This is a genomic window from Vibrio sp. E14 (genome assembly GCF_020515785.1).
Taxonomy (GTDB): domain Bacteria; phylum Pseudomonadota; class Gammaproteobacteria; order Enterobacterales; family Vibrionaceae; genus Vibrio; species Vibrio diabolicus.
On record NZ_JAHPJI010000009.1, the window covers coordinates 1 to 57,671 of the forward strand.

A 57,671-nucleotide genomic window follows, 5' to 3' on the forward strand; every position below is an offset into this window, starting at 1 on the left:
AAGCCACACGGCAATAGTCAACAAAGTAGTTAAAAAACCCAAATTAACTACATAAAAGCAAATACAAAAGTAGAAACAAAGACAATTAATATCAACAACTTAACGAAAAACAACAAGGTAAAAACGGGGTATACACCTTATAGCTACCTCTACATTCATGTATAGTCTCATCCACTAGTTGTCAACAAGTAATACGCACAATGGAAACTAGAAGAATAACACTATCCTCAATAAATGCAGATGATAAACGCTACCAAGTCAGAGACCCTAGAACTTCACCGTATGGGGAACGTATAGATCAAGAGAAGGCTTCACGCAGACACATTCAGACTATCGTTAAGGCATTGAATGATAACCCAAAAAAACGCATAGAACCCATTGAGGTAGTTGAAGACCCTAAAAAGTATGGTCAGTATATTATCGTTGATGGTTTCCACCGCTACGGGGCATACAGGCAGATCTTTAAAAACACCAAAGGTAAACGCTTCAAACAAATTAGAGTTAAGGTACATACTGAAGGTGTAACACTAGATAGAGCCTTGTCTATCAACACCGAGCACACAGCCTTATCTCTTACAAGCAGTCAACGAACAGAGTTACAGTGGCAACAATTTCTAAATCTCATGAGTCAAGATAATCCCCCAAGCATTAAGAAGACCTCAGAGATACTTGGTATTCAGACCTCAACGGTTAGTAACTGGCGTAAACTTAAGAATAAGTTTGAAGAGGCTGGTTTCTTTGATAAGAAGAGCAATGTTGATAAGAACCCCATTACGGGCTTTCCTATGCTAAGACCGAGCCGAGAAGCACTTAAAAGGGATGAATGGTCTTCTGTTGATGAAGAAACCACAGGAGCGTTAACTGAGGATGATAAGGCTACCGCTAGGCAGATTTTAGAAAAGGCCAAATGCGCTAATGAACCAGATAAGCTTGCTAAGTTCATAAGGCTTTATCTAGGTGAGCCGTTAGACGCTATAGACTTTGATATAAGTATTGATGAACTTGAGCAAGAGAATGAAGAATACTTTTAAGATAGTAGTGTCAACCCGCATGAGCTTCACCATAAACACCTTAGGTGACTATTAGATTACCAGTATAGATACTCTAAACCCTTATCATACGAGGTATAAAGCATACCAAGTTTTAAACTTCTATAAAAAACGAGCCACCAGCAGGACTAGGACAGTTTCTTACAGGCTGGTGGCCTGATGGGTTACCACAAACGAGACAGAGCTAAACGAGGGAGACGGTCGATAGCTTCTTTCTTCGTCTCTAACTCAACCGTACCATATGAACCGCCTACACCCGCTGGAGTATGACCAGTAATAGCGTCACTAACAGTATCAGCAATACCCAATCTGCGCAGAGCCGTCTTGAAAGTATGCCTAAAGGCATGAGCTGGTTGGGTTGTGTGTATACCTAGAGACCTGACTGTTTGACCCCACCACTTACTGAGTGCCGCTGATTTCTTACCGTATTTGTTCTCTTTAAGCTCAGGGAACAAGAAGCCGCCTGACTCCGCAACATAATCTAAGAAACCTAGTTCTATCAGATGAGCAGGGATAGGTACGTGTCTCAGTGAAGAGTTATTCTTAACGCTTTGCCCCTCACCTCTACGGATGTTGAGGTAATGTATGCCTGAGTCTGATTGGGATATATCTGACTTATGTAGTTGAGACATTTCCTCTAGGCGTGCACCTGTATATCTGCACAACAAAGGAACCCAATAACAAGCCATACCATAAGGTTTACGAGCATTAGCATCATTAAATACGTCAGCTTGGAACAGTCGACGCATTTCTGAGTCAGTGTAGCCTTTTCCCTCATTAGCTTCAGTCTTCTTCTCCGCCGTGGCAACACGCACACCTACGTGTGGATTAGAATCGATGATGCCTAGTTCAATGGCGTAGCTAAACACAACAGAGGTCTTGCGTAGACAGTTCTTCACCGTAGTAGCACTTAAAGTCTCTAGACCTTGTATCTTTACAAGTTCAATTTGTTCTAGAAGAGGTCTATTCCTGATACTTGCAATTTTAGACTTAGGTAACTGAAGCAGTGTATCTCGAAACTCAACGATATGTGCACGAGTTACCTCAGTAACATCCAGATCTCCGATAACTTCGATTAGACGCTCAATCTGAAGGCCAGCCTCATACAATGCTTTAGCGTCTTTGTCTTTAAGAATCTCAGACTGGTGATACCTCTTAAACACATTAGATATTGAGTATTGAGATGCCTTTTGGCGTTTAGGCTGACGTTTATTAGCTGAAGGGTTAACTGATAGAGGTTTGTCTGCAATAGGATTAGATATTGCTTCGTAGCCATAGTCACGGTTGTAACGTGCTCTACACAGCGCTTCGATGCGATGAATGTAGTGATAGAAAGCTACTGCTAATTGACGGAAAGACTCACTGTGAGAAGAGACAACTAAACCTTCTCTATCTAGTTGAGCAACAATGAACTCTTTTAGTTCATCTGCTAGCTCTTGAAGCTGTTCAGGGGTAGCAGTATCAACCTCACTACCATATAAAGACAAAGTATCAGACAAGCCAAATTCATGGACTGAACCTTCCGCATCTACATCCCTTTTTAGGAAAAGATCGTAGTTACCAGAGGTATCAACTTCATTCTTTACGTGTTCATACCAACGCTCTGCGATGATTGTACAGTCTCTAACATTGAGTACGACATTGGATGAATTAGATAGTTTTAACTGAGCAACGGCGATCTGCTTCTGTGCATCGAATAGACACTCAGTAAATCGTGGTTTAGCTTCAGAAAGATTTTTAGTTTGAAGAGATTTCTTGAAGACTGTCTTACCGATTATAGGAACCAGCTTTTTTGGGACAGCCATTCTAAAGTAGTAAACACCAGTCTGAGGATGTTTATAAGGACTTGCCATGATGTTCGACATTGTACCTACTCTTTGTACCAGTAGGCAGCTTACATTAAAACACCAAACCCCTGTATTATAAGAAGTTCTTACACTACAAGGGCTTATAGAATGTGGCGGTGAGTGAGAGATTCGAACTCTCGATACGTTGCCGTATACACACTTTCCAGGCGTGCTCCTTCAGCCACTCGGACAACTCACCGAATCAATTTTTGGTTAGCATCATTGGCTAACGAGGCGCTAATTTAATGATTATGTGCCTGATGGTCAAGGCTAAACATAAAAAAAAGCGCCCTTTTCCACTCGATTGCTCACTAAGTAACTAAATTGAGCAAAACTGGGTCATTTAGATGCCTTGAGAATAACCGGGAACACGGAACCAACGGCGGCACATGTCCAAGAAGTACCCATACAACACACCCATACCGCAAGAAATAATGGCGTTACTTGTCACCGCGGTCACTATTTGGTCTGTAGACGCACCAACTGCGAATAAAATTCCCGCATAAACTGGAGACTGAAAAAGCACATAAGCGACCAGATCAGATACGTTTTTCATAAATGAAGACGGCGATACCTTGTTACCCTGACGTAGTACCCAATCACGAAAAACGCCATACGGCCAAGCAATAGCAATATTCACTGGAATAGATAGTGTACGTGATGCTAAAGATTGCTCAAACGTCATCCCTGAAATCAAAATCTCGACAATCATCCCTGTGATAAAGCAAAAAACAACCATAGCAAAGGTATCCGCTGCGGCGTGACGAATACAAAATGGTCCACGAGACTTCATTAACCAACCCCTAAAATTAAATACCACAAAAAATAAACAAAATAAAACTATCAACCATCAAACAAATACATGACCAGTTAATAAGGCAATTAAATCACATAAAAAGCAGCGTATGGCACTGTATTTTAAATCAAGTTGTAAATTTATAACCATTTTTTAAAATGAAAGTAGTTTTTTTCACCACCAACAACTAAAAACGCCTAAAATGACGTAAAAATGGTAGAAAAATACGGATTTAACTTACACAAAAAGTGAGATAAGTGATTGTTTGGATGGAGGGTTAGGATAAAGCTCGGGGAATAAACGATCATTCTAATAACTTATGCTACTGAGTTGTAAAAATTCAGAGTATTCCCGATGTGAGCGCAACTAAGAGCCGCACCGTTTCTCTTATGACAGGATCCAACAGCAGAGCTAAGCTCATTGAAAGTAAGGAAAAAATAGACGATTCAGCTAAGGTTAGGTATGAAGAGTAAAGACAATTCATGATTGCGTTGAATCGCGCTATATGGATTAAGCTATGATGATGCGAGCAAGAGCGTTAATGTATCGATATCATCTTGGTTTGGAGACTGCTGACGCTTTAAGTTACGCCTTATTCGCTCGGCAACTAAAGAAACGTCTTTATTAGCATCAGGGGTGACTTGAGCAATAATCGCTGAAATAGCCTCTAGCGCTTCGTTGAGATGACCATTATCTAGAGCAACATAGAAGTTTAGTAGCCACTTTTCCGCATCAAGGATATCCGTTGTATTATCACCAAAGTCCGACTGGTATTGGTATAACCGTGCTGCATGGAGATATAACGCATCATTTAATTCAGACTCCACAATTGGTTTCGCAATTATGTGGTCGGCTCCTACATTTATCATGCGCTCTTGTGTTTCTTTGAATACATCCGCTGTGCAGCCAAAGATCAGTACCGACTTTACAGGCGAACTCATCGCTCGAATGGCTGATATCGCCCCAACACCATCAAGAACAGGCATATGATTGTCCATTAATATCAAATCAAATGACTGAACGGCCACCTCATCGACGGCAAGCTGACCATTTTCAACACTTGTGCACTCAAAGCCTTTGGCTCTTAGGAAAGTTTCCATAATGATCGCATTTGTTCGGTTGTCTTCGACAATGAGCGCTTTCAAACCTTTGCAATTCAGCTTATGTGCATTGACTGCTTCCACTTTCCCAGGCTCACAAGGCGTAAGCGCGATCTCGACGGTAAAGGTTGTCCCGACATTCTCTTGACTCTGCACAATCACATGCCCTCCCATATGCTCGGCAATTTCTTTTACTATCGCCAAACCAAGCCCTGTACCACCAAACCGCCTAGTCGTCGAGGACTCCGCTTGTTCAAAAGGACGGAAAATGCGTTTTTGCGCTTCTTGAGAAATACCGATACCCGTATCTTTCACCGCGAGCATAAGCTTGGTACCTGCCTTGCTCGATTTCTCGGTCAGCTCTACCTCTACGATGCCTCGGTCGGTGAACTTGACAGCGTTGTTTAGTAGGTTAAACAACACTTGGCGTAGACGAGCTTTGTCATTGTTGTACCAGCGCCCTGTTGGTAAATGAGACACGACTCTAAAGCGAAGGCCTTTTTCTGCACATAGTGTTTGATAAACACTTTTTATGCTGCCGATGATCGACTCAATTGGGAAAGGCGTATTTTCGAATTCAACATGTCCTTGCTCAATTTTTGAGTAATCTAAAATCTCATTAAGTAACGTCATCATATGATCACCTGAGTCATAAAGTGTTCTCAGGTGCTTACGTTGATCATCGGTGAGTGGCGTTTTTAACAATATCTGAGCGGTTCCTAATACACCGTTCATTGGCGTACGAATCTCATGGGATAATGTGGCTAAAAATGCCGTTTTAGCGTTCGTCGAAGCCTGGGCTTTTATTCTCTCTTGCTCTAGATAGATGGTTTTTTCATTGAACTTCTCGATGAGCTGTCCAATTTCATCTTCGCTATCGTAGTCAATGTCTATGATCCCGCCAGTTTTCGAGTCATCAATCTTAGCCGCAATACGGACAATCGGTTCGACAATGTAACGATTCAGCAAGTAATACCCGACCAGTACACACAAGAGTAAGAATGGAATGATCCTCCCCTCAACACTCATGACTTGTTCAAACACTTGATCAGCTACTTTAGCTTTTGCGTTGACAACTTCCATCCGCCAATCAAACTCTCCGAAATCAAGCTCGCTGACATAAATTTCGTCTGTTAGTTGGAAGTTGTGCTCAATAATCACGTTCGAGTCAGCATCGCGAACCACCACACCTAAAGAATGCTGGTTAGTGTGCTCTCGAATAAACTGAAAAAGTGCATCAAGTGATAAGTCTACCGTTACAACGCCAGCGAATTGACCGTTTTGATAATATGGGGAAGACGCAGTAATCATCTGAACCTGAGTAAAAGTGTCGATATAAACCGTAGACCAACTCACAGAACCAACTGGCGCGTCAGCTGCAGCCTTATACCATGGTTCATTGTCATAACCGCCAGATTCAGGATTATTGTAGGAGTGAATTTGGTCAATACCGCCATCACTGTTTTTATTGAAGAATAGGCTTTTATATCGCCATTGTTCAGCTTTGAGTTCTGGTTTAGGCCATACGCCACCACTGACGAGCATCTCATCACTCAATTGGAGAATATGCGGAATTGTTGTGTTGAGAGATTGAATATTTTCAGTCCCCTGGGCGAGTCCTGCAAGGCTGCTCAATACACCGGTAGAGCTAAGGAGAGGCTCTTTAATCTCTAGAGCAAGGAGTTGGGTGCGTAACTCTAGGTTTTGCTCTAGCTTTTGCCTAACCGGAGGCTCGACAACCAAATAGGCAACAGAACCAATCGTTGCGATAAAGAAACACAGGTACAGTGTCAGGGCGAGAATGCTTTTTTTTCTAAGTGATGAGCGAATTTCCATAGATGTCTGTGAATCATTCCCTAATATCGATTTATCACAAATTGATTGGTAAGATGAGCGCAATCAACCAGCCCATTAACAAATGGTATTCTATTTTGAAACTACAAGACATCCTTTCTCTCCCAGAACTTGACGGTAAACTACTAAACCTAGCAAAAACTCAAGGCTTTGTAACAGCGATGGCTGCAGCGCCAAACGTATTAATGCCTCAAGAGTGGTTGCCATTCTTATGGGGTGGTGAAGAAACAGCGCCATTTACTGACGGTGAGCAATTAGAGCAATACATTGATGAGATTGTGCAAATGTGGAACCAAACTCGTCCTGCTCTTCTAGAAGGATCTTGGCAGTGGCCTGAAGGATGCGCGTTAGATGAACAAGATATTGTAACAAGCCAGACCCGTGATTTCTGTGAAGGTGTATTACAAGGTTGGCAACTTGCTCGTGATGACTGGGAAACGCTAATGCCAGAGGACAGCGAAGATAATGCTCTGCTCGGCGGTGTTTTGCTTTCTCTTACGATGCTTTACGATCCAGAAACGACCATTGAAACATTGGCAGAACAAGGCATGGAAGGCTTAGAACAGTTTGAAGAGATCTTCAATGCCATGCCAGTGATGCTATGTGGTCTTACTCAACGCGGTGTTGCATTAGCTGAAGAACAATAAGACACAACGCTGTCGACCATCAAGATTGAACCGCTGAATAGACAAAAGCTCTCTGGATAGAGAGCTTTTTTGATCATGTTAAAATCACATGTGGAATATATCGCGCCATATCTTGCGTGACTAAGCTAGTGTCTTCCCGAATCGAAATCCCAGCGGCTCTATCGTTGACTAGCCAGCTGCCAATTAACGTATGGCTTTGCCCAAACTTGGGTAACGGATGATACTGCTGGACGATATTGAATTTAGATTCATAAGGCCCTGCCGTTTTGAGTACGCGTTTCCCACCTTTGACGATCTCAATATTCGCGCCTTCTCGAGAGAATAGTGGTTTGATTACAAAATCTTTCAAAGTGTTCGCTTTTGAATCGTTAGCAAAATAGGCAGGTAAAAGATTAGGATGATTCGGAAAGCGCTCCCACAATAACGGTAAAAGTGCTTTGTTGGATAGAATCGACTTCCACATGGGTTCTAACCAATTCACTTTCGCGGTCGCTAAGTATTTCGCATATTCCTCTTCAAACATAAACTCCCACGGATAAAGCTTGAACATCCAACGAATCGCTCTGTCATCTGCATCCACAAACTGACCATCTTCCGTCGCACCAATATCTTCGACATAAACAAACGCCGTCGCTAACCCAGCTTCGCGCGCGCAATCTTCTAAATACTGGACAGTCCCTTTATCTTCTTCAGTGTACTTGCAGCAGCTAAAGTGAAGGGTTTGCCCGGGTTGATATTTGGCTATCTCGGAAAAACGTTCAATCAAAAAGTCTTGAAGAATGTTGAATTGATCCGCACTCTGGTGAATTAGACCTTTATTTACAACATCCTCTAACCACACCCACTGCCAAAAACCCGTTTCAAACAGGCTGGTCGGCGTATCCGCATTGTTCTCCAGTAACTTAGCTGGCGAAGTTCCGTTGTATGCAAAATCCAGACGCGAATAGAGTGAGGGTTCATTTCGGTGCCACGAAGAAGCAACCTGCTCCCACATAAATTCAGGGATCGCACATTGCGTCAGCAACCTCTCACTCCGAACTACTTCATCCACAATAGCCAAGCACATCTGATGCAGCTCTTCAGTGGGCGCTTCAATATCGTTCTCTATTTGCTCAAGCGTGAATTGATAGTAAGCACTCTCATCCCAATACGGTTGGTCATACATGGAATGGAAGCCAAAACCAAACTGGCGTGCTAACTCACGCCAGTTTTCTCGTTCTTGTATTTCTCGTCGAAACATAGTGCTTATTAACCGCCTCGGCTGACCGATACCGCTTTACCAAACCCGCCTCGAGACATTGCTCTACCAATAGTTCCGCCACCACGTTTATTTAGGTTACTGGTCGCAACCTTCGTCGGCTGATTACGATAGGAACCAAAAAATTGTCCGGCACCATTATAGAATTTGGATTTATAGCGATACATTGGTTCAGAGTAATAGCTCTTGTTGTAACCTTTCAAACCGCTCAGTGCGCGACTGTAAAAGAAGCCCCCAAAGTGAGGCACATAAGATCGGGAACTGGAACTGTAGTAACAATCGTCTTCGTAAAAGTCATTTTCACATTCGAACTCATTGTTGTAGCGAGGGGCATTTCGTTCGGCTCGAGCCAAAGCTTCTTGATAAGCAATATCGCACTGCTCACTGAACTCTGGCGAGTTTGATTTGCATTCATCAGCGTCAGAAAAAATGTAGCCTTCGGTTTTCGATTCTTGTGTCGCAAAGAAGAAAATACCGCCAAAAGCAGCAAAGGGAATAATTTTCCCAAGCTTTAAACTTTTGTCCATGGAAGAACGTTTAACGTTAGAACTCCGCTTCATCGTTCCTCCTAGTACGTCATACAAGCGGCATTTAATACACCGACCGATATAGAAACAGCCGCTAATACAATACCGGCAGGCAGCTCATCTTTTTCGATACGCTCAGTCACTTTTGGAAGTAAAACAAAACGTACAATCGCAAATGCAATGATCTGCGCCAGCATTGCAACAACGCCCCACACCATAAAATCGACAATGTTGACTGAGTTTTTTGCAGCCCCCGAAATCGCAATACAATAACCAAGAAATGCACCACTTAGTGCAATCGCTGCCGCTGTATTTTGCTTTTCTTTGATCAGGTGCCATTCATCGTAAGGCGTAAGCTTGACGTAGATGAACTTAAACGCCAAAACGAAAATAATAGAAACAGAAAAATAGAGTAAAAAGTTGGGAAAACCTGCTAACAGGTCAGCAATCATGTACATTATTGTTCCTTGTTCATTTCTTTCCATGCAAAATCTTCAATACGTTCATCTGCAATGTAAAACAGCTTGGTACTCGGTGGTACTTCTGCATCTAAATCTGGGTTGAGTTGGATACCATGGCCAATGTCAAAAGCAATTAGCGTGGCATGATGACGTCTTTTGAGAAAAACAAAGAGACTCTCAACAGTAGTTACTGGCAGCCTTTCAGGATAAATAACCGAGTATTGAGTCATGCCTCGTGTTGAAGCTAATAGCTCTTGGTGAAGTGCACTTGAGCCTGGATCTACCGCCGCTTTTGCCAACATTTCTGCGCCAACAGCAGGTATGCATTCCGCTTTAGGACAGTGTTGACTTAAAAGACGGCCTAACGCCTCATCTTTAAAGTAAGCGACCAAATGTGCGGAAGGATTCACAGAAGCACAGTACAGCGCGGCTGACAGCGTGATATCGTCCGAGAGGTTATCAACAATAACGCAAGCTGCTTCAGCAATATTGGCGTTTTTCATCTCTTGCGAATCCGTGTAGCTGGTCACTTTGATAAAACTGATCTCGCCTGGCAACGGGTTTTCTATTTCTGAACGGCTGCATAAAACAATCGGACGCTTCCCCTCTTCTTCATGTTGTAACATGCGAATAAGGTGCATCGTTCTCGATCCATTCCAACCCAACAATACAATATGGTTTTCCACTCTTACTCTCCGTTTTCCTAAAATACCCGCTCGCCAGTAATCCATCGCTGCTCCAGCGACACGTCCCAATAATGCAGCGAATAGGCTCAAGCCGCCTGGGATCACAAACAGTACAACAACCCATTTACCCAAATCTGTCACTGGAGAATGATCGCCATAGCCAACCGTACTCGCCGTAACCATAAGGTAATAGATAAAGTTAGAGAAGCTGTCTGTTAATGCGGTTTCACCAGCGAGAATGAGCAGCCCCCAAGAAAGGCTCACATATAAGCCACTAAAGATGAGAAGACTTCGGTTGCTCAATTTAAAAAGGTGTGAACTAAGCCACTTTTTAACTACTAACCACACCGCCATAAATTTATAACCTCGATATTCATTGATTGCATCAATAGTAACTCATTGATAGTAAGACACAAAAAAACCAGCCATATTCGGCTGGTTTTTGAGATTTACTTTCAGTTACGCCTACTTTTTAAACATTACCTTTCACTTGCATATTTAGCTGCTCAGCAAAGTCCAACATACGATTTAACGGAATGAGCGATTTAACACGCAATTCTTCATCAACAAAGATCTCGTGTTCTTCACCGCCTTCACTAAGCGCTTTCTCTATCGCTTTCAAACCGTTCATTGCCATCCAAGGGCAGTGTGCGCAGCTACGGCATGTTGCGCCAGCACCTGCGGTTGGCGCTTCGATAAGTTCTTTCTCTGGCACAAGTTGCTGCATTTTAAAGAAAATGCCTTTGTCTGTCGCAACGATCATTTGTTTATGAGGAAGCGCTTTCGCTGCTTTGATCAACTGACTCGTCGAGCCAACGGCATCGGCAAGTTCTACGACACTTGCTGGTGATTCAGGGTGAACCAAAATAGCCGCATCTGGATACACGCTCTTCATTTTGCGTAGCGCATCAGCAGAAAACTCATCATGAACCACACACTCACCTTGCCATAGCAGCATGTCTGCGCCAGTTTTATTAGCGATGTACGACCCTAGGTGACGGTCCGGTCCCCAAATAATTGGCTTATCTTCAGCGTCTAAGTGTTCTACGATTTCAAGCGCAATGCTTGATGTAACGACCCAGTCGGCACGGGCTTTAACCGCTGCTGAGGTATTTGCATAAACCACAACCGTGTGATCAGGGTGAGCATCACAGAACTCACTGAACTTATCCGCTGGACAGCCAAGATCGAGCGAACATTCCGCTTCCAACGTTGGCATTAGAATTCGCTTTTCTGGTGTTAGGATTTTGGCCGACTCGCCCATAAAGCGAACACCGCCAATGATCAGTGTGCTTGCAGGATGACGATTACCAAACTTCGCCATTTCCAACGAGTCACCAACAAAACCACCCGTTTCTTCCGCTAGGGCTTGAATCTCAGGATCGGTATAGTAGTGTGCGATAAGTACCGCATCCTTTTCTTTTAGCAGCTTTTTAATGCGCTCAATGTAAGACGCTTTTTCTTCTTCGCTTAATGGAACTGGCTTCGGTGGGAATGGGTAAACAGTGTCGATTTTATCTAATATATGGCTCATTGCTCTTGCTCTACGCAACTTCCTTTAATCCGAGTATTGTAACCTCGTTAATTTTCAAAAACCAACTTGTCGCGGGGATTTCTAGCTATCTAGCCGTATATCTTTGTTACAGGTAGCATTTCTGATTGAAAGGATCCGTTGCAAGATGGGGATAAAAGGCTCGATGCCATTCCTCTCGATTTATTCGATCACCACCGATAAAGAAACGGAAAAGAAAAAGGAAGCCGAAGCTTCCTTTTTAAAACATAACGTCTTACAGCTTAGAGCTGGCAAGTTTTGCAGATGCACTACCTGGGTATTCATCAACCACTTGTTGGTAGTACTTTTTCGCTTGAGCTGCATTGTTATTACGCTCAGCGATTTCACCTAACTTGAGCAAAGCATCGGCTCGCTTATTGGAGTCTTTATAAGACACCACCGCAGCAAAGCTCTTTACAGCATCTTTGTCCTGCTTCTTAGCGAAGTACAATTGGCCTAGCCAATAGTGAGAATTCGCTGAGTATGTGGAGTCAGGATAATCTTTCTGGAACTGCTGGAACGCTGCAATTGCGCCAGTGTAGTCACGTTTCTTGAGAATGAGGTCGACTGCATTTTGGTATGCCGTTTGCTCATCAACATTTGGTGTGTACTGACCACCTGTTTTAGCCGGTTTCGCATCTTGCGCAGGCGCGGATTTGATTTCTCCACGCACACGATCTAGCTCGACAAACAACTCTCGTTGACGTTGCAACATTTGCTTCATTTCGTAGCTATTTCGCTCTAATTGACCACGTAACTCACTGATCTCTTGTGACATTTGGTCAATTTGCTGTTGCATTTGGAGCTGAACGCGATTGCGGTTTTGTAGCAAGCGCTCTAGACGCTCTACTTCCGTTTCAGATGAACGGCTCTTAGAGACGGATGATGTGCTGTTGAGATCGGATACTGGAGCTGGTGCAGCGAACGCAAAGTTCGCTGCACTTGCCAGTAACGTAAGCGCAACAGCGCGCTTAGTGTTACTGAACATGAGGATTACCTCGAATTAGTATACTAGAACCGCGCGACGGTTCTTAGCGTAAACTTCATCTGATTGACCTAGAAGAAGTGGCTTCTCTTCACCGTAGCTAACGATTGAGATTTGGTCAGCTTGAACACCTAGTGCTTGTAGGTAGTTCGCTACTGCTTGTGCACGACGCTCACCTAGAGCGATGTTGTACTCAGGAGTACCACGCTCATCAGCGTGACCTTCGATAGTTACGTTAAGTGCTGGGTTCTTGCTTAGGTAAGAAGCGTGAGCCGCTAGCATCTCTTCGTAATCTGCTGCAATTGTTGAGTTATCAAAAGCAAAGTAGATTGTTTGAGTTTCACGTAGCGCTTGCTCTTTTAGCTCTTGCTCTGTTAGCTGACCGCTTTGATCAATTGGCGTAGCTACTGTTGTTTCAACTGCGCCATTGTTGTTTGTTGCTGCACCAGTGTTAGAAGCAGCGTCGTCGCTTGAACTACACGCTGTAACAGCCATTACAGGAAGCGCGATTAGTAGCCCTTTTAGAACCTTGTTCAGTTGCATCTTATTTTCCTTTATTAATCAAACTTATTACTACAAAAACGGTGACCATGCAGGCGCTCTAACACGCCCATTTGTTGCCGGTAATCTAGCTTTGAATCGACCATCAATTGACACCATCGATAGTACGTTTTTCTTGTTGTAAATCGAGCTATACACAACCATGCCACCGTTTGGGGCAATACTAGGAGACTCATCAAGCAAGGTCTTAGTTAAGACTTGAAGAGCACCAGTTTCCAAATCTTGTTTCGCCAAGTTAAATCCTGCGTTACTGCGGTTCACCATTACTAGGAATCGCCCATCAGGAGTAATCTGGCCACCCAAATTTTGGCTGCCTTGCCAAGTCAAACGGTCAATAGAACCGCTGCCCAAATTTACTTGATAAATCTGTGGTTTACCACCCCTATCCGATGTGAAAATCAACGATTTTCCATCTGGATGCCAGAACGGTTCAGTATTATTTGATCTGCCACGCGTAATTTGCGTCAGCTTGCGAGTGTTAAGATCGAACGTGTAAACATGAAGCGAGCCTGTCTTAGAGAGAACAATCGCTAACTTATTGCCGTCAGGCGAAAATCTTGGCGCACCATTATGACGTGGGTATGAAGTAATCTTCTCACGCTCACCGGTGTAGATGTTCATGATAAAGATTTCTGCTTGACCATTTTGGAAGCTAACATACGCAAGCTTTTTACCATCTGGCGACCATGCTGGTGACATTAATGGTTGCTTAGAACGTAAAACCAAGCGCTCGTTGTAACCATCGTAATCAGCCACACGAAGTTGGTAAGGAAAACGGTCTTTATCATTCACCACCACGTATGCAATACGGGTCATGAAGGCGCCACGGTCACCCGTTAACTGCTCATACACCAAATCAGAGATGCGGTGAGCGTACTCACGCATGCGAGGGCCTTGAACGGTCGCGACCTTATTGAACAGCACATGATCTTTTGACAGTACTAATTCGCCATCGCTACCAAGCGCTTTACTTTTTCCACCCGTTAGCTGGCCACGCACAATATCAACAAGTTGGTAGTTGATAACGTAATCACCTTGAGCATTTTGTTTGATTGAGCCAGTCAGCAGAGCATCTACACCTAAATTAGTCCAGGCATCAAAATTGACTTCTGATTCGCTGAACGGAGTTTGTGGCATCTTGCTCGTTGGAACGGGGCTGAACTTACCACTGCGTTGCAAATCCGAGGCAATAACAGTAGAAATATCCGTTGGAAGCGCTTGAGTGCCCTCCCACTTAAACGGAACAACAGCAATTGGTCGTGCTGAATCAATACCATCGGTAATGACCAACTCTAATGCGGCATTCGCCACATTTGTCATACTGCTAAACAGTACAAACATTCCTAGTAAAAGGCGTCTAATCACGTCTTATTCCTTATTCTAGTACTCAACGGTTAAGTTGATATCTCTAACTTTATCAATAACATCTCGGTCTTTAGGCATCGGAAAGTTACCAACTTGGGCAACTGCACTTTTAGCTGCACTACAAAGACGAGAGTCACCGTTTAACACAGTAACATTACTTACAATACCATCAGTCCCAGTAGGAACTAGCTTCACATTAAGCCTACACGACTTTCCCACAAGATAATCGTCCTTAATGATACGACTCTCTATCAATTGTTTGTAAATTGCACCGTAGCGGTCGACTTCAGATTGCACATGTTGATTTTTAGCTTGCTGATTCTGTTCTGACTCACTCTCAAGGCCCGCAAAAATATCATCTAGCGCGGCTTCTTGCGCTTTACGCTCGCGCTCCGCACGTTCTGCAGCTTCTCTCGCTTTGCGCTCTCGCTCTGCCGCTTCTTTTGCCGCTTTCTCTTTTGCAATGCGCTCTTTTTCAGCTTTTTCAGCGGCTTCACGCTCACGACGTGCTTTTTCTTCCGCTTCTTTTGCTGCCTTTTCACGAGCTAGACGTTCTTGCTCAGCTTTTGCTATAGCGGCTTCTTTCGCTAAACGCTCCTGCTCAGCTTTACGCACAGCTTCTTCTTTTGCCTTACGCTCTTTTTCTAGCTTAGCAGCTCGCTCTTTTTCTTTGCGAACGCGTTCTTCTTCCTGCTTGCGCTCTTGTTCTTTTTTCTTACGTGCAGCTTCTGCTTCTCGTGCTGCTTGAGCATCTTTCGCTTGCTGCTCTTTCAACTTGCGAATTTGCTCTTCTTCAGCTTTGCGGTTTTTTTCTAGCTGCTCTGCTTCGCGTCTCAGTTTATCAAGACGCTCTTGTTCTTTTTTCGCTGCCTTTTCGCGTTGCTGGCGAATTTCTTTCGCTTGTTGTTGCACAAGTTTTGGATCGATGACAACAGCTTGAACCATTTGCCCTGTAGGCTCTGGTTTAGACATGTTGAAGTCCGTCCCCCAAAGCAGGGCTGCAACTAGAATTGCATGCAAACCAACCGATATTGCTATCGGTTTGGCGTATTGGTTGGGTTTCTTCTTGTGATCTTTCATAGATAATTGATGTCTATTCCCTGATATCGGTCATTAGACCTACCTTAGGGATACCAGCTCGACTTAGTTCATCCAGCAATAGCACAACATCGGCATATGGTGTTGCCGCGTCGCCACCTACCGCAACTGGTGAATCTGGCTTAACCTCTCGCTCCGCTTTCACTCGCACAATAACATCTTGCAACGACAAACCTCGCTGAACTTCTTCATCATTTACGCTTAGGCCTAAATTACCCTCGCTATCAATTTCGATGATGATAAAACTACTGTCAGTTTCGCCAGCAAGGTCTTGCATAGATTCAGCGGTCGATGTTTTCGGAAGATCAACATCGACGCCTTGAGTCACAAATGGAGCGGTCGCCATAAAAATGATCAACAGTACGAGCATTACGTCAATGTACGGAACAACGTTGATCTCCGCTGTCATTTTTCGCTTTTTAGGTTGATAACCCGCCATGCTTTATTCCTTATCCGCGCTGTCTCGGCCAGCCATCGCTTGACGATGAAGGATGCTGTGGAATTCTTCAGAGAATGTTGCGTAAGTGTGCTCTAGTTTGCTCACTTTATTGCTTAGGCGGTTGTAGGCCATTACAGCCGGAATAGCCGCAAATAGACCCATCGCTGTCGCGATCAATGCCTCGGCGATACCCGGTGCAACCATAGACAACGTAGCTTGTTTTACTTCTCCCAACGCAATAAAAGCGTGCATGATGCCCCAAACGGTACCAAATAGGCCGATGTAAGGACTGATAGAACCGACTGTCGCTAAGAATGGTAAGCTTGTTTCAAGCTCATCAACTTCACGAGAGACAGCAACGCGCATTGCGCGGCCAGTGCCTTCCATGATGTACGCTGGTGAGTTTGCGTTGCTCTTACGTAGACGAGCAAACTCCGTGAAACCTGCGTAAAAAATTTCTTCTGTGCCTTCAATTTCGTCTTTACGCGCTTTTACTTTTTGGTAAAGCTGAGAAAGATCAGTACCCGACCAGAATTTGTCTTCAAACTGCTCTGCATTCTTTGACGCTTGAGAAAGCACTTTGCTGCGCTTGATGATCATTGCCCATGACACAATTGACATGCCAAGCAACGTCAGCATCACAAGCTTTACCAACAGACTGGCCTGAAGAAAGAGATCTAAAATGGAAATATCAGCAGTCACTATTTGTTAGCTCCGAATTTATAAAGGTTGGAATAGCTATTGGTTTCATTTTCTTATTATCGATACATGCTACCTTAACAGAGGCCTTGCACAATATCTTGCCTTGATCATTGACCAACTCTTGACAGAATTGCAGGGAAGCACGTTTTATTTCTGACACTCGGGTTAATACTGTCAAATGCTCGTCCAGCCTTGCCCCTTGGTTGAAATCAATATCCATGTGTCGGACAACAAAGCCGATATTTTGTTCCAATAACACATGTTGAGAAATGCCTTTAGCACGTAACATCTCTGTTCGCGCGCGCTCAAAGAATTTTAGATAATTAGAATGATATACAACGCCGCCCGCATCGGTGTCTTCATAGTACACGGTGATCGGCCAGCGAAAGAGATTTGATGTGCCTTGCAAGGGAGTCCCAATATATTCAATTCTTTAAAGTAATTACTATAACTGAAGCGACAGCAATTGGTACCGAGCTAAGGGAATATTTTTGAAATTTGTAGAAAAAATAAAAGCCAGGCGAAATACCTAGCTTTTATTCGATGATTTAGTAACCGACTTTATTACAGCGTATTTCAGCCTAAAAGAAATAAAGTGCCGTTAAATAAATTAAGATAGCTAACGAAAAATAGGGACTAAACAAAACTTGCCAGTACCAGTTTCTCGGTTTGAAGCCCACACCGTAAACCATGCTTGAGCATACAGACCAAATCAGTGCTGGTGCGATGATTGAGTTAAAACCACCAATTGCTTGATGGTAAGCTTCAGGATCCCACATCACCAATCCTACATGCATAAAGCCAAGGATGAGAGATAAGACTCTTAACAGAGTCTTATCCATCGGAGCGTGAAGTTGCGCTACCTTATCAGCGAGATTACTCACTGTCTTTGTCCATCATTTCTGAGTGCTCTAACCAAAGAGCGTTTATGATACCGAATGCACAAGCAAGTAGTACACCTAGAATCCATGCGAAATACCACATAGTAAATGCTCCTTAGTAAAGTGAGTTTTTGTTGTCTTCAATGTACTGATCATCAAGGCGACCAAACATCTTGTAGTAAGTCCAAGACGTGTAACCAAGGATGATTGGTACCATAACAAACGCAACGCCTGTCATTAGGTTCAGAGTCAGTTCAGATGACGTTGCATCCCACATTGTTAAGCTGTGGCTTGGCATTAAGTCTGAAGGCATGATGAATGGGAACATCGCAAAACCTGCAGTAAAGATAACGCCAGCAACACCCAAGCTTGAAGTAATGAACGAAATTGCACATTTTTCAAGACGAGATGCCAATACGGCAAGAAGCGGCATTGCAACACCTAGCACAGGAGCAGCCCATAGTAGTGGGTAGTTTTCAAAATTCTTCATCCACGCACCAGCTTCACGGATTACCTCTTTGTTTAGAGGGTTAGAAGCTGCATTAGTGTCGATACCGCCAACAATGACGTAACCATCGATATTTTGGATCCAGAAACCAGCCGCTACAAACGCTGCAACCGTCAGTAAACCTGCCAACTGAGCAACGTTACGAGCACGCATATGCACTTCGCCCGTTGTTTTCATTTGTAGCCAAGTCGAACCTTGCATCAAAATCATGAACAAGCTAACTAGGCCACACAGCAGTGCAAATGGGTTTAGAAGACCAAAGAATGAGCCATGGTATGTTGGCATCAAGAACTCACTCAATTGGAATGGTACGCCCTGTAGTAGGTTGCCAAACGCTACACCAAAGATGATTGGTGGAACAAAACCACTGATTGAGATACAGATATCCCAAGTATTGCGCCATTTTGGATCTTCAATTTTAGAGCGGTAGTCTAGGCCCAGAGGACGAAGCCATAGCGCTGCTAGTGTCAAAATCATCGCTAAGTAGAAGCCTGAAAATGACGTTGCGTAAACCAAAGGCCAAGCTGCGAACAGTGCACCACCAGCAGTGATAAGCCAAACTTGGTTACCATCCCAGTGAGGGGCAATTGAGTTAATCATGACGCGACGTTGCGTGTCGTTTTTACCGATAATAGGTACAAGCGCGCCTACACCCATATCGAAACCGTCTGTTACTGCAAAACCAACTAGTAGAACACCGATTAGTACCCACCAGATGAGTCGCAAGATTTCGTAATCAAACATCTTGTTATCTCCTTACCTTACGCTTCTACTTGGCGACTAACTTTGTCTTCAACAGAGTCAGCATTTTGCTCGAAGTGGTAGCGACCCGTTTTCAGGCTACTTGGGCCTTTACGAGCGAATTTCAACATTAGGTAAACTTCTGCAATCAGGAATACCGTGTATAGCGCCAGAATTGCGAATAGTGAAGTCCAGATTTCGCCAGCAGTTAGTGCAGAAGCTGCAACATGCACTGGTAAAATTTCACCAACAGCCCATGGCTGACGACCGTACTCAGCGACGAACCAACCCGCTTCAATCGCAATCCACGGTAGTGGGATGCTGAATAGTGCAGCTTTAAGAATCCATTGTTTCTGTTCGATCTTCTGACGACACGTTTGAACAAATGCAGCACCGAAAACGAATAGCATGATGAAACCACAAGCAACCATGATACGGAATGACCAGAATAGCGGCCATACTGTTGGGATTGAATCGTCCGCAGCAGCTTGGATTTGCTCTTCTGTCGCATCAACAACATTGTCTGTGTAGCGTTTTAGAAGTAGACCGTAACCTAGGTCACCCTTCACTTCATCAAACGCAGTCATGTTTTCTTCTGACTTGTCGCCCGCACGAAGCTTCTCAAGAAGTTCATAAGCGTACATGCCGTCACGAATACGATCGACGTGCTCATCACGTAGGTCACGAAGACCTGTGACTTGCTCATCAAAAGAACGTGTCGCGATGATACCCATTACGTAAGGGATCTTGATTGCGTAATCTGTGTGCATGGTTTCTTGGTTAGGAACACCAAACAACGTAAACGCTGCTGGAGCTGGCTCTGTGTGCCATTCTGCTTCAATTGCAGCAAGCTTCACTTTTTGAACTTCACCAAGCTCGTAGCCAGATTCGTCACCAAGAACGATGGTAGATAAGATAGCTGCAATACCGAAAGATGCAGCGATAGCAAATGAACGACGAGCAAACGCAATGTCACGACCTTTTAATAGGTAGTATGAACTGATGCCTAGAATAAACATTGCGCCACAAGTGTAACCAGAAGCAACCGTATGCACGAACTTAACTTGAGCAACTGGGTTTAGTACAACCTCAGAGAAGCTCACCATTTCCATTCGCATGGTTTCGAAGTTGAAGTCCGCGCCCACTGGGTTTTGCATCCAGCCGTTTGCGATAAGAATCCAAAGTGCAGAGAAGTTAGAGCCCAGCGCCACAAGCCAAGTAACCGCTAAGTGTTGACGTTTAGATAGACGATCCCACCCGAAGAAGAATAGACCAACAAAAGTTGACTCCAGGAAGAATGCGACAAGGGCTTCGATCGCTAGCGGCGCACCGAAGATGTCACCTACATAGTGGGAGTAGTAAGACCAGTTCGTACCAAACTGGAATTCCATGGTAAGGCCTGTCGCCACACCAAGTGCAAAGTTAATACCGAATAGCTTACCCCAGAACTTGGTCATGTCCTTATAGATTTGCTTGTTCGTCATTACGTACATCGATTCCATAATGGCCAGAAGGAAGGCCATACCAAGGGTCAATGGTACGAATAGGAAGTGATACATCGCTGTCAGTGCAAACTGCAACCGCGATAGATCAACTACGTCAATCATGGTAACTCCTATGTGTCGGCTGAATGACACTCTCTACATATTGCAATCCATATTCAAGTGTTATTTACACTTGAAAAATGTTGAATTATCACAACTCATTGTTGCAAAAATGTGCTTCATTGGTTAGTTAATTGTTAAGCATCAGCTAATATAGCTAGGGCTAATATTACTTGTAAAAACAGATTGTTTCAAAAGGTTTATAGCCGGAATGCGCTTTGATATACATCAATGTTTATGCGCGGAATTTGCACAAAAATCCATCACATTGATCCAGATCAACCAGTATTAGATACGGATGTTAAGAGAGAGTAATCAGGAGAGAAATTAACCAGTTGTGAGCAAACATAGAGTTAACAATCAATGCTTTTTACTTACTAAACTGGTATGAGAAGAAATTCAAAAAATGTGAGTTTGGTCAACTTTAATGAAGCGCTGGGCCGCAAAGGCCCAGCGAGGGAATCTTATTTTTCAATTCCGAAATGCAAATACGCACGATCTGTCGCGATTCTTCCACGTGGAGTGCGTTGTAAATAACCTTGCTGAATAAGATAAGGCTCAAGAACGTCTTCGATGGTATCCTTTTCTTCACCTATCGCTGCCGCCATGTTATCGAGTCCGACCGGACCACCACCAAATTTCTCCATAATTGCGAGTAGCAGTTTGCGGTCCATATAATCGAAACCTTCGGCGTCCACATCAAGCATATTCAGCGCTTTGTCGGCAACCTCTGCACAAATGTGACCATTTCCTTTCACTTCCGCATAATCGCGAACACGACGTAGTAGACGGTTAGCAATACGTGGTGTGCCACGTGCACGTCTTGCCACTTCCAAGGCGCCTTCAGGTTCCATTGACAAACCTAAACAATCCGCGCTGCGCTGCACAATATCTTGCAGGTCTTTTATCTTATAAAACTCAAGACGCTGAGTAATACCAAAACGGTCGCGTAATGGTGACGTTAAAGAACCTGCTCGGGTCGTTGCACCAATCAAAGTAAACGGCGGCAAATCGATCTTAATAGAACGAGCGGCCGGACCTTCACCGATCATAATATCCAATTGATAATCTTCCATCGCCGGGTACAGAACCTCTTCAACCATTGGGCTTAAGCGGTGAATTTCATCAATAAATAGAACGTCATTTTCTTCTAGGTTGGTTAGTAACGCGGCTAAATCGCCTGCTTTTTCAAGAACTGGCCCTGAAGTAGTACGGATGTTTACTTCCATCTCGTTGGCGACAATATTTGCTAGCGTGGTTTTACCCAAACCCGGAGGGCCAAAAATTAACAGGTGATCAAGAGCTTCACTACGTAACTGAGCAGCTTTGATGAAGATCTCCATTTGGTCACGAACGTGGTCCTGACCTTGGTAATCCGCTAATTTTTTTGGCCGAATAGCACGGTCAATGACATCTTCATCACGAAAGGCAGGGTTTTCTGGCGCGATTAAACGATCGGCTTCAATCATCTTTTTACCTTGAAAAATGGTTACCTGAGAGAATAATGCCGCTCGTTTAACAGCAAGTGGCATATTTCTGTATCTCGTCATCCTGTACAGCGACGAAGGAGCGTGATACAGGATCTTCTATCCGAGCGGTTTATGGTCAAATTGTTTCATTAACCGCTCAGCGTGCTGCTATTAGATTCCCGATCTCGCTAGGCTCGCTGGAATGACACAAAAAATATCGTTAAGCGATTGGCATTAACCTTAGAGAATGAGTTATCTTGAACAAATGCTCACTGTGAAACCAGCGTTACACCATTGATTTTAGAGCTTCACGGATCATTTGCTCACTGCTCATGTCCGGTTTAGCGATCTGAGACACCACTTTCGACGCTTGAGTCGGCTTGTAACCCAAAGCTAGAAGCGCGCTAATTGCCTCTTCTTCCGCGTTGTTGGATGTCGCACCAGAATCCGCAGGAGCAGCATCCGTAAATGGTGTAAATAGATCGCCAGCGCCCCACCCTTTCAAGCGGTCTTTCATTTCAACAACCAATCGCTCTGCGGTTTTCTTGCCAACGCCTGGAAGCTTAACCAGCGTAGAAACGTCTTCATGTTCCACACAAGTAACAAATTGCGTTGCTGTCATACCAGAGAGAATACCAAGACCGAGTTTAGGACCAACGCCATTGGCTTTGATCACTTCACGGAAAAGTGCTCGTTCTTTTACTGTGTTGAAACCGTATAGCAATTGTGCATCTTCACGGACGACAAAGTGAGTATAAATAATGGCTTCTTCGCCAACATTTGGCAGCTCGTAAAAACAGCTCATTGGCATCTGGACTTCATAACCAATGCCATTAACTTCAATTAATACTTCAGGTGGTTGTTTTTCAATCAGTATGCCACGAAGACGTCCAATCACTATAAATACTCTTTGGAAATGAATTTGCGACAGGATAATAAAGAACTGGATAGACATCCAGTTAATTTTATCGGTAGCGCCCTTTTCTGGCACTGGTTGCTTTGCCCGCTAAGGCAACGAGGGTTTTGTTCGTATTGGCATGACAAATCGCCACACCTAAAGCATCGGCTGCATCCGCTTGAGGCTTGGCGGGCAGTTTAAGCATTTGCTGAACCATATGTTGAACTTGCGCTTTGTCCGCACCACCAGTACCGACTACAGCTTGCTTAATAAGACGCGCGGCGTATTCGTATACCGGCAACTCTGCATTCACCGCAGCAACAATTGCGCTGCCACGAGCCTGGCCAAGCTTTAATGCTGAATCCGCATTTTTAGCCATAAACACTTGTTCAATCGCAAATACGTCCGGTTGAAACTGAGTAATGATTTCCGTGACGCCAGCGTAAATCTGCTTAAGACGGCCCGGAAGTTCTTTTTCTGAAGTACGAATACAGCCACTACCAAGGTATTGCAAATGGCGTCCATTTTGACGAATGACCCCATAACCGGTAATGCGTGAACCTGGGTCAATGCCCAAAATAATTGACATGAATGTTCCTAAAAATGAGGCCGAATGCGACCTCAATTTCTTATTATTACTTTCTAATTTCGGAGCGAATACCGCTCACTGCACATTGAGTTTACTCTAGAGAGGCTGCAACGTCGTCAGAGATGTCACCGTTGTGATAAACCTCCTGAACATCGTCCAGATCTTCTAAAGCGTCAATCAAACGAAGCAGTTTTGGCGCAGTGTCCACATCCAGTTCTGCTTTCGTTGAAGGGATAAGCGACACTTCGGCGTTCTCCGCCTCAAAACCGGCAGCATCAAGGGCATCTTTTACGAGTCCAAAATCGCTTGGCGCGGTGTAAACATCAATCGAGCCATCTTCTGATGTTTCGATGTCATCAGCGCCACTTTCTAACGCCACTTCCATCACCACATCTTCCTCTAAACCTGGGGCGTATGAGATCACGCCTTTCTTGTCGAAAAGATAGTTTACACTACCATCCGTACCCAGATTGCCTCCTGACTTCGAGAACGCATGGCGTACGCCAGATACTGTGCGATTTCGGTTATCCGTCATACATTCGACCATGACCGCAGTGCCACCCGGACCATAACCTTCATAGATTACGGTTTCCATATTGTCATCGCCTTCACCACCAGCACCTCGGCTGACAGCGCGGTTGACAGTGTCACGCGTCATGTTGTTAGACAACGCTTTATCAATTGCAGCTCGCAAACGTGGGTTATTTTCTGGCTCACCGCCTCCCTCTTTTGCCGCAACAACGATTTCACGGATTAATTTGGTAAAGATTTTGCCGCGCTTCGCATCTTGCGCTGCTTTACGGTGACGAATATTCGCCCATTTACTATGACCTGCCATAATTCACCTTTTAATGTATTTTGACGCTTAATAGCAAACATGAGCTAAAAAGCGTTGCTTGGGAAATTGCTTTGGAAGTTTCTTGGGTTTATTTAAACAAAAACTCCCGCAGTTGCGGGAGTTTTCTTCAAATGTTGTGCGCTTATTCTGCGTCTTTTTCTTTCGCTGCAGTCACTGCGATTGCTAGCTCTTCTAGCGCTGCTGGGTTCGCAATGCTTGGTGCGTCTGTTAGTAGACACGCCGCTGCTGTTGTTTTAGGGAACGCGATAACATCACGGATGTTCTCGGTACCACATAGCAGCATCACTAGACGGTCAAGACCGAATGCAAGACCAGCGTGTGGAGGCGTACCGAATTTCAGTGCATCAAGCAGGAAGCCAAACTTAAGCTGTTGCTCTTCAGGTGTGATGCCTAGAATATCAAATACGGCTTCTTGCATATCTGCGTTGTGGATACGGACAGAACCGCCGCCAACTTCGTAACCATTTAGAACCATATCGTAAGCGTTAGAGTTTGCCGCAGCTGGGTTCGCTTTTAGCTCTTCCGCAGTCACACCTAGAGGTGACGTGAATGGGTGGTGCATCGCGTGTAGGTTGCCTTCGTCATCTTCTTCGAACATTGGGAAGTCAACAACCCATAGTGGAGCCCATGCAGATTCGTCAGTTAGCTCTAGATCTTTACCTAGCTTCAGACGCAGTGCACCCATAGCTTCTGCAACGATGCCCGCTTTATCAGCGCCAAATAGGATGATATCACCAGATTCCGCTTGAGTGCGATCTAGGATAGCGTTGATCACGTCTTCGTTTAGGAACTTAGCCACTGGAGACTGGATACCTTCCATGCCTGCAGCACGGTCGTTAACCTTCATCCATGCTAGACCTTTCGCACCGTAGATACCAACGAATTCACCGTAGCCATCAATTTGCTTACGAGTCAAAGATGCACCACCTGGAACGCGAATAACGGCAACGCGGCCTTTCTCGTCGTTTGCTGGGCCAGAGAATACTTTGAACTCAACGTCTTTCACTAGGTCAGCAACGTCTACTAGCTCTAGTGGGTTACGTAGGTCTGGCTTGTCAGAACCGAAACGGCGAATCGCTTCGCTGAATGGCATTACTGGGAACTGACCTAGGTCTACGTTTAGTAGCTCTTGCCACATATCGCGAACCATGTTTTCCGTCACTTCACGTACTTGGTCAGCCGTCATGAATGACGTTTCGATATCGATCTGAGTGAATTCTGGTTGACGGTCAGCACGTAAGTCTTCATCACGGAAACACTTAACGATTTGGTAGTAACGGTCAAAACCAGACATCATTAGAAGCTGTTTGAATAGCTGTGGAGACTGAGGAAGCGCGTAGAAGCTGCCTTTGTGAACACGGCTAGGTACTAGGTAGTCGCGCGCACCTTCTGGTGTCGCTTTCGTTAGTACTGGTGTTTCGATATCTAGGAAGCCGTTGTCATCTAGGAAGCGACGAACAAAGCTAGATGCTTTAGCACGTAGCTTGATGCGGTCACTCATTTCAGGACGACGAAGGTCTAAGTAACGGTACTTCAGACGTTGCTCTTCAGAGTTCTTTTGGTTGAAATCTAGAGGCAAAACGTCACTGCGGTTGATGATTTCAAGACCTGTCGCAAGGATCTCAACTTCACCTGTTACCATGTCTTTGTTTGCTTGGCTTTCTGGACGAACGCGTACTTCACCCGTTAGTTTGATACAGAATTCATTACGAAGTGTGTTAGCCACTTCATACGCATCCGCCATATCTGGATCAACAACTACCTGAACGATACCTTCGCGATCTCGCATATCAATAAAAATAAGACCGCCTAAATCACGACGACGGTTAACCCAGCCGCAAAGTTCTACAGTTTGTCCTGCAAGGGACTTGTTCAGGTGACCACAGTAATGGGTACGCATAATGAAATTCCCAATCTCTCAAATGTTGTTAACTACGCTCTGTCAGCCTCATTGCCAAGCAGAGTAAAGATTCAGTTATACGCTGAATGTCCACGAAAATCGACTACTCAACATACAATTACGTGTGTTTTATCATTCACTGGTGCTTTTTAGTACAACAAATGTTCAAAAGCGCACCAAAGCGAAAAAATTGGTGGGGATTATAGCGTGAAATTACCTATTTCAGCAAAACTCTCGTAAAGTATTCACACGAGTAGCAAGCAGTAAAGAATAATGGATAACTTACCTCTTCGACTTGGATTGACGATGTGGTCGCACAATCAATGGCAACAAAGCTTTTACGGCAGCGGGACAAAGCCCGCTGAACGTTTAGAAAAGTATGCACAGGTGTTCCATACCGTGGAAGGCAACACGACATTTTATGCCACGCCGACGCTCAACACGGTGCAAAACTGGAGAGCAGCAACCCACGATGATTTTCGCTTTACTTTCAAACTTCCTAAAGCCATCACTCATGAGCAAATGTTAAGAGGTTGCAGCGAACAGCTGAGAGACTTCATGAAAGTCATGGAGCCGTTGCATGACCGTGTGGGGCAATGGACAATTCAATTGCCAGCGGCATTTGGTCCTGAGCACCTTGATCGACTGAAAAAGTTCTGTGCGAGCTTTCCACCTAACTTCCCTCTTGGTGTTGAGGTTCGTCATATGGCATTTTTCTCCAAAGGTGAAGAAGAGCGAGCGCTTAACCAATGGTTAGTAGAAAATAACATTGACCGCATTATTATGGATAGCCGCCCTGTCTTTGCCGCTAAGCCAGACAATGAAGCGATCATTGATGCGCAAATGAAAAAACCAAGAGTACCAGTCCACGCCATTGCTACCGCTTCACACCCTTTGATTCGCTTTATTGGTCATCCAGAAGAACAGCAAAATTACGAGTTTTTTACACCATGGCTCAGCAAGTTGCCGCAATGGATTGCAGAAGGTAAACAGCCGTATGTCATGATCCATACTGCGGACAATATAATTGCGCCGGAGTTGGCAGCCAATCTGTATAAAGACATACAAAAGAGTATAACACTTCCTGACTTAGCCTCTTTCCCGGCTAACGATGGCAACTCGCAGTTGCAGATGTTCTAACGCAACACATGACAGAGGCGTGAAATTCCCATAAAATACGCGCCTTTTTTGGTGCCTGACGTTTTCAGGCGGCTTGTATGCAGAGACTTGGTTATGAACCCTAAGAGCAATCCAGATACTATTTTTTCGGCTCCAATCGATAAAATTGGGGATTTCACGTTCGATGAACGCGTAGCGGAAGTATTTCCTGACATGATTCAACGATCGGTGCCGGGTTACAGCAACATTATTTCTGCAATTGGTATGCTGGCAGAACGTTTTGTAAAATCTCACTCAAACATCTACGACCTAGGTTGCTCTTTGGGTGCTGCTACGCTGTCTATGCGTCGCCATATCAAACAAGAAGGCTGTAAGATCATTGCGGTCGACAATTCACCCGCAATGGTTGAGCGTTGCAAATTACATGTAAACGCGTACCGAAGTGATACTCCTGTAGATGTGGTTGAAGCGGATATTCGTAATATCGATATTGAAAACGCATCAGTTGTCGTACTGAACTTTACTCTGCAATTTCTTTCTCCAGACGATCGTTACGCCCTGCTTGAACGAATCTATGCAGGTCTGCGTCCAGGCGGAATTTTGATTTTGTCGGAGAAATTCGTCTTTGAAGATGAAGTGTCGAACGAGCTGTTAATTGACCTTCACCACGACTTTAAACGTGCAAATGGTTATAGCGAACTAGAAATCAGCCAAAAGCGCAGCGCGATAGAAAACGTAATGCGCCCAGATTCAAAGAAAGAGCATAAAGAGCGTTTCGCTAAAATTGGCTTTTCTAGCTACGATGTTTGGTTCCAATGCTTTAACTTTGGCTCTATGTTCGCAATTAAATAAACCGTGCATACAAAGGCCCTGAATCACGCCACTTTAGGCTGTTATTTAATAATTTTAATACCATCAACTCAGCGATTAACTAACTATGTTTAACTTTGCAAACTTCTACCAATTGATTGCCCAAGACACACGTCTTCAACCTTGGCTCAATGTGCTACCACAACAGCTAACGGATTGGCAAAATGCAGAGCACGGTGACTTTGGTCGCTGGTTGAAAGCACTGAACAAAATTCCAGAAGGCTCACCGGATCAAATTGACATCAAGAATTCAGTGACCATCAGCAACGACACTCCTTTCCATGAAGGTGAGCTGAAGAAATTAGAGAACTTACTTCGTACATTCCACCCATGGCGCAAAGGGCCATACCACGTACACGGCATTCATATTGATACTGAGTGGCGCAGTGACTGGAAATGGGACCGTGTACTTCCGCATATTTCTCCATTAAAGAACCGCAGCGTACTCGATGTTGGTTGTGGTAACGGCTACCACATGTGGCGTATGCTGGGTGAAGGTGCACGCTTAACCGTCGGTATCGATCCATCTCATCTGTTCCTAATTCAGTTCGAAGCAATTCGTAAACTAATGGGCGATGACCAACGTGCGCACCTACTGCCGTTGGGTATTGAACAACTACCTAAGTTAGAAGCGTTCGACACGGTATTCAGCATGGGCGTGCTTTACCACCGTCGCTCTCCATTGGATCACTTGGTGCAGCTAAAAGATCAATTAGTGTCTGGTGGTGAACTCGTACTAGAAACACTAGTGATTGAAGGTGATGAGAATTCAGTGTTGGTTCCAACTTCTCGTTACGCACAAATGCGCAATGTCTATTTCTTCCCTTCAGCAAAAGCGCTGAAAGTATGGTTAGAGTTGGTAGGATTTGAAGATGTGCGCATCGTTGATGAAAACGTCACTTCGGTTGATGAACAACGTACCACAGATTGGATGACGCATAACTCTCTACCAGACTATCTAAATCCGAACGACCCAAGCAAGACTGTAGAAGGTTACCCTGCCCCTCGCCGCGCGGTTCTTGTCGCTCGCAAACCATAATTCGCTGAGATTCCTGACATTGTCTTAACTCATTTTATGAGTTAAGACATTACCCTCTTTCCTCGTACCGAGCGTGTTTGTTTTTCGAGTCCATTTGTTACATCAAAACATAAGCACGCTCTAAATAAGGATGCGCTTTTATGTCCTTGATTTTTAGCTTTTCATCACTATTCCTCAAACAATAAGTAATAGAGAAACATTCTTACTTGTGAGGTTTTATCGATATGAGCTAAACTCCTAAAAAATAAACAACTTAATCCAATCCCAAGGTTTTCAATGTTATTACGATTGACCCCGATTGTTGCCATCGCCTTACTGTCTGGATGCTCACTAACCAAAGGCGAACAGTACCACCAAGAAACGTTAGCGGCTATTCAAACTTCAGAAGCGAATGTCAATAATCGCATTACTAACTTAGAGCTTCAGCTCAGCAACCAATCGGACTATATCGACAGCCTTGAAGAACAAGTCGATAAACTACAGGTTGAACTTCTGACATTTCGCGATGAAGCAATGGCAGAAGTGAAAAAGCCAAAAGAGCCGATTATTGTCCAATCTCCTGCTCCTGTGGAACCAACACCAACTCATGATATTGTCCTTGGCTCAATTGAAAAGGTCACTATTGACTCCATTAAGCAGACTTTTGATGCACGTGTCGACACCGGTGCCGCAACCTCATCTTTAAATGCAGTTGATATTGAAGAGTTCGAAAGAAACGGCAAAAACTGGGTTCGATTCCACCTGGCAGATACCAGTAAATCCGAAGAAGAAAAAAATACTTGGATCGAAGCGCCTGTCATTCGTTACGTAAAAATTCGCCAAGTTACCAGTGAAGAACTGGAACGTCGCGCTGTAGTCGAACTTTGGGTGCGCGTTGGAAAAATTCATGAAAAAGCGCAATTTACGTTGGCAGATCGCTCGCATATGAACCATCCTATTTTACTGGGTAGAGAATTTATGCGCGACATCGCACTTGTCGATGTAAGTCGTACCTATATCCAAACGGACGAAGATAAAAAATAATAAGGTAGATTATGACGTCAAAAATACCGTTTTACCTTTCAATCATCTTATTGGTGATTGCGGGCATTGCTTTGAGTGTTTTCAGACATGAAAACTACGGCGTGCCTTGGACACCAGGCGAAACTCGTCAGGTATGGGATGTAGAGGCACGTATTGAGTTCAATGCTAACGGCAATGAAGTCAAAGCTTCACTCGCAGCACCTCATACACAAAGTGGTTATACGCTTATCGGTGAATCCGCTTCCTCTTCTGGTTATGGCGTTTCCTACATTAATTCTGATTCTGGACGTCGTGCCGAGTGGTCAATTCGTCAGGCCAAAGGTCCTCAAACCATTTACTACAAAGCGCAGTTCTTAGTGGACCCTCAGGCTAAAGTTACGCCTCTACCACCAACTGAAGACATTACGCCACCAACGCTATCAGCGCCACAAGCCGCGGCGGCAAATGCCCTTGTAGAGCGTGCGATGAGTCGTTCTGCCGACAATGTGACCTTTACTCGTGAACTCATCAAAGCGCTTAATGACCCAGACAGTCAAAACTCATCGCTACTACTGAATGACTTCAGCCGTACTGATGCACTACATAATATTTTGCTTACCGCAGGTATACAGAGCAAAACCGTCGGTGTTATCGAACTAGAAGATGGCCGTCGACGCCAAACCATTCAGCCAATGGTTCAGGTTTGGTCAGGTAAAGATTGGGTGCTGTTCTCACCAAATTCCGAACAGAAAGCCGTGAAACCAAACTTATTAGTTTGGGATGAGTCGAATGTATCCCTGCTTGATCTTGTTGGTGGTAAAAATAGCCAAGTTCATTTCTCAATGATCAAACAAGAAATGACTCCACAGCAAGCAACGAACAATAAGATAGAAGCTGATGGGCTGCTGAATATTTCAATTCATAGCTTGCCTCTTGAAGAACAAGCAATGTTTAAGACCATCATGCTGATCCCTATCGGTGCCCTTATCGTGGTGTTCTTGCGTGTGATTATCGGTCTAAAAACATCCGGTACTTTCATGCCAGTACTGATTGCTGTTGCGTTTGTTCAAACCCAGCTATTAACGGGTATTGTCGGTTTCTTACTAATCGTTGGCACAGGCTTGATTATTCGAAGTTACTTATCGAGGTTGAACTTACTACTTGTAGCACGGATATCAGCGGTCATTATTACCGTTATTATGATCATTTCGGTGTTCACAGTAGTCGCATTTAAGATGGGCTTAACGGAAGGCTTAACAATTACGTTCTTCCCTATGATCATCTTGTCTTGGACAATTGAACGTATGTCTATCCTATGGGAAGAAGAAGGCGCGAAAGAAGTCGCTCTGCAAGGTGGGGGCTCACTGCTCACCGCAGTATTGGTTTACTTAGCAATGACGAACTCATACATTCAGCACCTAACCTTTAATTTCATTGGTCTACAGTTGATTGTTCTGGCCGGTATTCTATTGCTAGGTACTTACACAGGTTACCGTCTAACTGAGTTACGTCGTTTCAAACCACTAGCGGAGGACTAAACGATGTTCGAAAGTTTTACTTCGCCAGCTAAGCTTCGCCATAAAGGCATTATGGGGATGAACAAACGTAACCACAGTTATATCGGCCGTTACAATGATCGTTCTAAATACCCATTAGTTGATGACAAGCTCAAGACTAAAATTATTGCGCAGGCAGCAGGGGCGACAGTCCCTGCCCTGATCGGCGTTATTCATAACCAAGCAGAAGTAAAGACCATCCACAAAATGGTTGAGAACTGGCCTGGTTTTGTTATCAAGCCCGCTCAAGGTAGTGGTGGTAAGGGTATTTTGGTTATTACCTCGCATAAAGATGGGGTCTATACCAAACCTTCCGGCTCTACAATTGGTAAGGACGAAGTTGAACGTCATATCAGTAATGCGCTTGCTGGCCTTTTCTCTCTTGGCGGTAAAAACGACGTCGCAGTCGTTGAGAACCTGATTAAGTTTGATGATTGTTTCGATGGCTTCAGTTATGAAGGCGTGCCTGATGTTCGAATCATCGTATTTAAAGGCTACCCTGTTATGGCAATGATGCGCTGTTCTACGGCGGCGTCGGACGGTAAAGCAAACCTCCACCAAGGCGCTGTGGGCGTGGGCATTGATATCGCCACAGGTAAAGCAATCCGAGCGGTGCAATTCGACCATCCAGTTACCCACCATCCGGATACCGGCAAAGACCTTTCTACCCTCCAAGTCCCGCATTGGGAGCGCTTGCTGGAACTGGCGTCTAGTGCGTGGGAGATGACAGGGTTGGGGTACATGGGCACTGATATGGTGTTAGATAAAGAAGAAGGACCTATGGTTTTAGAGCTCAATGCTCGTCCTGGCTTAGCAATCCAAATCGCCAATGGTGCAGGCTTGCTTCCTCGTTTGAAACACATAGAGAGCCTCGGCACACCTGCCGAGTATCCAAAGCCGATTGAACGTGTCGCCTACGCAGCAGAGCAGTTTGGGGTAAAACCACAGTTCTAATCGCCAATAACAATATCATTCGCCAGTAATTGTTCGGATTGTTGGCGTTTTTTTTTCCGTTTCCAAAGCCGTCTACCTACTCGTCTTATTAAACAAACCTATCTCACCTATAACTTGAATCAATGATCGAGCTAACAGAATCAACATAGATCGTTTCTTTTCTCCTTTAACTTTTGAGTATGATGAGGTCTCCCCTTACTCAACTTGAGAGGTTGAGAAATGCTAACAAAAGAAACAGATAACGATGAACCAGAGCTTGAAGAACAAGAGAGCTTAGACCAGCATTTACAACGCTTGTCTGAGCTTTCTGTCCAAGCACTTGAAGAGCTTGCTGAAATGATCGATATCAGAGACGATATTTCAGAGGAATAGAACTTAGCCTCCCCGCTAAGTTCTATTAATAAGCCGAGACTGTCGTCCTACAGTCTCGGCTTATTTTATACGCTTTGAAGCCTCCAGCTAACAAATACAAAAACGCCCGCAATAAATGCGGGCGTTTTACTAGATTCGGAGTTTACGATTCAAACTCTTCGATCATCTCTTGCGCTTCGGTCTTAGGCTTATCCGTTTGACCAAAACCTCGTAGACCAACTACGTGTACGTGCTCATGGTCTTTAAACACCTTACGCACCAACTTGTAGGTAGTACCTTTCTCTGGGCTGATGTTTTCTGGTGCCGCGATAAGAAGCTGCATATCTAGACGGTCACACAATTCGAACAATGTCGCGATCGATTTCGCATCCAGACGCGCTGCTTCATCCAAGAAGAGCAAACGACAAGGCACAATGTCTTTGCTGCGTAGACGACGAGACTCTTCTTCCCAGCTTTGCACGACCATCAATAGAATTGACTGACCGGTACCGATCGCTTCACCTGTTGATAGCGCGCCAGACTCGGCCTGTAGCCAACCGTCTGTACCACGGTTAACTTCTACACTTAGCTCTAGGTAGTTACGGTAATCCAGTAGCTCTTCACCCAGAACTTGCGGTGAACGTTGGCCCATATCGATGTGTGGGTTCACGCGTTGGAACAGTTTCGCCATTGCTTCAGAGAAGGTAAAGCGAGTCGATTCAAACAGGTCTTTATGCTGCTCTTGTTGTGTCGCTAAGCCGTTCAGTAGCACTTCGTGACTTTCACGGATCTTCACGTTTAGACGCACGCCCTTCACCTGACCAAACGAGATGTTCGACAAGCCTTGGTTCAACATACGAATACGGTTTTGCTCACGCTGAATCGTCTTCTTGATGATGCTCGCTACCGACTCAGAGCTGATCGCTAGACGGTTTTCACGCTGCGTTAGCTCTTCCGTTAGACGCGCCAGCTCGACTTCCATCTCTTCGATTGCTTCAACTGGGTCATCAGTACGGATGATATCCTGACGAATACGCTCACGAAGGTGTTGGTATACAGCAATATAGAACAGAACTTTACGCTCTGGGCGAGCGTTGTCTTCAGACAAACGGAGTGCATCACGCAAGTCATCATTGTTTGCAACAGCAAGACGCAGCGCACCCAATGATTTATCCGACATGGAACGCAATTCATCTGCCGACATATACGCCAGTTCACGTTTGTGTAGACGACGCTCAACATCGTTTTCACGCGCTAAGCGAAGTACTGAACACCAGCCAGCTTTCGCAGCAACCACGAACGTACGCAGCTCAACGTATTCTTTCTGAACTTTCTTCAGACGTTTTGCCAAGCCTTTCATCTCTAGTTCAGTAGAGGTGATCGTGCGCTCGTATTCGCTCTTACGGCTACGAGACGTGTGTAGACGCTCATGCAACTCATCACGACGACGCATTGCACGCTCTTCCGCGCCTTCATCGGCATTTACACCATACTCTTGCAGCTCTTGTTTGAACTCTTGTACGGTTTCTTGCTTAGCTTGATGCGAACTCTTCAAAGACGCCAATACTTGGTTGTATTGGTTCATTTGTCCTTGTGCTTGCTTCAACTCTTCACGAGAACGAGTACGAATCTGTTCAGCTTGAACCAACTTCGCTTTTAGCTGCTCACTCAGTTCACTACTTTTGTTCAGAAGATCAACCGAGTCTGAGTAAGCGAAGTAGTGACGACGTTCAACCAGATCCGAGAGTGCAAAGATTTGCTTCTTAAGATCTTGTAACTGTTCATCTGCTGCTTTGTATTCTGCTTCTAGTGCATCGAATTGCTCTGGGTCAGCATCAAGCGCAGACGCAATATTCTCTAGTTGCGCGACGGCTTTTGCATGGTTGTTTAAGAAGTTTTTTGCCTCTGCAAGCTGAGCGATTTTCTCTTCTAGCTCATCAAAACGTGCTTGCAATGACTCATCTTCAACAAGCACCATGTGTGACGCTAGCTTGTCCAGAGAAGACAACGCTTGCTTGCTGGTTTGAAGCTGAGAGCGTTGCTGCTGCTCTTTTGCATCCAGATCCGCCAGCACGCGAGCGATTTGGTTACGCTTATCACGAATGGTTGCGAGTGCTTGTTCTGGATCGGCGTCAAAAGCCACTTGAATGTGGTTAGACACAAATTGGTTAAATGCTTGGTACAAACGCTGCATTTTCTGAGAGTCAAACGCTGCTTTTGCGTGCTTCTCTACCACCTCTTCTCGTTCGTTACGCAGCAACTCTAAACGCTGCTCACGTGCCGCACGACCAAACAATGGGATCTCAGGCAAGCGAGAGTAACGCATTTGGCGATCGTTCATACGAACGCAAACCGCGCCCTCTAACTCTTCTGCATCGAACGAGCTGTCATCAAAGGCATCGATGTCACCTTCAATGATGTACAAGTCTTCTGGACAGTCGTCTAGCTCTACCAGTTTTTCTTCGATACCTGACAAGTCAGAAACGACGATAGCGTGACGAGCCGGACCGTACATCGCACTGAAGTACGGCGCGTCATCAATCGTGATGTCATCGTAGATCTCAGACAGCAATACACCGCCCAGTGTATCTGCCAAACCTTTCAGGCGAGGGTCATTTGAACCACCAGGAGAAGCAAGACGCTCAATCTCAGAGTCTAGCTGGCTACGGCGCTCAGCAAGCTTATCTTTAGCTAAAGACAGCTCCCTTTCTTGTTCAAGGACAACTTGCATGTGGTTCATTACCGCATGGCGATCCTCAAGCTCTTCCCCGCTCTGCTCTCTCAGTTTCTCTAGCGCATCGTTCGCCGCAATCCAAGCTGGTGCTATTGCTTCAAGCTTACTGATTTCTGCCGCCGCGTTTTGCTCTAGACGGCGCTGTTCACCACGCTGATCACGAACTTCTTCTTGAGCTATCTCTAGTGATTCGATTTGCATCGCATGACGTTCACGTTCTTGTTCAAACGTAACCTCATCGGTTAGTTCAACGTGATATTGTTTTTTGTATTCAGCAACCAATTCACGTGCTTGACGCTGCTGGTTAAGGCTGCGTTCGAGATCACGGTGTTGTGCTCGCCATTGCTGTTCGTTTTGTGCGATTTGTTGTGACTCACGCGCTTTCGCAATTGCGGTTTTCGCATGTTCAGAGGCTTCTTTGCGCTCAACTTGACCAACGATGCTTTGTACCAGTTTAAGCGCGGTTTCAAACTGCTCTGCCGCTGCAGAAGACATGTCCAGTTTGTGCTTAACCGATAGCAACGCATTGGTGCTTTCTGATTCTTTGCTCTTAAGCTCAGAGACAAGCGCTTGAGCCGATTCCGCCGTTAGGCTGTCATCGCCAAGTAGCTGCTTCGCTTTCTCCAGCGCTTGAACTGCTTGTTGATATTGAAGGGCGCGAGTTTGCTGAACGTCAAGAGCTTGCTGGTAATCAGCAAGTTGCGTCTTAAGGCTATCCACCTCTTCTTCTGCAACGGTAGCTTGCTCTTCAGCCATCATCACGCGTTCTTGCGCTTCTTCCACTACCATCATTTGTTCTTCAAGACGCTCGCTCAGCTCTTCAAGATCTTCTTGGTAGCGTTCGATCTTCTCTTGCTGACGCAGCGCGTTTTGCACCAGTTGCAAGTGATCCGAAGCCGCTTGGTAGTCTTGCTCTAAAGAAGATTCTGATTCGATCAGCAGTTCCAGCTCTTCTTGAACGCGGTTAAGCAGATTGTTTTGCTCAATCAAGGTCTCGCGAGAACCAAATAACTCTGAACGCAAAGACAATGTCTGTTCTAGTTTTTTACGACGCTCGTTGGCATGGCGCATATAGTCTGCTGCCACGTAGTTGGTCGACTCTGTAATCAAGTGCTTGAACAAGTCACGGTCTGCTTGCGTAGTTTTGATCGCTTCTAGCGTCATGCGGTTTTCACGCAGCGCCGATTCCATATCTTGGAACGCTTTCTTCACACCACCGTTTTGTGGCAGAAGGTAGTCACGTAGCGAGCGCGTAATCGCACTTGAAATACCACCGTAAAGCGATGCTTCGATCAAGCGGTAGAATTTAGAGCGGTCACCAGAGTTACGCAGTTTCTTCGGAATTACACCGAATTCAAACATCTGCGCATGGTAATCAACAATAGAAGAGAAGGCTTTGAATTGAACGCCTTCAAATTCCGCGATCGATTCTTTTACTTCGTTGATTTGACGTACACGAGCTTGCGTCGCAGATACGCTTTCAACCAAGATATCCGTTGGTTTCACATGGCTTGGAAGACCTTGGATAACAAACGGTTTGATGTCTACTTTCTTATCACGACCCGCAACTTGCTGCAGTTTTACTGCAAACAATAGGCGTTGGTTACGTGAGTTCACCACGTCTAGCGCCGCATAACATGCGCCCGGCTGTAGCTTACCGTACAAACCTTTGTCGCGAGACGATTGGCTGCTGCCCGCTTCGGTTGTGTTACGGAAGTGCAGTAGCGTTTGGTCAGGAATCAATGCGGTGATGAATGCCGCCATTGTGGTTGATTTACCTGCACCGTTACCACCTGATAGCGTGGTGACTAGACCATCAATGTCAAATGTACGGGCAAAGAAGCCGTTCCAGTTGACCATGGTCAGCGATTGGTATTTACCGCGTTCAATCATGCTCATGCTTCACCCTCTTCTGTTGTTTCTTCTTGGGCTTGGTCGTCTTGATCTTCTTCAGACAATAGGCTGCCTTGGCTTGGCTCTTTGGTGTGCACTACCGCCTCACCATCACGTATCAGACGCAATTGCGCTTCACGCATATCATCGCCAATACGTACATCGGCACCAAAGCGGAATACAGCTTCACTGATGCTGAATTTACCGGTCTCACCAATGTTGATGATCATGCCTAGGCGGCGTAGACGACGAAGTGACGTGCGTACTTTTTCAAACAGCTTTTCTTTATCAAGGTCAGAACCGGTAGCACGGTTGGTCACCAGCTTCATCAGCTTGTTTTCATCTGCTAGTGCAAGCAGTTCGTCGTACAGCTCTTGGTTAGTGAAGATACCTTCGTGCGCAAGACGCTCTGGGCTTAGGTAAAGGAAACACAGTACCTTACCCACCAGCATATCCAGCTCAGAAAGCACACTGCGGCCAATCAGAGACGTTGAACGAGGACGAAGGTAGAAGAAACCTTCTGGCGCTTTCACCAATTCGGTGTTGTAGCGTTGGTAGAAAGAAGAAAGCTCAAGTTCGAAATCTGACAGCAACGCGTGGTTGTCTAGATCTTCACTTGAGATATGACGCCCTGCTCGAAGCATGCTGTCTAACGCTGGGAACAGAGGGTTAGAAATTGCTTTTGCCAGTTTATCTGACATGTATTCATTAGTATCGGTCGATGACATTCGCTTGTACCTTTGCCCCAAATTCGTTGATTGCTTTCCAGTCCGGTTGAATCGCTTGGTAATCCGATTCTGAATACCCCAGACGTACGGCTTGATCAACGATAATGCGAGCTAAATCAAAATGATGAGTGTAAGGATGCTGTGCAAGGTAATCTCGCAATACCACACTCAAGTCGATTGGCGTGCCTTGATCTTTATGCGCTTTTAGCATGTCACCAATTCGTTCAGACAACTCATCATTGACTTGTTGAAATTCTTCATACTCTACTTCCATCGGAACTTGGCCGGTCACTTCGTCATCACGTAGCACCAACGCCTCATCACGAAGGTCAGAAAGCCTTTCCGCATCTGCATAAGTCAGATACCAAGGCATATCGAAATACTCTTTAATTGATTGGCGTAAACGCGAGCTAAACGCACGGTTCTTATCCATATCAATTGCAGTACGGATGAACTTGTGCACATGTCGGTCGTAACCAATCCAAAGGTCGATCGCTTGCTGGCCCCAGCTTGTGATTCGGTCCAGCTTCATTTGCAGACCAAACAACGCTTCTTCGATGAACTCAAGCTCAGGATCGCCGTAAACAATTTCTTGAATATCTAGGATCTGAGTTTGCAGTTCATCACTGGCGGCTTGCAGCGTATCTTGAAGTTCACGCAACGTGCTCGACGTTTCTGACAGTAGCGCTTCACAGTTGTTGATCGCTTCGCGCCAGTCTTTATTTAGCAGGTCGGCAATTTGTTGTTTTACAGATTGTTGCTGCTCATCCATCACACGCTGGTTAAGATCGATTTGATCGAAGATCTCGCCTACAGAATATTTTAAAACTCCGTATACGTTTTTCTTCCAGTGGCCCGGTGTGCCACCTTTTTGTGCTGCCTCAATCGCTTTCGCCATTTCATCTGCCACCATAGACAGTTGAATAGAAAGGCGCAGTTTCGAGAACTCACGATGACGCACATAGTAATCGGTAATTCCTATCGCTAAAGGCGACAAGCGGTAAATGCTCGCTCCGTCGGTAATCTCACTGACAAAACGGCTAATAAGGCGCTGCTTGACCATCTCGTTGATGGCGTTGTTCGCACGAAAAGCGGAGGCTTCGCCAGTCTCATCAAATAATCGAGTGACGATGGCAAACGCATCATGCAATTCACCTTCACCCAATTCTTCATCGAACCTTTCATTACTCAGTACGGCAATGGCTATCAAGAATGCCAATCGCTCTGTGGTCAGGTTCAACGAGAAATCGTGCTGCTTAACCCAGCCAACCAACTCATCGATTGGTTGCTCTGCAGCATTGAGAGTCATCTCACTCATTGTTATTCCTGTTTATCGTTCTTTTTAGCCCACACATGAATGTAGCGGCCTAATGAGAGGTATGGCTCTTGTCGACAAAGTTGTTTTTCTAGCGCCAACACATCTTCAAACTCGTAATCGCCCATGTATTGCATATTACCTATGTAATCACTAAATGAGCGGATACCAGATTTGCCACAAATACTAAAGCCTGAATCTTCTATCCATTGGTAGACTTCTTCAGGTTTTAAGCCTTTTTGCGGCTGTAGTTTAAATCTTTTTCGGTGAGGCATGCCGTCTAATATATGAGGAATGTTGCCACAAACCACGTTTTTATAGACTAAACCATGGTGGTTATAGAACATCACTGATGCGATGCCTCCCGGTTTTACTTGTTCTAGTACCGTTTCAAGTGCGGCCTTAGGATCGACCAACCACTCCATGACGGCGTGAAACATAACAAGATCCACCTGTTCATCCATATGCTCACCAATGGATTGGACAGGCGAATGAATCAGGCGATACTGCTCAAGCAAACCGTTTTTTTCAATATCCTGCTTAGCCAACTGCAGCATTTCCGAAGATAGATCACATAAAGCGATTCGATGTCCGAGCTTAGCAAGCTTTTGCGACATTTGTGCCAAACCACCACCAGCATCCAACACCTCTAGGGGTTGCTGGTCAGCATCTAATTCACTTAGAATCTGTAGAAAATCTTCCCACACAATGATTTGGCGGATCTCCCCTTTGTCGGAGCCGTAAATATTTTTTGCAAATTTGTGGGCGATATCGTCGAAATTGCGGTCTTCTGTCACTTCTGCTGAGTTATCATAACGGATTGTGCCGCTATTCTGGCACAAGGAAAGCAGGAATAAAGAGGGGTACCCTCATTTTTATTATCAATTGATGTTTTTTCGGACTATTTATGTATGTTTGAGCTGAAAAAAGTAGTGTCAGCCTTGCTTATGCCACTTCCGGCATTGCTGCTGATAGGCTTGTTGGGTCTTGCTCTCATTAGTTTTACCACAAAACGTAAAACTGGCTGCTTCGTTGTTCTATTCTCTTTTGTTGGCATTTTTCTTGTTGCCTTCCAACCTGTTTCAACCAAGCTTCTTATGCCATTAGAGCGAGAGCATAAAGCCTTTTTGCCAGTTTCTGGCACCATCGACTACGTGATGGTTTTAGGGAATGGTCATGTTATCGATGACGAAATTCCACCCACCTCGCAGTTAAGCCGTGCAGCATTAATGCGCTTAACTGAAGGCATTCGTATTTTAAGAATGTATCCAGGTGCTAAATTAATTTTGTCTGGCTATGCTGGCGGTTCTGAAATTAGCCATGCGAGAATGATGGCGAACGTTGCCCTTGCGTTGGGAGTCGCGAAATCCGATATCATTTTATTAGAAGATGCGAAAGATACGTGGGAAGAGGCGCGTCAAGCGGCTGCATTCGTTCAACAAAAGGAGATTGTGTTAGTCACTTCTGCGAGCCACATGAGCCGTGCATTGTATGAGTTCAACGCAGCAGGCATTAAACCAATCCCAGCCCCGACCAACTTCTTAGCTATTAGCGAAATCAGTCAACCTTGGGATAAATACTCACCTAAAGCGCGTTACTTAGAACAAACGGAGCTTTATTGGCATGAGTACTTGGGCAGCATTTGGCAAAGATTGCGTGATACTGTCGGCCAAACACCAATGGTTGAAGCAAAGTAGTACTATCTTGAAACCACAAAAAAGGAGAGCCGAAGCTCTCCTTTTTCTTTTTAAGACTTAGGTTTGTTCAGTTTAATCACCAGCAAACATATAGCCTTCGCCGTGCACCGTCACAAAAATTTGCGGGTTCTTTGGATCAAACTCCATTTTTGCGCGCATACGTCGAATAAGAACATCAATAGTACGATCATTGGGAGCATCAACTCGGTGGCTGATCATATTCAAAATACGCTCGCGACTTAACACCTGGTTAGGGTAAGACGATAACGCCACCAAAAGTTCGTATTCTGCTTTGGTCAATTTTACGGGTTCGCCGTTACGGCTCAGCGCACGACGTTGAATGTCGAATGTCCACTCTCCAAAACGTACAATATGTTCTTCACTGGTTTCGTTCGCTTTCGCGCTACCGCTACGCGCTGCTGAAATACGCCACAGCAAGTTTTTAACGCGAACCAACAATTCCCTCAGTTCAAAAGGTTTTGTCACATAATCGTCAGCGCCCATTTCTAGGCCTACGATTTTATCAATGCTATCCGTGCGTCCTGTTACTAATATGATACCAATATCCGATTGGCTACGTAATTCACGAGTAAGCATCAGGCCGTCTTCACCCGGCAGGTTGATATCCAGCATGATCAGGTCTACATCGCCCGCTTGCAGGACCTCACGCATTTCTGCGCCACTCTCTGCTTCGCTGACTTGGTAACCCTCATTTTGGAAATATCCCGCAAGCTTACTACGAGTTACAACATCATCTTCTACGACTAATACGTGATAGCTCATTTACACCACTTTTCTGTCTTCTTATTATCCAAGACGTATTCTATTCATAACTAGTAACATTTCTAGTCATAGATACATTAAAAAGCAAGATTTAGCGTTTTTATTGATTCAAAACAAGCTTACCCATCGCTATTAATAAACGTTAATTTTTGACCATAAAACATAATAATTATAGTTACTGCTATTCATTTTAATTGATTACACTTAGGGGATATCCCTAATTGACTTTGTGATGCACAACTTGAAGCATCATTCAGGAGCCCAAAATGCAAGAAGTGAAAGCTTTTAATGAAAAACGCGCTGAAATTTACTGGTGGTTTTCGAGCTTGTTCGCAAAAGAGCTAACAGAGAAAGAGCTGGAAGCCTACCACAGTGTTGAAATTCGTAGTTTTCTAGCAGGTTTAGGTGAAAATGAGTCGCTGAAACCAGCCGTTGATAGCCTCGTTGATGCGCTAAACCGATTGCAAGATCGTGAAGACGCTCAATTGGAGCTTGCTGCTGACTTTTGTGAACTGTTTTTGAAGACAGAAAAATACGGCGCTCTTCCTTACGCATCGATGTACATCGGTGAATCAGGTTTGCTGAATGACAAGCCAGCCGAGGAAATGGAAAAGTTGATGGCAGAATTTGGCGTTCAAGTAGATGAAAATCTAAAGGAGCCTGCGGACCACTTAGCCGTTGAACTCGACTTTCTCGGCAACATGATTATCCGCTCAAACGAACTTGAGCAAGAAAAACACATGGAAGAAGCCTTCGTTAAACAAAAAGACTTTATCCAGCAACAGTTGATGTCTTGGCTACCTCAGTTTGCAGACAAATGTAAACAATTCGACGAATTTGGGTTCTACTCGAGCGTCGCGAAACTATTAGTTGCATTTTGTAAACTAGACAGCGCTTACCTTCTTGGGGAATAATTGCCGCCTATTTTTTTAAGGAGCCCGCCTATCGGGCTTCCTGTATACCTGAAATAACTGAATGTAAGTAAGTTGGGTATATTATTCGTTTGCCTTAACTTAGCTCAAAGACGCTTGGTTATTTAGCAGTCAAAATGTGACTTCAAATACACAAATCTCTTGCTGAAAACATTGCTAGTCAGTCCACATAGGGCTAAAATGTGAGCGCAAACGATTAAATATGATTTATATGTAAACCGCTGAAATATAGCGGTTTTTGTGTTTTTTAACAGGTTGATGGCAATTTATCATCAGATAGAAAAAAGATAAAATTCATCGACCGATGCTGCTACGTACCCTTTTGTCGTACTTGGACCAACCGCTGCCGAAACACTTAGCGCCAACCTTAGATTGCTGGGTGTAAACCATTAGAGCATCAGGTACATCCACACGACATATTTCAGTAGCTCGATACAGGACACCATTTATGGCCACTATAAAAGACGTTGCTCGCTTAGCCGGCGTTTCCACTACGACAGTTTCGCACGTTATCAATAAAACGCGTTTCGTTGCAGAAGCAACGCAAGAAAAAGTAATGAAAGCCGTGGACGAGTTGAATTACGCGCCAAGTGCTGTTGCACGCAGCCTAAAGTGCAACTCAACTCGTACGATTGGCATGTTAGTAACGCAGTCAACCAACCTATTCTTCTCAGAAGTGATTGACGGGGTTGAGAGCTACTGTTACCGCCAAGGCTACACTCTGATTCTGTGTAATACGGGTGGGATTTACGAAAAACAACGCGATTACATCCGTATGCTGGCTGAAAAACGTGTTGATGGCATCCTAGTGATGTGTTCTGACTTAACCGAAGAGCTTAAAGAGATGCTTGACCGTCATGCCGACATTCCTAAAGTGGTCATGGATTGGGGGCCAGAAAGCTCACAAGCGGACAAGATCATGGATAACTCAGAAGAAGGTGGCTACATCGCAACCAAACATCTGATCGACAATGGTCATACTGATATTGCTTGTCTAAGCGGTCATTTTGAAAAACTTGCTTGCCAAGAGCGCATTGCAGGTTTCCGTCGCGCGATGAGCGAAGCAAACCTAGCGGTAAATGAAGATTGGATCCTTGAAGGTAACTTTGAATGTGATACGGCCGTATTAGTCGCAGATAAAATTACAGCAATGGACAAACGTCCGACAGCGGTATTCTGTTTTAACGACACAATGGCTCTGGGCCTAATGAGCCGCCTACAACAAAACGGTATCAAAGTTCCTGATGATATTTCAGTGATCGGCTACGACAACATCGAGCTTGCGGAATACTTCTCTCCACCGTTAACAACTATCCACCAACCTAAACGTCGTGTGGGTAAAAATGCGTTCGAGATCCTACTTGAGCGAATCAAAGATAAAGAACACGAAAAGCGAATTTTCGAAATGCAACCTGAGCTTGTAATTCGAAACACCGTGAAGAAAATGAACTAAAATTCGCCAAATATAACGATGTCAAATAAGCGCTCTAAAAGGGCGCTTATTTTTTATCTCTAAATAACTTTTTCCTGACTTAGGTTTGTTAGACAAAAAATCTCGAATCTCTAAGTCTCTGTTTTATATGTAGGTAAATCACACTCCCTCACAACCTCGAGATCATCCCGCCTTATTCTCAAATATGCACAAATATGCGCTTATCGACACTTTTTATTGAACCAGAATCACACTTTTACGGGTAAAACGTGATGTTAATTCAATATACGAAGTATGCTCATTCTGTCACGCACAGGGCAAACCATTCGAAAGGGTGGGACGCAAAGCCTCCGGCCTGAACCATAGTACTATATGGAAGGTAGCGGGGTTACCGATGGCAAGTGTGCAAGCGATGACTTTACCCTGTAATGACATTGCTTTTGCGCATGTTTGCTACTCTCTCGGACCTGACTTTTGGTGGCGTAATATTAATTACACCGAGATAACAAAACATGGATAAACCGATACTCAAAGACTCTATGAAGCTATTTGAGGCACTTGGTAATATCAAGTCGCGCTCAATGTTTGGTGGCTTCGGACTATTCGCTGATGAAACAATGTTTGCACTAGTTGTAAATAATCAGCTTCATATAAGAGCAGACCAACAAACTTCATCTGACTTCGAGAAACAAGGGCTAAAGCCTTACGTTTATAAGAAACGTGGCTTCCCAGTCGTTACTAAGTACTACGCAATTTCCAACGATTTATGGGAGTCTAGCGAACGCTTAATCGAAGTAGCTAACCAATCGTTGAAAAAGGCAAAGCTTGAAAAAGAACAGCAAGCAACTACAAAGCCTAATCGCTTAAAAGATTTGCCTAACTTACGACTGGCGACTGAACGCATGCTGAAAAAAGCAGGCATTGAGTCAGTAGAAAAACTGGAAGAGGAAGGTGCACTTAACGCTTATAAAGCGATAAGAGATACGCACTCTGCAACCGTCAACATTGAGCTGTTATGGGCACTAGAAGGGGCTATTAACGGTACTCATTGGAGCGTTGTACCTCAAGCTCGCCGAGATGAGTTGATGAACGGCCTCCAATAAAAGTCGGCCTTAAAAACTATCTTGTAAAACCGCAGTCTAATCTGCGGTTTTTTTGTGAAATTTTTTCGACTTTCCTTCTGTCTTATTATATATATCCCAAATTGGAATCATAAATATGAATAAGAAACTGATATTAGGCCTAATCCTGGTCGCGATCATTATCTTTTTAGGCGTTAACTTTAGTCAGTATTTAACGTTGGAAAATGCAAAAGCACAACAAGAAGCGCTGACCACATACATCGATCAGAACTTTGTTTTTTCGGCAGCTATTTACTTTTTTGCCTACATTGCAATTACCGCTTTTTCTATTCCTGGGGCAGCTGTGGTTACATTACTTGGTGCGGCTCTATTTGGTTTTTGGACGAGCTTATTACTGGTTTCTTTCGCCAGTACTATGGGTGCAACACTAGCATTTTTAAGCAGCCGATATTTGCTGCGTGACTGGGTACAAAACAAGTTTGGCAATAAGTTAATCGCAATTAACCAAGGTGTCGAAAAAGACGGTGCATTTTATCTATTTTCCTTGCGTCTCATTCCGGTATTCCCTTTCTTTCTTATCAACTTGTTGATGGGCTTAACGCCAATGTCTGTAGGTCGATTTTACCTTACTAGCCAAGTAGGTATGTTGCCAGGCACTGCAGTTTACTTAAACGCCGGTACTCAGTTAGCAACAATTGAAAGCCTGTCAGGCATTATTTCACCTGCGGTATTGGCCTCTTTTGCGTTACTGGGGCTGTTTCCAATCATCACTAAATGGGTTATGAATAAAGTAAGGCCAACACCGAGTCAGCAAAACTCATAATTAGTAAGTGGACGTGTTTAATGAAAATATTCATTGCTAAAAACCCAGCAGAAGCGCATATCATGTGCGAATTATTGAAAACCGAGCAAGTCTACTGTGAAGTCCGCGGAGAAGGTATTTTCGGTTTAAAAGGAGAGCTGCCGTTTAGTGATGATACCGATCCTTATGTCTGGCTTTTTGACGCCAAACAACAAGTAAAAGCAGAAGGAATAGTACAAGCCTACCGCAAACAATCCGATGGAAATGAGTATCAAGATTGGCAGTGCCCGAAGTGCCATGAGGTAAACGAGGGGCAGTTTGGTGCTTGTTGGCAATGTGGACATCAAATAGGGGAGCCTTAATAACTCCCCTACTCCTACTCAATCGATTTATTCAGCGCTAAGCAGAAACCGTTTGCTGCTTAATAAATTCGATGGAATGTTGATTGAAATCTTCAGGGCGCTCAACATTACAAACATGACCACAGTTGGGGATCTCTCGTAAAACACTAAGCTTATGCGCCGCAACCATTTCTTTAACAGGCTTAATAAACATGTAATCTCTGTCGCCCATTAAATAGAGTGTGGGAATGGGTAACTCTCGATCTTTAAAATACTTCATTAAAGGATTTACATCAGCAGCAAGAATAAACCAACGTTTAAATTCTTTTTGGCAAAGCTTCTTGGCCTCACGAATAAAAAGATGGCGAGACTCTCGCTGGCTTCTCTGTGGCATAACAATGTACGCAAAAAGTTTGTAGAGCCACATGTACGGCAGAATGTGCTTACAAAAATTACCTAATTTAACCAATATTTGAGAACGAGTATTGAGCCTTGTGACAGCGCCACCGAGCACCATTGAACGCACGCGCTCTGCTGATAATTCAGCAAGGTTTCGAACAATAATGGTACCAAGCGACATACCGACAAAATGAGCGGATTGGATCTTTAAATGGTCCAATACTTTCAAAATATCTTGGGTAACTTCCGTAAAAGTATAACGGCTGGCAATGAGCTCTTTAAGTAACTGATTTGACTTTCCATGACCTCTTAAATCGATCAGCAATAAGTTAAAGTGTTGCTTGTAAGCTTTGATTTGCTTGAACCAGATAGAAGAGCTACCGCCAGCACCATGCACAAATACAACCCACTCATGACTAGTAGGGTGCAAATAGGTTTTATGAAAAAGTAGCGGCTGGGTCATATTCAAGTATCAAAAAGGTCGTGCTATTGAGTAAAAAGCCATCCTACCACACTCCCCTTACTCAAGATAATAAAGGCACCTCATTCGGTGCCTTTCGTTACAATTTTAAGTCAATTTAACGCCGAATTGTAAAGTTGCAAATAAGCTTCTGCGGCCTTTTGCCAACAAAAATCTTGTTGCATCGCATGCAACTGTACTTTATTCACTTCAGGTTCGTTTTGAGCATAGAGCAACAGTGCCCTTAGCATCGTTAACAACAATGCCTGCGGTGTCGGTTCGAAAAAAACAAACCCCGTCGCTTCAGAAGGGTTCACATCATAATCGTTGACGCTGTCTTTTAGACCACCGACACCACGTACTATCGGCAATGTACCGTAAGCCATACTATAGATTTGATTCAAACCACACGGCTCAAACTCAGAAGGCATCAGAAAGAAATCAGAACCCGCTTCAACGATATGCGCAAGTTCATTATCATAAGCTTCTACGAAGACAAATTTACTAGAAAACTGTGCAGCAACCTCTTCTAGCTGAGCGGCTAGTACAGGGTCTCCGGTCCCAACGACAACTAGTTGAACATCGTGCTTCAAAAAATCGGCCAAAGCAGGCAACAAGTAATGCACACCTTTTTGCTGGGTCAACCGACAAACCATACCGAACATGGCTACATCTTTTTCAGGCAAATTTAGCCGCAGTTGTAATGCTTGTTTACACGCTTTCTTGCCTTGCGTCATACTTTGTTGATCAGCGCAGTAATTAACTGGCAAGTAAGTATCCGTTTCCGGGTTCCAAGCACTGTAATCACAACCGTTCAAAATACCAACTAAGTCCTGCGCGCGTTGCTGAAACTCCCAAGCCATTCCATGACTGCCAAGCTCTGTTTTGAGTTCCTCTGCGTACGTAGGGCTGACCGCGTTTATCTTATCTGCATTCATTACACCAGCTTTGAGCATCGTAATATGCGTTGTACTCACCGCAGCATCGGGAACGTTTCGACAATGAAACTCTGGCAAGCACTGCACGTCTTCATAACTAAATACGCCTTTAAAGACCGCATTGTGAATTGAAATGACGCTTTTAGTATGAGCAAAAAACGGATCATTGCTATACCTGTGCTTGAGCAAAAATGGAACAAGACCAGTGTGCCAATCGTTCGCGTGTATGATATCCGGCTGAAAAGCAAGCTTCGGCAACATGTCTAAACATGCTGCACTAAAAAACGCAAAGCGCTCACCGTTATCGGTATACGCTTGGTTGTTCTCCGCATACATCGATGGTCGATTGAAATACGGCTGACAATCAATCAGATAAACAGGATTTTGACCTAGCATGAGCCGCAGAACTCGATACTCCGTATGCGGCCATGATGTTAGTTCTGTTTCTAATACAACTTCTGCGTCAGCGAGTTTATCAATACTGCTGTACGCAGGGATGGTAATTCTTACGTCTTGCTGTAGGTTTTGAAGGGCTTCCGGTAGTGCCTTGGCAACGTCTGCCAAGCCACCACTTTTAATGAGACCTTCGACCTCAGAAGCTACAAACAGAATAGATAAGTTGTTAGTAGCCAACTCGAGCTCCTTTCGGAATAACAACAATGCCCTCCTCAGACACGTGGAAGTGTTTTTTATCTTCTTGAAGATTCACACCAATCTGAGTACCAGGGGCAATATCGGCATCCTTATCGACAATCACACGACGTAAAACACAGCCTTCGCCAATTTTCACGTCACCAAGAAGGATACATTCGCTGATATCGCAAGCAGATGCAATATTACTGCGGAACCCAAGCACCGACTTTTCTATTCTTGAGCCTCTGACGTAACTGCCATTACATACCAAACTGTCGATGATCTGAACACGGCCATTATCAGAGTCTGTAAATGTCGCTGGCGGCAATGGAGGATAATAAGTATGCAGCGGCCATTTACGGTTATATAGTGAAAACGGTGCGTCTTTTTCTAGCAGATCCATGTGCGCTTCCCAGTACGCATCAATGGTTCCCACGTCACGCCAGTACACCTCTTCTCTTTCACCGCTGATTTTGTTAGTACTGAAGTCATACACGAACACGTCACCTCGAGGGAACATCTTAGGAATAATGTCCTTCCCAAAATCATGTGATGAAGCTTCATTATCCGCATCTTCAACCAACTCAGAGAATAACACCTGAGCCTCAAAAACGTAGTTACCCATTGAAACTAAAGCGTAATCAGGATCGCCAGGAATTGACTTCGGGTTTGCTGGTTTCTCTTCAAAGCCTATCATACGACCTTCACTGTCCACTTCGATAACCCCAAATTGCGACGCCTCTTTTAGTGGCATACGCAATGCAGATACCGTCAGAGAAGCCTGCTTTTCTGAATGGCAGTTCAGCATTTGTTTGATATCCATCTTATAGATATGGTCAGAGCCAAAAATACAAACTTGCTCTGGTTCCTCTAATTCCATAAAACGGAGGTTTTGATAGATCGCGTCTGCCGTTCCTTCGTACCAACGCTTACCAGTGCGCATTTGAGCAGGAATAGGATCGATAAAGCGGTCAGTGATGCCATTAATGTTCCAGCCCTTTTTTAAATGATGGAACAAAGATTGAGATTTAAATTGGGTGAGGACGTAAATGCGCATTAAATCCGCATTTACAAAATTGTTTAGAGCAAAATCGATCAATCGATAGCTACCACCAAACGGTACCGAAGGTTTACTACGAGATTCTGTTAAAGGTCTCAAACGAGAGCCTTCACCGCCAGCAAGAATCATTCCCAAAACACCAGCCATTTGTTGTTCTCCATATCGTTATAGCTTGGATTTGGTACTCGCTTGAATGAGTCATACTCGGGGAGTCAAGCGAATACATTTAGTAACCGTATCAGGAGTTTCTTTGAACTCTTACAACACGATAAAAAAGCTACGGCACTTCCAGTATGCAACGTCCACTCTTCTCTTATTTTTCGACGCAAAATGCACACAGTTGCACTAATTTTTGTAATAAATTATCTAAGCAGGTTCTAAATTACAATTTTTAATACGCCATTCTGTGTTCCATACAGTTCTTGCTTACTCAAGACGATATCTAGATCACACATGCAAAAGCAAACGATTACATTATGAAAACAATTTACGAACGGATTCACTACACTACCGACTTTTTGAGCTTAATATATAACAAATATATGAACGCAAAATGAAAGTTACGACGAATGTTTTTTACATAAAAAATACGTTCGCTACCAATAAATCGTGACTCTGGTGTTTTTAGCGACAATGGTGCTTGTTAAAGTGAGGAAAGGTCGATTAGAGGAAGAATGCGCAGGAGAAAACTGTCGGCCCCTACGCAAAAAAGGCAGCGATATCGCTGCCTTTTTACATTACTTTAATGGTGCATTTTTATGCTTTCGCTTTTTTACGCTTATCTGTGACTTCCCACTTACCTTCAACAAAGAGCGCTGTCCAACCAGATGGTTTGCCGTTCTCTTCCGAACGAACGTAGTTCTCTTTTGTTTTGCGACTAAAGCGTACAACTGCAGGACGACCATCAGGATCTTCTTGCGGTGCGGTCGCTAGGTATTTGAACTTCTCAGGTAAACGCTCTTCAAAACGTGCCAGTTCCGCAACCAAAGGAGCACGTGTCTCGCGCGATTTCGGGAAGTTGCTTGCCGCCATAAATAGACCTGAAGCACCATCACGAAGTACGAAATACGCATCTGAGTTTTCACATGGTAACTCGGGGAAATGAACAGGATCTTCTTTCGGTGGCGCGACTTCGCCATTCTTAAGAATCTTACGAGTGTTCTTACACGTTTCACTCGTACAGTCCATGTATTTACCAAAGCGACCGTTTTTAAGCACCATATCAGAGCCACATTTGTCACATTCAACAACTGGACCATCATAGCCTTTGACTTTGAACTCGCCGTATTCAACAAGGTAGCCCTCACAGTTCGGGTTATTACCACAAACATGCATCTTACGCTTGTCATCAATCAGGTATGCGTCCATCGCCGTTTCACAGATCGGACAACGCTTTTTAGCACGAAGCGCGGCCGTTTCAACGTCTTCTTCTAGAACGTTAATAATACCTTCTTCATCACCCAAGTTGATGGTTGTCTTACAACGCTCTTTTGGTGGTAACGCGTAACCAGAACAGCCTAAGAACACACCTGTCGAAGCAGTACGGATACCCATTGGACGGCTACACGTCGGACACTCGATATCCGTCATGACGATGTGGTTTAACTTCATACCGCCTTCTGACTCATCCAGCTCCGCTTTTTCAAGATCGCCAGTAAAATCAGCAAAGAAGTTGTCTAACACAGCTTTCCAGTTCACTTCACCTTCAGCGATTTGGTCCAATTTCTGTTCCATACGCGCAGTAAAGTCGTAGTTCATCAAATCGTTAAAGCTGTCATCAAGGCGGTCAGTAACAATTTCACCCATTTTTTCAGCGTAGAAACGGCGCTGATCAACTTTCACGTAACCACGATCTTGAATCGTAGAAATGATCGATGCGTAAGTCGACGGACGACCAATGCCTCGTTTCTCCAGCTCTTTAACCAGTGCTGCTTCAGTGTAGCGCGCAGGTGGCTTTGTAAAGTGCTGTTTAGGGTCAAGTGACTCTAAGCTTAGCTTATCGCCAAGTTGTACCGCAGGAAGGATTGTATCCTCGTTTTTGCCCATTGGACGTTGTACACGAGTCCAGCCGTCAAATTTAAGGATACGGCCTTTCGCTTTAAGCGTGTATTCTGCTGCTTTTACACTGATGGTTGTTGAATCGTATTCTGCTGGCGTCATTTGACACGCGACAAACTGATTCCAAATCAAAGCGTAAAGTTTGTGCGCATCAGCATCGACACCTTGCAGGTCTTCCGCTTTAACACCCACATTTGAAGGACGGATCGCTTCGTGCGCTTCCTGTGCCCCTTCTTTACTGCCATACGTCAGTGGTTTCGCTGGTAAGTACTTATCACCAAACTCAGAACCAATAAAGTCACGTACAGCGTCCACAGCCTCGGCACTTAGGTTAGTCGAGTCCGTACGCATATAAGTGATGTAACCGGCCTCATAGAGGCGCTGAGCTAGCATCATGGTCTTTTTCACGCCGTAGCCCAGACGTGTACTCGCTGCCTGTTGAAGCGTAGAGGTGATGTAAGGTGCTGAAGGCTTGCTCTTCGTCGGGCGATCTTCACGCTTACATACTTCGTAACTTGCATTCTCAAGCACAGACATCGCTGCTTTGGTTTCTGCCTCATTAACTGGCTTAAACGCAGAACCATCTTTCTGAGCAACAAGTAGTTTAAAGTCCGCTTTGTCTTTCGTTTTCGTATTCGCATGAATATCCCAGAATTCTTCTGGTACAAACGCGTTAATCTCACGCTCACGCTCAACTAATAGTTTCACCGCAACAGACTGCACGCGACCAGCAGATAAACCACGAGCCACTTTCTTCCAAAGTAAAGGTGAAACCATAAAACCAACGACACGGTCCATGAAGCGACGCGCTTGTTGGGCATTAACACCATCCATGTTCAGCTCTCCAGGTGTTTGGAAAGCTTGTTGGATCGCGTTTTTCGTAATTTCGTTAAAAACTACACGTTTGTATCGCTCTTCATCGCCACCGATGATCTCACGAAGGTGCCATGCGATTGCTTCCCCTTCGCGGTCCAAGTCGGTTGCGAGATAAACGCAATCTGCGTCTTTGGCGAGTTTTTGTAGTTCGTTGACAACTTTTTCTTTGCCTGGAAGGATTTGGTAATTCGCTTCCCAGTCATGATATGGGTTAATCCCCATTTTTTTGATCAACGCTTTGCGGTCTTTCTCTTTTTTAACGCGCGCTTTCTCTTCCGGACTCATCCCTTTTGTTGAGATGGCTGCGGCTTTTTTCTCACCAGTGCTTTGACCGGCCGTAGGCAGATCACGCACATGACCAACACTAGACTTAACAATAAAGTCTTTACCAAGGTACTTATTTATCGTCTTTGCCTTGGCTGGTGACTCCACTATAACGAGTGATTTACCCATAACTGACTCTAACGTCCTTCATAATAATGCGGGTAGAAACCTTGTTTAAAGGCCACCCGCATAATGTTCTATTTCATTGCTTCTTTTTTTACTATTGTGCGAGATGAAAAGAAGATCAACTGCTTTTTTGAAATTCAGATCCGATTGGTTGACAATTCATCGTCTTTATACTTCAAAGAGACAGGGTTCTGAAAGGTATTGAGCGGCATATCTAAACAGGCAAACTTAGCATCCGCTAATCCAATGCAATAAATTTTGTTACCCATCACAAAATAGTTTCGTTCAGTGGCTCTTCCATATCCTCCAACTAATCATACTTACACTCTAAAAATTGATCTGTTTAGGCTAAGTGAACGATTGACTGAATTAATCATGCAAACCCATTTTAGTTGTAGGTATACTCAGCGTTCTCAACTGAAATGAATGGTAGAAAAAGTATGTCTGATAGAACGTTTATCGAAGAGTTCGACCTTCTTTTGATCGCTAACCAAATCATCCAAGAACACGATGATTACATCGAAGGGATGCGAGCAACAAGCGTAGAAGAAAAAGAAGGTGTTTTAGTTTTTAAAGGTGAATACTTCCTTGATGACAAAGGTTTACCAACTTCAAATACGACTGCAGTATTCAATATGTTCAAATACTTAGCGCATCACCTTTCCAAGGAATTTACGCTGGTTAAATAGTAGCGGAAAACAAAAAAGCCAGAGTGTTATTCACTCTGGCTTTCCTGTTTCAGGTCAGAATATTTAGCAGCTTAAAGCCTTAAGTTTGTCGAAGTAGTCAGGGAACGTTTTCGACGTACACTTTGGATCGTTAATCGTCACAGGCGTATCACTAAGTGCCACCAGCGAAAAACACATCGCCATTCGATGATCATCGTAAGTATCAATCGCAGCATGCTTTAACTGAGAGACAGGTTTGACAATGATGTAGTCTTCCCCTTCTTCCACTTCCGCACCCACTTTACGTAATTCCGTCGCCATAGCTGACAAACGGTCTGTTTCTTTTACACGCCAGTTATAAACGTTACGAATAGCAGTAGTGCCTTCGGCAAATAGCGCTGTTGTCGCGATGGTCATTGCAGCATCAGGGATATGGTTGTAATCCATATCGATGCCTTTCAATTGACCAACACGTGAAATTACGTAGTCATCACCCCATTCAATTTCTGCACCCATTTTTTCAAGCGCATCAGCAAATTGAATATCACCTTGAATGCTGTTTTTACCGATACCCGTGACTTTAACTTCTCCGCCTTTGATGGCTGCCGCCGCCAAGAAGTAAGAAGCAGAAGACGCGTCACCTTCAACCAAGAAATCACCTGGAGCGATGTATTGCTGACCGGCAGGAATCACAAACTCTTGATAGTCGTTGTTGATCACATCGACCCCAAACTGCTTCATGATATGCAGGGTGATATCGATATAAGGCTTAGAAACCAACTCGCCTTCGATGTTGATGCGAATTTCACCTTCAGCCAATGGCGCAGACATTAAGAAAGCGGTCAAGAACTGACTTGAAATGGATCCATCGATAGAAACTGTACCTGCTTTTAGGCCAGTACCGACTATTTTGAGAGGCGGAAAGTTCTCGTTTTCCATGTACTCAACGTTCGCACCAGCATCTTTCAGTGCCGTGACAAGGTGACCAATTGGACGCTCTTTCATACGAGGTTCGCCCGTCAGTACATACTCCCCTTCTCCAAGACAAAGAGCCGCAGCTAATGGTCGCATCGCAGTGCCAGCATTACCGAGAAATAACTCTACCGGTTCTGAGACAGAAAACGGACGCCCAAGGCCTTCAACGAGACATTCTGTTTTATCTTCGGAAAGTTGGTATTGAACGCCGAGTTTAGTCAGCGCATTCAGCATATGACGGATATCATCACTGTCGAGGAGGTTAGTAAGGCGAGTTCTGCCTTTAGCAAGAGCAGCAAGTAAAAGAGCTCGATTAGAAACGCTTTTAGAGCCAGGAAGATTCACTTCCCCTTGAATTTTATTGATAGGTTGTAACGTTAGGCTTTCCATTAAAAGTTGATAATCCTTTGTGCCCTCAACATACGATTTTTTATGAGAGCTAAACAATTCTTCGTGAATTCAGACTACCCAAAAAAACACGACAAAACCAGAGCAAATCGGCGCTAATTTATGAATATACTCAAGTAGCCTAAAGATGCAGAATTAAAGGCATTGCCAGCGATGTAAATAAGAGCGAAAGAGGCGCGACGAAACAGCAAGCTATTTCGACTTTATTTGACGATAAGCCAGCCCTACTGTGCATGCCTGGTTAGGCTACCTTAGGTTAAAATAACGTAGGATTAATAAGCGATATCAACCCTGACTCCATCATCAAAATATAAGATACGAACTTCATCCCCTCGACTAAATAGCATATTTTTATCAACATCTTGGATAACATTAATCAGCTTGTCGCCCTTCACTTTGATGAGTAGCTCAACTAACTTATATTCAACCGTGTATTGGTAATTACTTTGATTTTGTGCAACCGCTGCACCTGCAAGTGCACCCACTGCCGTCGCAACTTCTCGTCCAGTACCACCACCAAATTGATTGCCGACTAAACCGCCTATTGTGGCACCAAGTAGCGTTTTCCAACCATTATTTTTCGATTGAACGACCTCTTGCTGAGTAATATAACGGACAGAGTCAATCTTCCCATACACCACTTCATTTACCGGCTTGGCAACATTTCTTTCATATGCTGCGTTGGCGGCAAGTGGGAAAAACAGTATGATCCAAAGCCATACTTTCACAATATTTCTTGACCAGGTCATCATAAACTCCTCTGACTCTAATGTTGGTAACGACTTCTTATGGCTATTTATTTAACTGAACTCGATGATACGTTCAACTTTCCCTCACCGTATAAAGCACTCAGCGATCCCAATGGTTTGCTTGCTTTTGGCGGTGACTTAGATCCCATGAGAATCCTCAATGGTTACTATCAAGGCATTTTCCCTTGGTATGGTCCTGGAGAACCTATTCTATGGTGGAGCCCTTCCCCACGCGCTGTTTTTGATCCCTTAGCGTTTAAACCGTCTAAAAGTCTCAAAAAATTTCAGCGTAAACATAACTATAAAGTAACGCTCAATTTCGCGACAGAAGAAGTGATTAGACTATGTTCATCAACACGTCCTGCAGAGGAAACTTGGCTCAACGAGGAAATGCAAGCGTCTTACATTGAGTTAGCTAAACTTGGTCACTGTCACTCTGTAGAAGTATGGCATGACAACGAGCTCATTGGGGGACTATATGGCATCTGCGTTGGTCAACTTTTTTGCGGAGAGTCGATGTTTAGCCTAAAAGATAACGCATCTAAAATTGCATTGTGGTACTTATGCAACCATTTGGCGTCAAAGCAAGGTCAATTAATCGATTGTCAGGTTATGAACTCGCACTTGGCATCACTTGGCGCATTTGAACTAGAGCGTAACGAGTTTATGCAAAAACTACTATCTTTAAGAGAAAAACAAACACTATTTGATACCTATAAGCCCCAAGTTTTGCAGGATTCAGTATGAGTACGGATATACAACATATTCGAATTGGATTAACGAATAATCACCCTTGCAGTTACTTGCCTGAACGGCAAGAGCGTGTGGCGGTGGCACTTGATGCAGGGCTGCATACTGAAGAAAACTATCAACTACTGATGGCTAACGGTTTTCGTCGTAGTGGAGATACCATATATAAACCGCACTGCGAGCATTGCACCGCTTGCCAGCCAATTCGAGTCTCGATTCCAGACGTTAGACTATCAAAAAG

The 57,671-nt window shown here is 44.3% G+C and carries 53 protein-coding genes, 1 tRNA gene and 1 riboswitch (1 of these 55 running past the window's edge); of the genes, 18 read left to right on the plus strand and 36 right to left on the minus strand.

The genetic code is table 11. The features are described 5' to 3' along the window. Nucleotides 1–200: 200 nt before the first annotated feature. Nucleotides 201–1,031 carry a hypothetical protein gene (locus LIX84_RS19425; RefSeq protein WP_006742898.1) on the plus strand — a complete coding sequence of 277 codons (831 nt, stop codon included), beginning with the start codon at nucleotides 201–203 and terminating at the stop codon, nucleotides 1,029–1,031. A 182-nt stretch (nucleotides 1,032–1,213) separates the two neighbouring features. On the opposite strand, the gene LIX84_RS19430 is transcribed toward LIX84_RS19425, so the two are convergent. The 4 genes from LIX84_RS19430 to LIX84_RS19445 all read right to left on the minus strand — a co-directional run bounded on the left by LIX84_RS19430 (nucleotide 1,214) and on the right by LIX84_RS19445 (nucleotide 6,628). Then, nucleotides 1,214–2,914, minus strand: a complete 1,701-nt coding sequence (locus tag LIX84_RS19430; RefSeq protein ID WP_226421998.1) for a site-specific integrase — start codon at nucleotides 2,912–2,914, stop codon at nucleotides 1,214–1,216. 93 nt (nucleotides 2,915–3,007) lie between these two features. Continuing rightward, a tRNA-Ser gene (locus tag LIX84_RS19435) sits at nucleotides 3,008–3,095 on the minus strand. A gap of 144 nt (nucleotides 3,096–3,239) precedes the next feature. Continuing rightward, nucleotides 3,240–3,689: an L-alanine exporter AlaE gene (locus tag LIX84_RS19440; RefSeq protein WP_047008566.1), complete on the minus strand. Its 450-nt coding sequence runs from the start codon at nucleotides 3,687–3,689 to the stop codon at nucleotides 3,240–3,242. A 518-nt stretch (nucleotides 3,690–4,207) separates the two neighbouring features. Continuing rightward, nucleotides 4,208–6,628 carry an ATP-binding protein gene (locus LIX84_RS19445; RefSeq protein WP_226421999.1) on the minus strand — a complete coding sequence of 807 codons (2,421 nt, stop codon included), beginning with the start codon at nucleotides 6,626–6,628 and terminating at the stop codon, nucleotides 4,208–4,210. 53 nt (nucleotides 6,629–6,681) lie between these two features. Here LIX84_RS19445 and LIX84_RS19450 point away from each other — a divergent pair, with 53 nt between their 5' ends. Beyond that, entirely contained in the window at nucleotides 6,682–7,293 is a 612-nt protein-coding gene (locus tag LIX84_RS19450) for a YecA/YgfB family protein (protein ID WP_005390772.1), read from the plus strand. A 73-nt stretch (nucleotides 7,294–7,366) separates the two neighbouring features. Here the strand turns inward: LIX84_RS19450 and LIX84_RS19455 are convergent, their stop codons facing one another. The 21 genes from LIX84_RS19455 to aspS all read right to left on the minus strand — a co-directional run bounded on the left by LIX84_RS19455 (nucleotide 7,367) and on the right by aspS (nucleotide 26,376). Continuing rightward, on the minus strand, nucleotides 7,367–8,533 hold the full coding sequence (locus LIX84_RS19455; protein ID WP_226422000.1) for a glutathionylspermidine synthase family protein: 1,167 nt from the start codon (nucleotides 8,531–8,533) through the stop codon (nucleotides 7,367–7,369). A gap of 8 nt (nucleotides 8,534–8,541) precedes the next feature. Continuing rightward, nucleotides 8,542–9,111 carry a DUF1190 domain-containing protein gene (locus LIX84_RS19460; protein WP_167426745.1) on the minus strand — a complete coding sequence of 190 codons (570 nt, stop codon included), beginning with the start codon at nucleotides 9,109–9,111 and terminating at the stop codon, nucleotides 8,542–8,544. Nucleotides 9,112–9,119: 8 nt separating this feature from the next. Then, a complete protein-coding gene (locus LIX84_RS19465) occupies nucleotides 9,120–9,536 on the minus strand; it encodes a DUF350 domain-containing protein (protein WP_167426746.1) in 417 nt (138 codons plus the stop codon). Continuing rightward, nucleotides 9,536–10,579, minus strand: coding sequence for a potassium channel protein (locus tag LIX84_RS19470; RefSeq protein ID WP_104974285.1), 1,044 nt, complete (start codon nucleotides 10,577–10,579; stop codon nucleotides 9,536–9,538). The genes LIX84_RS19465 and LIX84_RS19470 overlap by 1 nt, the downstream gene beginning before the upstream one ends. 118 nt (nucleotides 10,580–10,697) lie before the next feature. Beyond that, complete coding sequence (nadA, locus tag LIX84_RS19475; RefSeq protein WP_046874745.1) at nucleotides 10,698–11,759, minus strand: quinolinate synthase NadA; 1,062 nt, start codon at nucleotides 11,757–11,759, stop codon at nucleotides 10,698–10,700. Nucleotides 11,760–12,012: 253 nt separating this feature from the next. Continuing rightward, nucleotides 12,013–12,765, minus strand: coding sequence for a tol-pal system protein YbgF (gene ybgF / locus LIX84_RS19480; protein ID WP_047008561.1), 753 nt, complete (start codon nucleotides 12,763–12,765; stop codon nucleotides 12,013–12,015). Between the two features lie 15 nt (nucleotides 12,766–12,780). Then, entirely contained in the window at nucleotides 12,781–13,305 is a 525-nt protein-coding gene (gene pal, locus LIX84_RS19485) for a peptidoglycan-associated lipoprotein Pal (protein ID WP_005378293.1), read from the minus strand. Between the two features lie 30 nt (nucleotides 13,306–13,335). Next, nucleotides 13,336–14,688 (minus strand): Tol-Pal system beta propeller repeat protein TolB, encoded by a 1,353-nt coding sequence (gene tolB, locus LIX84_RS19490; RefSeq protein WP_226422001.1) that lies wholly within the window; start codon nucleotides 14,686–14,688, stop codon nucleotides 13,336–13,338. Between the two features lie 15 nt (nucleotides 14,689–14,703). Then, nucleotides 14,704–15,768: a cell envelope integrity protein TolA gene (tolA, locus tag LIX84_RS19495; protein WP_176320329.1), complete on the minus strand. Its 1,065-nt coding sequence runs from the start codon at nucleotides 15,766–15,768 to the stop codon at nucleotides 14,704–14,706. Between the two features lie 13 nt (nucleotides 15,769–15,781). Next, on the minus strand, nucleotides 15,782–16,225 hold the full coding sequence (locus LIX84_RS19500; RefSeq protein WP_005378298.1) for an ExbD/TolR family protein: 444 nt from the start codon (nucleotides 16,223–16,225) through the stop codon (nucleotides 15,782–15,784). Nucleotides 16,226–16,228: 3 nt separating this feature from the next. Next, a complete protein-coding gene (gene tolQ, locus LIX84_RS19505; protein ID WP_005378301.1) occupies nucleotides 16,229–16,927 on the minus strand; it encodes a protein TolQ in 699 nt (232 codons plus the stop codon). Further along, nucleotides 16,917–17,336 (minus strand): tol-pal system-associated acyl-CoA thioesterase, encoded by a 420-nt coding sequence (ybgC, locus tag LIX84_RS19510; protein ID WP_012841975.1) that lies wholly within the window; start codon nucleotides 17,334–17,336, stop codon nucleotides 16,917–16,919. The genes tolQ and ybgC overlap by 11 nt, the downstream gene beginning before the upstream one ends. A 172-nt stretch (nucleotides 17,337–17,508) precedes the next feature. Then, nucleotides 17,509–17,811 (minus strand): cyd operon protein YbgE, encoded by a 303-nt coding sequence (gene ybgE / locus LIX84_RS19515; RefSeq protein ID WP_046874743.1) that lies wholly within the window; start codon nucleotides 17,809–17,811, stop codon nucleotides 17,509–17,511. After that, nucleotides 17,804–17,911, minus strand: coding sequence for a cytochrome bd-I oxidase subunit CydX (gene cydX / locus LIX84_RS19520; RefSeq protein ID WP_000270284.1), 108 nt, complete (start codon nucleotides 17,909–17,911; stop codon nucleotides 17,804–17,806). Before cydX ends, ybgE begins: the two co-directional genes overlap by 8 nt. 12 nt (nucleotides 17,912–17,923) lie before the next feature. Then, complete coding sequence (cydB, locus tag LIX84_RS19525) at nucleotides 17,924–19,060, minus strand: cytochrome d ubiquinol oxidase subunit II (protein ID WP_005390752.1); 1,137 nt, start codon at nucleotides 19,058–19,060, stop codon at nucleotides 17,924–17,926. A gap of 17 nt (nucleotides 19,061–19,077) precedes the next feature. Further along, the gene (gene cydA / locus LIX84_RS19530; RefSeq protein WP_226422002.1) at nucleotides 19,078–20,664 is read right to left on the minus strand and encodes a cytochrome ubiquinol oxidase subunit I; all 1,587 of its coding nucleotides are present in this window, start codon (nucleotides 20,662–20,664) and stop codon (nucleotides 19,078–19,080) included. Between the two features lie 461 nt (nucleotides 20,665–21,125). Continuing rightward, on the minus strand, nucleotides 21,126–22,130 hold the full coding sequence (gene ruvB / locus LIX84_RS19535) for a Holliday junction branch migration DNA helicase RuvB (protein ID WP_031780162.1): 1,005 nt from the start codon (nucleotides 22,128–22,130) through the stop codon (nucleotides 21,126–21,128). A gap of 286 nt (nucleotides 22,131–22,416) precedes the next feature. Next, nucleotides 22,417–23,028 (minus strand): Holliday junction branch migration protein RuvA, encoded by a 612-nt coding sequence (gene ruvA / locus LIX84_RS19540; RefSeq protein ID WP_005378313.1) that lies wholly within the window; start codon nucleotides 23,026–23,028, stop codon nucleotides 22,417–22,419. Between the two features lie 67 nt (nucleotides 23,029–23,095). Continuing rightward, nucleotides 23,096–23,617 carry a crossover junction endodeoxyribonuclease RuvC gene (gene ruvC, locus LIX84_RS19545; protein ID WP_012841980.1) on the minus strand — a complete coding sequence of 174 codons (522 nt, stop codon included), beginning with the start codon at nucleotides 23,615–23,617 and terminating at the stop codon, nucleotides 23,096–23,098. A gap of 91 nt (nucleotides 23,618–23,708) precedes the next feature. Continuing rightward, entirely contained in the window at nucleotides 23,709–24,455 is a 747-nt protein-coding gene (locus tag LIX84_RS19550; RefSeq protein ID WP_226422003.1) for a YebC/PmpR family DNA-binding transcriptional regulator, read from the minus strand. Between the two features lie 142 nt (nucleotides 24,456–24,597). Continuing rightward, the gene (gene aspS, locus LIX84_RS19555) at nucleotides 24,598–26,376 is read right to left on the minus strand and encodes an aspartate--tRNA ligase (RefSeq protein WP_226422004.1); all 1,779 of its coding nucleotides are present in this window, start codon (nucleotides 26,374–26,376) and stop codon (nucleotides 24,598–24,600) included. 273 nt (nucleotides 26,377–26,649) lie between these two features. Here aspS and LIX84_RS19560 point away from each other — a divergent pair, with 273 nt between their 5' ends. The 7 genes from LIX84_RS19560 (at nucleotide 26,650) to LIX84_RS19590 (ending at nucleotide 33,288) form a co-directional block, all read left to right on the plus strand. Continuing rightward, nucleotides 26,650–27,516, plus strand: a complete 867-nt coding sequence (locus LIX84_RS19560; protein ID WP_226422005.1) for a DUF72 domain-containing protein — start codon at nucleotides 26,650–26,652, stop codon at nucleotides 27,514–27,516. Nucleotides 27,517–27,609: 93 nt separating this feature from the next. Beyond that, nucleotides 27,610–28,347 (plus strand): carboxy-S-adenosyl-L-methionine synthase CmoA, encoded by a 738-nt coding sequence (gene cmoA / locus LIX84_RS19565; protein ID WP_226422006.1) that lies wholly within the window; start codon nucleotides 27,610–27,612, stop codon nucleotides 28,345–28,347. A gap of 85 nt (nucleotides 28,348–28,432) precedes the next feature. Beyond that, entirely contained in the window at nucleotides 28,433–29,404 is a 972-nt protein-coding gene (cmoB, locus tag LIX84_RS19570) for a tRNA 5-methoxyuridine(34)/uridine 5-oxyacetic acid(34) synthase CmoB (protein WP_226422007.1), read from the plus strand. A gap of 276 nt (nucleotides 29,405–29,680) precedes the next feature. Continuing rightward, complete coding sequence (locus tag LIX84_RS19575; RefSeq protein WP_012841986.1) at nucleotides 29,681–30,427, plus strand: ATP-dependent zinc protease family protein; 747 nt, start codon at nucleotides 29,681–29,683, stop codon at nucleotides 30,425–30,427. An 11-nt stretch (nucleotides 30,428–30,438) separates the two neighbouring features. Beyond that, nucleotides 30,439–31,944, plus strand: a complete 1,506-nt coding sequence (locus LIX84_RS19580; RefSeq protein ID WP_005390741.1) for an inactive transglutaminase family protein — start codon at nucleotides 30,439–30,441, stop codon at nucleotides 31,942–31,944. 3 nt (nucleotides 31,945–31,947) lie between these two features. Continuing rightward, nucleotides 31,948–32,916, plus strand: a complete 969-nt coding sequence (locus tag LIX84_RS19585; protein ID WP_226422008.1) for an alpha-L-glutamate ligase-like protein — start codon at nucleotides 31,948–31,950, stop codon at nucleotides 32,914–32,916. Nucleotides 32,917–33,135: 219 nt separating this feature from the next. After that, entirely contained in the window at nucleotides 33,136–33,288 is a 153-nt protein-coding gene (locus LIX84_RS19590; RefSeq protein ID WP_005390736.1) for a hypothetical protein, read from the plus strand. Nucleotides 33,289–33,430: 142 nt separating this feature from the next. Here the strand turns inward: LIX84_RS19590 and mukB are convergent, their stop codons facing one another. Genes mukB through cmoM form a run of 4 tightly spaced genes read right to left on the minus strand, consistent with a single transcriptional unit; the run spans nucleotide 33,431 to nucleotide 40,734 of the window. Further along, nucleotides 33,431–37,894, minus strand: coding sequence for a chromosome partition protein MukB (mukB, locus tag LIX84_RS19595; protein WP_226422039.1), 4,464 nt, complete (start codon nucleotides 37,892–37,894; stop codon nucleotides 33,431–33,433). 2 nt (nucleotides 37,895–37,896) lie between these two features. After that, on the minus strand, nucleotides 37,897–38,622 hold the full coding sequence (gene mukE, locus LIX84_RS19600; protein ID WP_006742118.1) for a chromosome partition protein MukE: 726 nt from the start codon (nucleotides 38,620–38,622) through the stop codon (nucleotides 37,897–37,899). Beyond that, the gene (mukF, locus tag LIX84_RS19605; protein ID WP_046874739.1) at nucleotides 38,603–39,940 is read right to left on the minus strand and encodes a chromosome partition protein MukF; all 1,338 of its coding nucleotides are present in this window, start codon (nucleotides 39,938–39,940) and stop codon (nucleotides 38,603–38,605) included. Before mukF ends, mukE begins: the two co-directional genes overlap by 20 nt. 2 nt (nucleotides 39,941–39,942) lie before the next feature. Next, nucleotides 39,943–40,734 (minus strand): tRNA uridine 5-oxyacetic acid(34) methyltransferase CmoM, encoded by a 792-nt coding sequence (gene cmoM / locus LIX84_RS19610; protein ID WP_012841987.1) that lies wholly within the window; start codon nucleotides 40,732–40,734, stop codon nucleotides 39,943–39,945. A 114-nt stretch (nucleotides 40,735–40,848) separates the two neighbouring features. On the opposite strand from cmoM, the gene elyC reads away from it, so the two are divergent. Then, nucleotides 40,849–41,634 carry an envelope biogenesis factor ElyC gene (gene elyC / locus LIX84_RS19615; RefSeq protein WP_006742121.1) on the plus strand — a complete coding sequence of 262 codons (786 nt, stop codon included), beginning with the start codon at nucleotides 40,849–40,851 and terminating at the stop codon, nucleotides 41,632–41,634. 72 nt (nucleotides 41,635–41,706) lie between these two features. Here the strand turns inward: elyC and torR are convergent, their stop codons facing one another. Further along, nucleotides 41,707–42,417 (minus strand): two-component system response regulator TorR, encoded by a 711-nt coding sequence (gene torR, locus LIX84_RS19620; protein ID WP_005390726.1) that lies wholly within the window; start codon nucleotides 42,415–42,417, stop codon nucleotides 41,707–41,709. 266 nt (nucleotides 42,418–42,683) lie between these two features. Between torR and torD the strand changes: the two genes are divergently transcribed. The 5 genes from torD to LIX84_RS19645 all read left to right on the plus strand — a co-directional run bounded on the left by torD (nucleotide 42,684) and on the right by LIX84_RS19645 (nucleotide 47,027). Continuing rightward, a complete protein-coding gene (torD, locus tag LIX84_RS19625) occupies nucleotides 42,684–43,331 on the plus strand; it encodes a molecular chaperone TorD (protein ID WP_226422009.1) in 648 nt (215 codons plus the stop codon). 466 nt (nucleotides 43,332–43,797) lie between these two features. After that, nucleotides 43,798–44,802 (plus strand): HTH-type transcriptional repressor PurR, encoded by a 1,005-nt coding sequence (purR, locus tag LIX84_RS19630; RefSeq protein ID WP_053807169.1) that lies wholly within the window; start codon nucleotides 43,798–43,800, stop codon nucleotides 44,800–44,802. Nucleotides 44,803–45,087: 285 nt separating this feature from the next. Beyond that, nucleotides 45,088–45,177, plus strand: a riboswitch (cyclic di-GMP riboswitch). A gap of 116 nt (nucleotides 45,178–45,293) precedes the next feature. Next, a complete protein-coding gene (locus LIX84_RS19635) occupies nucleotides 45,294–45,884 on the plus strand; it encodes a TfoX/Sxy family DNA transformation protein (RefSeq protein WP_005390721.1) in 591 nt (196 codons plus the stop codon). Between the two features lie 115 nt (nucleotides 45,885–45,999). Next, nucleotides 46,000–46,686, plus strand: a complete 687-nt coding sequence (locus LIX84_RS19640; protein WP_046874737.1) for a TVP38/TMEM64 family protein — start codon at nucleotides 46,000–46,002, stop codon at nucleotides 46,684–46,686. Nucleotides 46,687–46,706: 20 nt separating this feature from the next. Further along, nucleotides 46,707–47,027, plus strand: a complete 321-nt coding sequence (locus tag LIX84_RS19645) for a DUF2007 domain-containing protein (RefSeq protein ID WP_226422010.1) — start codon at nucleotides 46,707–46,709, stop codon at nucleotides 47,025–47,027. A 37-nt stretch (nucleotides 47,028–47,064) separates the two neighbouring features. Here the strand turns inward: LIX84_RS19645 and LIX84_RS19650 are convergent, their stop codons facing one another. From LIX84_RS19650 to topA, 4 genes are all read right to left on the minus strand, one after another. Next, entirely contained in the window at nucleotides 47,065–47,868 is an 804-nt protein-coding gene (locus LIX84_RS19650; RefSeq protein WP_006742124.1) for an alpha/beta fold hydrolase, read from the minus strand. A 110-nt stretch (nucleotides 47,869–47,978) separates the two neighbouring features. After that, nucleotides 47,979–49,436: a glycogen synthase GlgA gene (gene glgA, locus LIX84_RS19655; RefSeq protein WP_226422011.1), complete on the minus strand. Its 1,458-nt coding sequence runs from the start codon at nucleotides 49,434–49,436 to the stop codon at nucleotides 47,979–47,981. Continuing rightward, entirely contained in the window at nucleotides 49,426–50,643 is a 1,218-nt protein-coding gene (glgC, locus tag LIX84_RS19660; RefSeq protein WP_226422012.1) for a glucose-1-phosphate adenylyltransferase, read from the minus strand. Before glgC ends, glgA begins: the two co-directional genes overlap by 11 nt. A gap of 609 nt (nucleotides 50,644–51,252) precedes the next feature. Then, complete coding sequence (topA, locus tag LIX84_RS19665; RefSeq protein ID WP_005390711.1) at nucleotides 51,253–53,883, minus strand: type I DNA topoisomerase; 2,631 nt, start codon at nucleotides 53,881–53,883, stop codon at nucleotides 51,253–51,255. 437 nt (nucleotides 53,884–54,320) lie between these two features. Between topA and LIX84_RS19670 the strand changes: the two genes are divergently transcribed. After that, the gene (locus LIX84_RS19670) at nucleotides 54,321–54,569 is read left to right on the plus strand and encodes a YciN family protein (protein ID WP_005387884.1); all 249 of its coding nucleotides are present in this window, start codon (nucleotides 54,321–54,323) and stop codon (nucleotides 54,567–54,569) included. 63 nt (nucleotides 54,570–54,632) lie between these two features. Here LIX84_RS19670 and aroA read toward each other — a convergent pair whose 3' ends face one another. Both aroA and LIX84_RS19680 read right to left on the minus strand, forming a co-directional pair. Beyond that, on the minus strand, nucleotides 54,633–55,913 hold the full coding sequence (gene aroA / locus LIX84_RS19675) for a 3-phosphoshikimate 1-carboxyvinyltransferase (RefSeq protein WP_046874732.1): 1,281 nt from the start codon (nucleotides 55,911–55,913) through the stop codon (nucleotides 54,633–54,635). Nucleotides 55,914–56,203: 290 nt separating this feature from the next. Beyond that, nucleotides 56,204–56,680, minus strand: a complete 477-nt coding sequence (locus LIX84_RS19680) for a glycine zipper 2TM domain-containing protein (protein ID WP_005390705.1) — start codon at nucleotides 56,678–56,680, stop codon at nucleotides 56,204–56,206. Nucleotides 56,681–56,719: 39 nt separating this feature from the next. Here LIX84_RS19680 and aat point away from each other — a divergent pair, with 39 nt between their 5' ends. Both aat and LIX84_RS19690 read left to right on the plus strand, forming a co-directional pair. Further along, the gene (gene aat / locus LIX84_RS19685) at nucleotides 56,720–57,427 is read left to right on the plus strand and encodes a leucyl/phenylalanyl-tRNA--protein transferase (protein ID WP_048626183.1); all 708 of its coding nucleotides are present in this window, start codon (nucleotides 56,720–56,722) and stop codon (nucleotides 57,425–57,427) included. Then, nucleotides 57,424–57,671 carry the beginning of an arginyltransferase gene (locus LIX84_RS19690; RefSeq protein ID WP_145474280.1) on the plus strand. 454 nt of this gene lie beyond the right edge of the window, so 248 of the gene's 702 nt are visible here — the first part of the coding sequence; its start codon is at nucleotides 57,424–57,426; its stop codon lies beyond the right edge, outside the window. The genes aat and LIX84_RS19690 overlap by 4 nt, the downstream gene beginning before the upstream one ends.

Coding starts and splice junctions, on each gene's coding strand:
- LIX84_RS19425 (WP_006742898.1), top strand. CDS start 201: ATGGAAACTAGAAGAATAACACTATCCTCAATAAATGCAGATGATAAA.
- LIX84_RS19430 (WP_226421998.1), bottom strand. CDS start 2,914: ATGTCGAACATCATGGCAAGTCCTTATAAACATCCTCAGACTGGTGTT.
- LIX84_RS19440 (WP_047008566.1), bottom strand. CDS start 3,689: ATGAAGTCTCGTGGACCATTTTGTATTCGTCACGCCGCAGCGGATACC.
- LIX84_RS19445 (WP_226421999.1), bottom strand. CDS start 6,628: ATGGAAATTCGCTCATCACTTAGAAAAAAAAGCATTCTCGCCCTGACA.
- LIX84_RS19450 (WP_005390772.1), top strand. CDS start 6,682: ATGAGCGCAATCAACCAGCCCATTAACAAATGGTATTCTATTTTGAAA.
- LIX84_RS19455 (WP_226422000.1), bottom strand. CDS start 8,533: ATGTTTCGACGAGAAATACAAGAACGAGAAAACTGGCGTGAGTTAGCA.
- LIX84_RS19460 (WP_167426745.1), bottom strand. CDS start 9,111: ATGAAGCGGAGTTCTAACGTTAAACGTTCTTCCATGGACAAAAGTTTA.
- LIX84_RS19465 (WP_167426746.1), bottom strand. CDS start 9,536: ATGTACATGATTGCTGACCTGTTAGCAGGTTTTCCCAACTTTTTACTC.
- LIX84_RS19470 (WP_104974285.1), bottom strand. CDS start 10,579: ATGGCGGTGTGGTTAGTAGTTAAAAAGTGGCTTAGTTCACACCTTTTT.
- nadA (WP_046874745.1), bottom strand. CDS start 11,759: ATGAGCCATATATTAGATAAAATCGACACTGTTTACCCATTCCCACCG.
- ybgF (WP_047008561.1), bottom strand. CDS start 12,765: ATGTTCAGTAACACTAAGCGCGCTGTTGCGCTTACGTTACTGGCAAGT.
- pal (WP_005378293.1), bottom strand. CDS start 13,305: ATGCAACTGAACAAGGTTCTAAAAGGGCTACTAATCGCGCTTCCTGTA.
- tolA (WP_176320329.1), bottom strand. CDS start 15,768: ATGAAAGATCACAAGAAGAAACCCAACCAATACGCCAAACCGATAGCA.
- LIX84_RS19500 (WP_005378298.1), bottom strand. CDS start 16,225: ATGGCGGGTTATCAACCTAAAAAGCGAAAAATGACAGCGGAGATCAAC.
- cydX (WP_000270284.1), bottom strand. CDS start 17,911: ATGTGGTATTTCGCATGGATTCTAGGTGTACTACTTGCTTGTGCATTC.
- cydB (WP_005390752.1), bottom strand. CDS start 19,060: ATGTTTGATTACGAAATCTTGCGACTCATCTGGTGGGTACTAATCGGT.
- cydA (WP_226422002.1), bottom strand. CDS start 20,664: ATGATTGACGTAGTTGATCTATCGCGGTTGCAGTTTGCACTGACAGCG.
- ruvB (WP_031780162.1), bottom strand. CDS start 22,130: ATGATTGAAGCCGATCGTTTAATCGCGCCAGAAAACCCTGCCTTTCGT.
- ruvC (WP_012841980.1), bottom strand. CDS start 23,617: ATGTCAATTATTTTGGGCATTGACCCAGGTTCACGCATTACCGGTTAT.
- LIX84_RS19550 (WP_226422003.1), bottom strand. CDS start 24,455: ATGGCAGGTCATAGTAAATGGGCGAATATTCGTCACCGTAAAGCAGCG.
- aspS (WP_226422004.1), bottom strand. CDS start 26,376: ATGCGTACCCATTACTGTGGTCACCTGAACAAGTCCCTTGCAGGACAA.
- LIX84_RS19560 (WP_226422005.1), top strand. CDS start 26,650: ATGGATAACTTACCTCTTCGACTTGGATTGACGATGTGGTCGCACAAT.
- cmoA (WP_226422006.1), top strand. CDS start 27,610: ATGAACCCTAAGAGCAATCCAGATACTATTTTTTCGGCTCCAATCGAT.
- cmoB (WP_226422007.1), top strand. CDS start 28,433: ATGTTTAACTTTGCAAACTTCTACCAATTGATTGCCCAAGACACACGT.
- LIX84_RS19575 (WP_012841986.1), top strand. CDS start 29,681: ATGTTATTACGATTGACCCCGATTGTTGCCATCGCCTTACTGTCTGGA.
- LIX84_RS19580 (WP_005390741.1), top strand. CDS start 30,439: ATGACGTCAAAAATACCGTTTTACCTTTCAATCATCTTATTGGTGATT.
- LIX84_RS19585 (WP_226422008.1), top strand. CDS start 31,948: ATGTTCGAAAGTTTTACTTCGCCAGCTAAGCTTCGCCATAAAGGCATT.
- LIX84_RS19590 (WP_005390736.1), top strand. CDS start 33,136: ATGCTAACAAAAGAAACAGATAACGATGAACCAGAGCTTGAAGAACAA.
- mukB (WP_226422039.1), bottom strand. CDS start 37,894: ATGATTGAACGCGGTAAATACCAATCGCTGACCATGGTCAACTGGAAC.
- mukE (WP_006742118.1), bottom strand. CDS start 38,622: ATGTCATCGACCGATACTAATGAATACATGTCAGATAAACTGGCAAAA.
- mukF (WP_046874739.1), bottom strand. CDS start 39,940: ATGAGTGAGATGACTCTCAATGCTGCAGAGCAACCAATCGATGAGTTG.
- elyC (WP_006742121.1), top strand. CDS start 40,849: ATGTTTGAGCTGAAAAAAGTAGTGTCAGCCTTGCTTATGCCACTTCCG.
- torR (WP_005390726.1), bottom strand. CDS start 42,417: ATGAGCTATCACGTATTAGTCGTAGAAGATGATGTTGTAACTCGTAGT.
- torD (WP_226422009.1), top strand. CDS start 42,684: ATGCAAGAAGTGAAAGCTTTTAATGAAAAACGCGCTGAAATTTACTGG.
- purR (WP_053807169.1), top strand. CDS start 43,798: ATGGCCACTATAAAAGACGTTGCTCGCTTAGCCGGCGTTTCCACTACG.
- LIX84_RS19635 (WP_005390721.1), top strand. CDS start 45,294: ATGGATAAACCGATACTCAAAGACTCTATGAAGCTATTTGAGGCACTT.
- LIX84_RS19640 (WP_046874737.1), top strand. CDS start 46,000: ATGAATAAGAAACTGATATTAGGCCTAATCCTGGTCGCGATCATTATC.
- LIX84_RS19645 (WP_226422010.1), top strand. CDS start 46,707: ATGAAAATATTCATTGCTAAAAACCCAGCAGAAGCGCATATCATGTGC.
- LIX84_RS19650 (WP_006742124.1), bottom strand. CDS start 47,868: ATGACCCAGCCGCTACTTTTTCATAAAACCTATTTGCACCCTACTAGT.
- glgC (WP_226422012.1), bottom strand. CDS start 50,643: ATGGCTGGTGTTTTGGGAATGATTCTTGCTGGCGGTGAAGGCTCTCGT.
- topA (WP_005390711.1), bottom strand. CDS start 53,883: ATGGGTAAATCACTCGTTATAGTGGAGTCACCAGCCAAGGCAAAGACG.
- LIX84_RS19670 (WP_005387884.1), top strand. CDS start 54,321: ATGTCTGATAGAACGTTTATCGAAGAGTTCGACCTTCTTTTGATCGCT.
- aroA (WP_046874732.1), bottom strand. CDS start 55,913: ATGGAAAGCCTAACGTTACAACCTATCAATAAAATTCAAGGGGAAGTG.
- LIX84_RS19680 (WP_005390705.1), bottom strand. CDS start 56,680: ATGACCTGGTCAAGAAATATTGTGAAAGTATGGCTTTGGATCATACTG.
- aat (WP_048626183.1), top strand. CDS start 56,720: ATGGCTATTTATTTAACTGAACTCGATGATACGTTCAACTTTCCCTCA.